Here is a 57,671-nt window from a genome sequence, read left to right on the forward strand (position 1 = left end):
GACCCGGACCAGATCGCCGGTCGGGTCAGCCAGATCCGTAACGAGATCGAGAAGTCGGACTCGGACTACGACCGTGAGAAGCTCCAGGAGCGTCTGGCGAAGCTCGCCGGTGGGGTCGCGGTCATCAAGGTCGGTGCGGCCACCGAGGTGGAGCTGAAGGAGAAGAAGCACCGCATCGAGGACGCGGTGTCGAACGCGAAGGCCGCGGTCGAGGAGGGCATCGTCGCCGGTGGTGGCGTCGCGCTGCTCCAGGCGTCGATCACCGCCTTCGAGAAGCTCGACCTGTCCGGCGACGAGGCCACCGGCGCGAACATCGTCCGGCTCGCGCTCGAGGCACCCATCAAGCAGATCGCCTTCAACAGCGGTCTCGAGGGCGGCGTCGTGGTCGACAAGGTCCGCAACCTCCCGACCGGCCACGGCCTCAACGCGGCCACCGGCGAGTACGTCGACCTGATCGCCACCGGCATCATCGACCCCGCCAAGGTCACCCGCTCCGCGCTGCAGAACGCCGCGTCGATCGCCGGCCTGTTCCTCACCACCGAGGTTGTCGTGGCGAACACCCCGGAATATGCGGCGGCCGACGCCGCCAACGTGGACGCCGCCATGCGCAGTCAGGGTTTCTGAGCCGTCGCGCCGGACCGTCCGCAGGCCCCGACATCGTGGGGTCCGCGGGCGGTCCAGGCCACGCACCGCGACCGGCGCCCCACCTACACCGGGCCGTCGACCAGCACGGACAGCTCATCGACGTCCTCGCCAGCACCCGTCGCGGCCAGGCCGCCGCCCGCAGGTTCTTCNCCCAGGCATTGGCCCATGGGCGTCGACCGGTCGACGTCACCACCGATAAGGCCCGGTCTACCCAGGACAAGTGGGTTGGCTAGCACGGCCCGTGTCGACCAGGCGTTCTCGGGTACAGGTCGTCCACGGACCACAACGGATCAGGGAGTTCGAGAGATGCGGTCGACTGCGTGTCGACGGCAATCACGCGGTGGGGCCGTACTTGGTCGTGGGACGTCAGGGCTTGTGGGACGTCAGGGCTTGGCGGTGGGCAGGGCGAGCATCCGGGACAGCAGCCGGGCGAGGAACAGGGTGTGCCGGTGTAGCAGCGCACGGTCGAGCTTGTCGAGGTTGTCCCCGGGCGCGACCTGCACCAGGTAGGCCGGACCGCTGATGAACGCGATGGTCGGGATGCCAAGCCGGTAGGGAAACGTGCCCTCCCCGTACAGACCGTTCTGGAAGGGCCGCAGGACGGCGGAGCGGGTGAGGTCGCTGGCCTTCACCTCGTCGATGGCCAGCTCGCGCAGCGTGTCGCTGTGGCCCACCGGAACGGTGACCAGCTCCGACCGGCCGGTGGGCCGGTAGGCCGCCGTCCCGCCCCGGTCGTCCCATGCCATGGTCCCGAGATGCTCGGCGGCGAGTGCCATCGCGACGTTGTTCATGATCTCCGGATGCCCGCGCAGCCAGGCGTCCGGCTTCACCGTCGCCGCCTCGGACACCATGTGGTTCGGCGAGAACAGGAACAGCAGGTCGCGGGGCCGGTCGCGGGCGGGGAACCGGCTGAAGTACTCGGCCAGCGCCAGCAGCGCCGGGCCGCCGTTCTCCTCGACCGCGTTCTGACCGTCCGTGTGGGTGGCGACCAGCACGGCGCCGGGCGTCAGGCGGGGTTCCGCCGCACCGGTCGCCCGAGTGGGCCCCGCTGGGGTCGGTGCGGGTACCGGTGCCCGTGTTCGTGCCGGTGCCGGCGGAGGTGCTCCCGAGCCCGGCAGCAGGGCGGTCAGGTAGTCGACGGTGGTCTCCCGCCGCGACGCGGTCAGGGTCAGGGTCGCGGTGAGCGGTCCGCGGGCGAGCAGGGACCGCAGCCGGGCGCCCTGTTCGGCATCGACGTGCAGCGTCGGCAGCGCGGCGTGCTCCTGCTGGTGCGGCGTGTACTGGCCGGCGGCAAGGGCCGGTGACAGGTGCAGGATCTCGATCATCGCGACGGCGCCGTGCCGTCGGGCGGTCTCCAGGCTCGGTTGCGGCGGGACGCCCAGCCAGACCCGCGAGTAGTCCTCGTTCGCGAGGCCGGAACGGGCCTCGGGTGGATGCACGTGGTCGGCGAGGTCGCCGAGCACCGAGGCGGACAGCCGGGCGACGGCACCGTCGGCGAGCACGATCGCGCCCGCCACCGGCGTGCGCCGGTAGTCGGGCTCGTCGCCCGCGCCGACGTCGACGACGGCCGCGGTCACCCCCCGGGCCGGCGTCTCGCCGGAATGCGGACGGTAGGCGGCGACCGGCACGGTGTGCGACCGGCCGTCGCCGTCGACGACGCGCAGGGACCAGGAGTCGGCGAGCCACGCGGACAGCCGGGTGGGATGGCGGGTCACCGTGAGGCCGTAGCCGGCCAGCCGCTCGGCGAGGTCGTCGATGTGGCGCCGGTGCGCGTCCGAGCCCGGCAGGCGGGGGCCGTGGCCGGCCATCCGTTCGGTCCAGGACCAGAGCGTCCCGGCGTCGACGAGGTCGTCCGCCGTGATTGTCCCGGGCGCCGGATAGCCGGTGGCAGCGCCGCGGGGCGTCGTGCCGTCGGACAGCGTCGTGCCGTCGGACTGGGTTCTGCCGGCCGGCGGCCTGCCGGCCGAGCCGTCGCGGCAGGTGAGACCGTCCCCCAGAGCAGCGGCGAGCCCGGCGGTGGCGGCGAGCCCGCCTGTCCGCCCGAGGAATCCGCGTCGACTCGACGGGTTGCTCCACCGGCTCATCGCCGCGCAAGGTATCAGGGCCGCGGGCCGTTCCGCGGGAAGAGTCGGCCCTCCCGGGCGGGTCGGGCAGGTCGGCCGGGTCGGGCCGAGGTTGTGATCCCGACCCGCCCGGACCGGCCTGGGCCCGAGCCCGGACTGCTTCTTCGTCCTGGAAGTCGATACCCGCTACATCCACATCCTCGGGGTCACCGCCCATCCAGACGGGCCCTGGACCACCCAGCAGATCCGGAACCTCCTGATGAACCTCGGCGACCGGGCAGCCGACTTCCAGGTCCTGGTCCGTGACCGGGCCGGGCAGTTCACCGCCTCGTTCGACACGGCCCTCGCCGACGCCGGCATCACCACCCCCAAGACCCCACCCCGAACACCCCGCGCGAACGCCTACGCCGAACGATTCGTCCGCACCGTCCGGACCGAGGTCACCGACCGGATACTGATCGTCGGTGAGCGGCACCTGCGCACCGTCCTGACCGAGTACGCGGCCCACTGCAACGGACGACGACCCCATCGCGGCCGTGGCCTTCATCCGCCCCGGCCCGACCACCCCATCGCCGACCTCACCCACGAACGGGTCAAACGCCGGCCCGTCCTCGGCGGCCTGCTCAGCGAATACGAACGAGCCGCCCAAAACTCCAGGTCAAGGCCGGTGGCCGAGTTCTGGCACCCCGCACGGAATGGAGGCATCGAACGACTACGACAAGGTGAAGGCGAGCCTGCCGGGATGTGCAGGCGCGAGACCAAGAAACCGGTGAGCGGATTTGGGTGGTGCGGGTGCCAGAAAGTCTGACGCGCGACACACCCACCCGATAACTTACGACGGCCTGACTGCAGCACTAGGCTTGATGACAGCGAAACTGCTCGACGCGCTGGGAGGGACTCGCTGATGCACAGCAACTTCGACGTCAAGAAGGAACGTCCCAGGCTCTATTCGTCGAAGCGGAACAAGTTCGAGATCGTCGACGTAGCGCGGGCGAACTTCCTCATGGTGGACGGCCACGGCGATCCCAATACCTCGCCGGAGTACGCGGAGGTGGTCACCGCTCTCTACACGACCTCCTACGCTGTGCGTGCCGTCGCCAAGGACAAGCTGAAGCGGACGCACACCGTCGCTCCGCTGGAGGGCCTGTGGTCCGCGAAGGACCTGCAGGTCTTCCACACTCAAGACAAGGACCGGTGGGACTGGACCCTCATGATCTTTCAACCCGACTGGATCACCTTGGAGATCTTTGATGCGGCGCTGGAACGGGTCCACGAGAAGAAGAACCTTAGTGCAGTGAAGAAGGTGCGGTTCGAGGAGTTTCTCGAGGGCAAGTGCGTTCAGACTCTCTACGTTGGACCGTACGACGAAGAGGGCCCGACCATCTCCCGGATGCACGACGAGTTCATGCCGACTGAAGGTCTCGTCCTCCGGGGGCGTCACCATGAGATCTATCTGTCTGATGCCCGCCGGACGGACCCGAGCCGGCTGCGCACGATCATCCGCCAGCCGGTCGGATCCGCTCGAAAGTAGCGCGGTACCAGGTCCCCAAGGGCCAGTACCTATTCCGACCGAATTGAGCGATAATGATATTTCGCGAGGCCTCGATCGATATACGCACGCGCCAGGTTCGCCGGAACGGCTGAGCTGGTGGCGGACCTGTCGGCGGCGATGCCGGTCGGCCGCTGCGCGGACGGACCCCCTGGACGCCGCCCGTGCGCGGCTCCCATGTCCTGATCTCGGGGGCGACCGGGGCCGGGCAAGGGCTCGGTACTGTGGGGGCTGCTGCGCGGCCTGGCCCCCGCGGTGCGGCCGGGCTGGGGAGCTGTGGGCGACCCCGCGGCGAGCCGAATGCAGGACCGTACGGCCGCGCTGGCGGCCAGTACCGCCCGTACATGCCGACCCAGGAGACAATTGCAGTACAAGAGATCTTCAAGCGGCAGAGCCCCGCACCTTGGATGGGGGTGCGGGGCTCTGGCCTGCCTCAACCGTGCGTGTGCTCGGCAACGCACCCAAACATCCCCAACCGGCCCTGCCGATGATGCTACGCATCGCGCACACATTTACACTGGATGCTATCGGTCACGATGCTGTAGGCGCATCAACGGTCCGCTCCGATTCAGACCTACCTCGACCTGGCCCGATTACATCGTTGCCGGCCCGCCCCAGGAACGGATCAAGCGCCGGCCCATCCTTGGTGGCCTGATCAACGAATACGAACGAGCAGCCAGGACTCCAGGTCAAAGCTAGCGAGTTCTGGCACCGCACAGGTTCGCCAGCGGAGCGGAGAGAGGTGTCCTCGACCAGCGTGGCCGGCGAGATGGACTGACGTAGGATCCGGGCCGTGATCAGGGGCGATCGGCGTCGTCCGGCATCGGACCGAAGTTCAGGGTCTGCACGTTGCCGGACCCGACCATGACGCCGATCGAGTCGGTGATGCTGACCGGGAACGTGGGCGAACCGTCCCATACCTCGGCGTCCGGGTGACGAGGCCGGTCCGGGCCGCCTGGCGCCGGCACTTCAGAGGCGCCGTCCAGATCCGGTTGGGCGAAGACCGGATTCGCGGGGAACTCGGCCGCCGCTGCGGCAAGCACCTGCCGGCGGCCCTCGGGCAGAATGCCGTTGCCGAGCAGGGAGTTGACCTCTCGCCAGAACCTCAGGGAGGTCGTGTCCCCCCAGTTGGGCTGCCGCGCGACGGCCAGGCCCGCCGCCTCCAGGACCTGGCGCGCCGAGAGGGAATTCGCGAAGGCGCCCGCTAGCGCCTGAACCTCGCCGTCCGTGAGCCGCTCGGTCATCTGTCCATCCTCCGGGTCCTGGAGATGCCCGCGCTGCGCGCGGCCCGTTCCGTTCCATTCTCCCCGCGAATACGCCGTGGGGAGACCGTTGACCTGGAATAGTGGTGACTGGGCGGACGACGGAGGTGGCGGTGGCGGCCGACCGAGACAACGGAATGATCAAGATCGCGCACGTGGGAGCCGCTGGTGGCCTCTGCGTCCGGACGACCGGACAACGAGATGACATCGACATGTCGGTGCAGGTTCAGGCCGACGGCGTCATGGTCGGCGTGCGCAACGTCCAGAGGAACTATCTCCACTACCAGGTGGATCATCCGATCGTGTCGTTCGACCCGGCGGTCCGGGGTGCCGCGTTCACCCGCCGGTTCGAAGCGCTGCTGGAACGGCCGACCAGCTGGGTACGTCGGGAACAGTTCCGCCAAGCGGTGGCCGTCCCGCCGGCGCACCGACGGGGCCAGGTCGTTTTCACCGACAGCCGGACAGGCCTTCCCGGACGGGCGCGGGTGCGCGCGTGTGCGGTCCGGGTCCGGGGATCCCGCGGCGTGGTCATCGGAGACGGGAATCATCAGACCAATCATCTCCGGTACCGACTCACCCGTTCCGTGATCGCCGTCGAGTCTCTTCTCCGGGACGAGCCGGCCCTCGCTTACCGGTTGGCCGATTTCGTCGCCGCGCCTGACAACCCGGTCTTGGAACACCGCCTTGTCAATGCGATGAGCCGCATCCTGGAACGGTCCCAGGAGCTGACCCGGATGATCGCGGCTGGATCCGGGCGGACCGGGGGCGTCATGATCGGGACAGCTAATCGGCAGACGACCATCACGAAGAGTCGGATCCGGGACGTCGATGTCAAGGCGGTCATCGTCCGGGTTCGGTTCGAGGCGCTTGAGTCGGGGGCTCGGGCGAAGCTGGCGCTCCTCGACGCGGAGGACCGGCGCGACCACGACGAACTGAGGAAAATTGGCACGGCCGGCTCGTTGGACACCGGAGTGGCACGACGCCGGGACGAGCTGGAACTGACGCGGATCGAGCGGGCCGAACAGTGCCTGGTCCTGCAGACCGAACGGCTGCAACGGGCGCAACGACCGGAGTCGCCGCACGCTGACCGGAAACCGGCGATCAAGGCCGAGCTCGATTCGTTGCGCAAGCGGATCGATGACATCAAGAGCGAACGAGGCAAACACGGCCCTCTTGCGGTCCTGCGCGCCGCCCGGACCCGCCGGCTCGCCGACCCGACGACGCTGGGCCGCCTGTCCAGGCTGGAACCGCGGGCGGCCGCGATACCGCGCTGGCCGGATATCGAGCCGGTTCGTAGGCAGCCACCCAGCGAAATCAATCCCGACCGACTGGCCTGGCCGACGGCCCCCCAGCGCCGGGATCTCGACGATCTGCCCGGTCGGGGGGGACCTGCCATACCGGGTCCCTGACCGCCGCTGCCAACTGGATGCCGGCCTCGCGCGGGCTCGGGGCGTCCACGTGACCGACGCAATCCCAGGGCCTGACCGAGCCGACCGTGCCAGGAGTGATTCTCCGCCGTGAACACCGCTCTGTTCGTCGTCTACCTGCTGGTCCTGATCGCCATCGTCGTCGGCGCGGCCTGGGCCCTGCAGATCGTCCGGGAACTCCAGACGAGGCTGCGGGACGACCAACAGCGGCTTTCCGACGTCCGGGCCGAGCTGGCGACCCTGCGCTCGCAGCTGTCCGCCGTTGACAAGCGTGCCGGCCAGCCCGACGTGACGGTCAGCCGACTGAACACGTTTGACGGCCGCTTCGACAAGATCTCGGCCTGGTTCGACGAGCTTGGTAAGCGGATTGACGGATCGGCGGCGCGATTCGACCAGCTCCAGAAGAACCACGCGGAGCTCGCAGGCCAGCAGGTGACCGTCGGCACCCGCGTCGTCGGACTATCCGAGCTGCTCGGTGAGGTACAGCGCCGGGTCGGCGACCTGGCCGACCGGCTGACTGCCGTCGAACGGGAGGCGCTCCCCCGCCTGGCGGGCAACCAGTCCCAGCTCGCCCGCACGACCTGGGAGATCGGCGCCGCCCAGACCTTCGGGGTGCCTCCCACGCTGCCCTGGTTGCCGGGCCATCTGCTGCTATCTCCGGACGCCGACGGCGAAACAATCCTCAGCCTGTATGCCAGCGCCGCGACCGAGCTGGACCTGGAGATCGTCCACGTCTCCGAGCCGCGGCTCGACGGCGGTCGACGGGCCATCGCGCTGCGTATGACCTCCGCCCCGGGACAGGCCGCGATCGGCAGACTCGCCGCGCGCATCGAGGAACGCGTCGCGCTTCTGGACACGGACAGCGGTCCGTCGCCCGACGATGCCCTGGCCGGACTCCTGCTCGCCGCCGCGACCGCGACCCGGGCCTCGGTCCTACTCGGGCCGCTTCTGTGCGTGACCGACGGGGACGGCACCCACGTTCATCTACTGAGATCCGAGCAGTTGCGCGGGCTGATCGGCGTCGGAGGACCCGGTCCTGACACCGCCACCCTGACCGCCGGGGCGGCCAAGGCGATCGAGCTCGGGCCGTGGCTCCGCTCCCGACGGGACGCCGAGCGGTCAGCCGCCGAACTGGCGCTGGCTCGCGAGCGGCTGAAAGAAGAGCTACGCCAAGCAATGGGCGATGAACTGCGGGCAGAGGTCGGAGCGGAGGAGATCGAGCGCATCAAAACCGAGCTGCGCGCGGAACTGACCCCGATGGTGCGGCGTGATCTCGAACGGGAACTACGCAGACGGCCGCCGCGGAGCGCGGCCGATCCCTCACCTTCTACCTAGAACCAGCCCATGCTCCCGATGTCGTCAATGTAATCAATATCGTCGACGTCGTCCCTGCCATTCATGTCGACGATCCTCCCGGGCCCGTGGATGTCGTCGTGCCTGGCAGTATCAAGGAGCGCTGGCGGCCAGAGGTCCCACGACGATGGCGGAGTTGATCTTATCCAGTCATCCGATGAACCCGGCGCGGCGGCGGCCTCCACCACCGAATGCCACGAAGAAATCGGCTCCGTTCCGCCCGGAAACGTGACGCCCAATGAGTCGAATGGACTCAGTCCCTCCGGGAGTGACATCTCGCTGAGCCCCCCCGGAACCGACGTCTCAAGCGCATCCGTAAGCCCCACGTTCCATAGATCTACCTGATCCGGCCCGTCCAGGAGTGGCGTTTCACTTGACTCCGCCGGCACCAATAGCCCGGGCTCGTCCGGGAGAGTCACATCCCGTAGATCCAACGGGTCCGGTTCCTCCGGAGGTGACGCTTCGCTCGGCTCCCCCCACCGCTCCGGCTCCCCCGGCCGAACCGGCTCCCGCGGCACTGAGGGCTCAGGCCCGTCCGGCCAAACTGGCGTCGCCGTGAAGTCGATCCCGTCCAGGGTCGATATGTCTGCGATATCAGCATCCGGCTCGCGGGGGCGGATCAGCCCGAGGGCCTCGGCGATGCGGAGAAGGATGCCCTTTGATGGCTCGGGCACTGACGGCGGGTCGGCGGCCTCAGCCAGCCAGACCTCCACGCTCGCTGCATGGACCGCGACCGCGACCCGCGCCGCGTCGAGCAGCTGGGCCACCTCGGCCCGGTCTCCGCGCGTGATGACGGCCTCGTCGTCGAACCGGGCCAGCTGGCGCTCCTGGATCTCCAGGTAACGATTCCGGTTTGCGATCGCCTCCTCGCCGACGGCCGCAAGGTCGACCGGGACGCCGGCGGCCGGCCCGTCGAGCAGGGCGGCGAGCCTGGCGTATTCGGCGTCCAGACGTCGAATCTCGGCAGCATCGGAAGCCTGCTCGCGCAATGACGCTACGACGCCATCAACGTCAACCGAGCGCACCCGCACCTGCGAGGTGTTGACCTGCTTGTTGTCTCGGCCGATGACGATTCCGGCGCAGCGGCCCAATCCGGGCGCCGACTGAACGGCTGGGGTGAGCCAAAGCCGATCTCCAAGGCCATGTACCGCACGGTCGATTTCCTTGCCGAGAGCCCGAATTCGCTGCTCGTCGTCGGGTCGGGCAACCAACCGAACCACCATACTGGCGACTTTGGGACGGAATGCCGCGATCTCGTGAATTGAGAGAGTAGGCGTCTTCATCGTATAATTAAAACGATTGCTCTGGACGTTCCTGTCTCCTACGACGACGCCGCACGAGGAGCGTACCCGGACCGAGTAGGACATCACCCGGGCCGGACCGCGCGCCGCCCCATAAGCCACCCGCCCTGACGCCGCAGCGCCGATATTACGCTGGCGTGTAAGCGCCCGCTGGAACTCCATTCGCCGCAGCGAGCTGCCCGGATTCTCCGTCAAGGCGTGGAACGCCCGCATCGACGCCGCGCCCACGATCGCCGAATCGCACGTCACTCGAGGTTCGTCCAGCCGCAGGTAAGAGACGTTCCTCTGAATGTTTTCGTCGCCGGCCATCACACCGTCGGCGCGCCATACGTCAGCCCGCAGAATCCGTTGACCCGGTGGGCCGTCTACCCGCGCCGAGACGCCGCCGTCCGTCCCGGGCCGATGGACCATCACCTCGGCCGGCCCGCGCTCATCATCCCGCCCGACTACGCGGTTCAGGTCGTGGTCGTCCGCCATGTCTCCAGTATCAGAGATCGGGGACGGTAGATCTGCCGAATAAACGGCTGCGGGACCGTCCAGCGTCGGACCGGCCCCCGCAGCCCAGCATCGCGCAGTGGGACTGTTGCGTTCGCCGGACGAGGAAGCTTGGGTGGCCGATCATGCGTGATCAACCGAGGCGTCGTCGGCTTCATCCGCCACCTCCGGCCTCAGTGCCTGTCCTAAATCTTGGTTTGAGGTGCGGAGAGTGCCGTAGGGGTGGGAGGTTTCGGGCTGCCGGTGGGGCTGGTAGGTCGTGGAGATGGCACGTTCTGTTCGGTATCCCTCGGATCTCACGGACGCGGAGTGGGCCTACGTGCAGCCGCTGCTGCCGGTGGCGTCGAAGGACGGCCGGCCCGAGAAGCACGACCGGCGTGACATCGTGGACGCGATCCTCTATGTGACCCATAACGGCGTCGTGTGGCGGGCGCTGCCGGCGGACTTCCCGCCCTGGAAGACGGTCTACGGGTTCTTCGAGCGGTGGAAGAAAACGGGCGTCACCATCACGGTCCACGACGGGCTGCGCGGTGAGGTCCGCCAGGCCGAGGGCCGTAGCGCCACACCGACCGCCGGGGTGATCGACTCCCGGTCGGTGAAGGGCGCTGCCACGGTGGCCGCCCCGACCCGCGGCTATGATGCGGGAAAGAAGGTCAACGGCCGCAAGCGGTTCATCGTCGTGGACACCCTCGGTCTGCTGCTGGCCGTGCGTGTCGTCCCCGCCGGCCGTCAGGACCGCGACGGCGCCCGCCAACTGCTGGTCGACCACTACTTCACCACCCCGACCTGCCGTTTCCTGGTCGCCGATGCAGGGTTCGCCGGCCGGTTCGTCGCCTGGGCGGCGGACGTCGTGAGGACCACCGTTGAGATCGTCCGGAAGGAAGAAGGCCAGCAAGGCTTCCGGCCGCTCCCGAAACGCTGGGTTGTAGAACGCACGCTGGCGTGGATCACCGCGCACCGTCGCCTCGCTCGAGACTACGAACGCGACCCGGCCAGCTCTGCCGCCTTCGTCTACTGGGCCATGATCCGCACGATGGCCCGCCGGCTCGCCCACGGCACCCCCGTCCCACGCTGGGCCCCCAGGAAGACCACCGAGAGTCAATGACCATCAAGATTCAGGACAGGTACTCAGAGCCAAGCGCCTCCGGGCCCAGCGCGGCCCGGTCACAGATGTGATCTCCAGGTAGGGTGGGAGCGCCGAACGCCTCGCGACCCCGCGACCGCTACGAAGCGGCGCGGAGACGAGATCTCGCACGATGACCATCGCGACGGCGCCCGCCGAAGGCAGCACAGACTGCAGCACACATGGGTTCGAAAGCGGCAGAGCCCCGCACCTTGGATGGGGGTGCGGGGCTCTGGCCTGTCTCAACCGTGCGTGCGCTCGGAGGGAATCGAACCCCCAACCTTCTGATCCGTAGTCAGATGCTCTGTCCGTTGAGCTACGAGCGCGCGCCCGCCACCGTGGTGGCCGGCGGTGCCAGCTTACAGCACCGCGGGAGCGACTCAGGGACCGCGTCGACGTGGGGCCATCTGTAGTTTGTCCGATGCTCGTGGTGAGTGGCGGACGTGGGGCATCCCGCCTGGCCAGTGCCCGCGACGGAGTCGCGGGTCGCTCCCGTGCCGTCCGCGCGGCTCACCGGGAAGGTGCCGATGAGACGGGAGGAAGGCGGGCACGCGGGCGGCGGGGCCGGCCGGCGAGCGACGGCACAGCTTGGCAGCATGACGCGGCTACCACAACACGCATCGGTGTGGTCGCTACGTGCACGTGTTCCGCGTACCATGAGGGGCTCTCGGGGGAGAGAGGCTTCGACGTCCCGCATGAACCAGGACGTTCGGGCGTGCTGGACTCCGGGCTTCATCCTCGCGGGCAGTGATCTTGTTGGCCCCTTGCGGACGGATCGAGGATGGCCGGGCTGCGCGCAGACGATCTCCAGCCACGGTTGCCCGCCGCTGATGCCCTGCACCGCCTTGAACCCCGCCGACCCTGGGCGACGGCTGCCCTGCCCAGCAGGCCGGCGGCCCCACCGAGGGCGGCCGGCGCACCCAGGCCGGCCGGCGCCGGGCCCACGGCCCCATGGTCGGCCCGGCCGTGGTGGTCGGCCCGGCCGTCGTGGCGGAAGGTGGACGTGCGGTGAGCCGGTTCCTGCTCTGGCTGTCCGGCGCCGACCGGGAGATCCTCGGCCGGCTGCGGCACGACCGGGCCAAGTACGTGGGCGTGGGCAGCGCGGTGCTCACGACGGCGGCGATGGCCACCCTCTCGTCCACGTTCGCGTTGCGGATGGCGCTGAAGCTGCCGATCCCGGTCTGCCTGCTCGTCGGGCTCGGCTGGGGTCTGGCGATCATGGCGCTGGACCGATGGCTGGTCGCGTCCGTGCAGCGCCAGGACCACTGGTACCTCAACGCGCTGCTCATGCTGCCGCGGCTGGTGCTGGCGATCCTCATCGGGCTGGTCATCTCGACCCCCCTGGTCCTGCGGATCTTCCAGCCGGAGATCGACACCGAGATCACCCAGATGCACGCCGAGGACGCGGCCGCGTTCGAGCAGCGGATCACCACCGACCCGCGCGACCAGGAGCTGACCCGGCTGCGCGCCCAGCGCGACGCCCTGGTCAAGGTCGGCACCACCGGGGTGGACGTGAGCACCGACCCGGAGGTCGCCCCCCTGCAGCGGCAGATGGACGGCCTGCAGACCCGGCTGGCCCAGGCGAACGCCGACGTGCTCTGCGAGAGCCTCGGCACCTGCCCGGGCCAGCCGAACAAGGCGGGGCAGGGCTCGAACTACCGGCTCAAGGTCTCGCTGCGCGACGGCATCCAGGCGCAGATCAACGAGCTGCAGCCGAAGCTGACCGCCGCCGTCGACGCCGCGCGGTCCCGCCAGCAGGCCGGCCGGTCCAGCGCGACGCAGAACGCGAACAACCAGCTTCCCGCGCTCAACGCCCAGATCGCCGCCCTGGAGACCGGGCAGCGCAACGACCGGGCGGCGTTCAACCGCCAGAACGGCGACAACACCGGGCTGCTCATCCGGATGGAGGCGCTGGACCGCATCACCAGCGATCCCGACCACCGCACCCTCGCCAACGCGCACCTGGTGCTGCTGCTGTTCATCACCGCGATCGAATGCCTGCCGATCCTGGTCAAGTTCCTGATGTCCTTCGGCAAGCTGACCACCTACGAGAAGGTCGTCGCGATCGAGGAGCGCAACCAGCTCATCGCGGAGGAGGAGATGTCGGCGCGGCGGCGGGCGACCGTGCTCCTCGACGGCCAGGACGCCTACCTCGAGGCCCAGGTGACACGGGAGCAGAAGGATCCGGCGATCGAGCGGCTGGCCCGGCGGACGGTCGCGGTCCAGGAGGAGGTCGCGAACGCGGCGTTGGACGCCTGGCGCGACCGCGAGCTCGGCCGGATCCACAACTCCTTCGACGACTATGTCGCCACGGCACCGCCGCCAGGGACGGGCAGCCTCCAGGTACCGGGCGGTCCGCCAGGCCCGTCCGGGCGCAACCGGGGCTGGGAGACGCCGGTCGAAAGGCCGGCCGCCCGGCCTGGCCGACCCGTGCCGCCGAACCGGCCGCCGGCGCCGCCCACGCGGTCCGATCTCGCCAGCCGCACCCCCGACGACCTCCCCTACGACGACCTCACCTACGACGACGACCTCACCTACGACGGGGACGAGCCCACGGTCACCCCGGACCACGAGCCGCTGACCACCCGCTACGACCCGCCGCTGCCGCGCCGCGACACCCTGCCCCTCCCGAGCGACGACGACCGGCGGCGGGCATGACAGGCGTGAGCGGTGCGGGGCGCCACCTGACCGACGGCCGCGCGACGCCGATGCCGCCGTCCGCCGGGCAGGCGCACGGCGTTCCCGGCCACCGGCGCGCTCACCTCCTGCGGGGGGCCGACCGCGTGCTCTCCTCCAGCCAGAGGAACGGCTCCAGCACGTTGATCGGCCGGATCGCGCCGCGGATGCGCGCCTCCCCGCTGGTCTTGACGACGTTGGCGAAGTCGTGTGCGCGGAAGTACCCCGACGGCCCGATGTGGAAGCCCACGGACGAGCTGACGAAATAGGAGATCCGGTCGGGATGGAAGAAGGTGTTGATGCTCCCGCGGACCAGCCGGGCCGAACCCTCATGACCCTCGTCGCACAGCCGGTCGAAGAAGGTCTTCGCGAGGTTGTCGGGCACCCGGGGGATGCGCTCCGGCTCGTCGCCGGTGAGTACCACACCCGTCCGGAACGCCTGGCGGAACACCGCGGGCTCGTCGAACTTCGTGACGCACACCGCCAGGAAGTGCGGCAGTTTTCCGCCGCGCAGGCGGTTGGCCTCGAAACACCGCCGGGTGACCTGCTCCAGGGTGCGCTGGAAGAACTCGTAGGCGTCGCTGTTGCGTTCTTCCCGGACCGGATCGAACAGATAGACCAGCCCGTCGCACCTGCTCAGGTGGTCGAGCAGCAGCTCCCACTCGTCGGGCGCGTCCAGTAACTCGACGGCGAAGACCGTGTTCTCCGGCCGTGGGCCGCGGCGCAGGGGGCGGCCCGCACGCCGGCCGCCCCGCGCCGGACCGATGAACCGCCAGCTCAGCGCCGTCAGGCCCGGGGTCGCGGAGGGGAAGACGTGCCGGCTCTGCAACAGGTCGGTGTTCTCGGACAGGAACGCCCCCGCGTCGTCGTCGCCGCCGATGACGATCCAGGATGGGCCGCCCGGGGTGGTGGGTTGGCTGATCGCGGCGATGTTGAGCGCGGCGAGGAAGGTCGTCTTCCCGCTCTGCGGGGCGCCCCACAGACCGATGCGGGCGAGCTGCGTCGGCTGCCCCGCCGGCGCCGTCACAGCCGCGCTCCCCGAGCCCGGAGGACGGCGTCCGCGGCGCGCGGCACGGCGCCGCGCGCGTCGATACGCACAGGACGGACAGTGAAAATAAGGTGCCCCCCGACACGGCGCCGGCAGCGAACATCCCCCGCCGGAACGAGCAGGCCCTCGGGCTACTCTCCGTCATGGTTCATACGCTCGAAGCGACAGATTCGTTGGAGTATGGAGCGGCCCGGCTGCCCGGTCAAGCCGCCACGAACGGCCGATTCACCCGGCCCCGGGCGCCGGTGGGTGGATGCCCCCGGCGGCCCGCGTGCGGCATTGCCCGCCACCGGATGTCTGACCGATTGTGCCGGTGAATGCACGCTATGCGCGCCCGAGTCGGTCGCAACGTAAGATCGGCCAGCAGCATCCGGCGGGAGTCGCGGAACCCGGCGCGGACGGCGGCGGTGCGGCGCTCGCCAGGTCTGGCTGCCGGTGCGGCGGGACGGTTCGGGGGGAGCGGTGACGGAACGGCTGACCGACATCGAGGTGGAGACGCTCGCGAACGCCTTCCACCGCCCGTCCACCGCCATGGCGATGCTCGAACGGGCCGGTCTGGAACGGCGGCGGCAGCCGTCCTGGACGTCCCAGACCCCCCTGGAGTTCTGGGATGACGTCAATCACCAGCTTCGCCAGGGGGTGCTGGCGGACGGCCGGGCCAACATCCTGGCGGTGGCGGCGGCTCTCTACCCCGCCAACAAGGTCTTCGCCGCGGTCGTCGAGCCGGCCGGGTCGGCACCGGCCGCGGGTCCCCCGGCCGACGGTGCGGCACCGACGGCGGGCCCGCCCGGGACGGGCTCCGGGGAGGTGCACGCGCCGGCCGGCGGTGTCCTGTTCGCCATCGATCCGGTTCGATTCGGCCCGGCGGGGGTGCCGGTGGCCTGGCGGGACGGACTGTGCCAGCTCGTGGGCCTCGCCGCGCAGCACTGCGACCTGCCGGCCGACGCGGTGAGTGTCCAGGACCGGGGCGGCGGGCTGCTCGGCGCGGTCCGCGACGACGTGCCGGCGGAGCTCGTGGTCGCGGATCTCGTGCGGGAGCTGCGGGGAGTGCTGCACACCTACAACCGGCCGCGGGGCGAGAGCGGTCGGGTCCGGCTGCGGGTCGCGCTGCACCAGGGGCGGGCCGTCGCCGACGACAGCGCTGCCGCCCGAGGTGACGCCGCCCGAAGTGACGCCGCCCAGGCGGCCTCGCGCCTCGTCGACACGCCCGCCCTCAGCCGCCTGCTCGGGGAGTTCCCCACCACGGAGATGGCCGTCATCATCTCGGGCACGCTGTTCGCGGCCACCGTCGATCGACGGCGGCGCGATCTGGATCCCGGCTCGTTCCGGCGGGTCGAGACGGGCGTCCCCGGCCTCGCCGGCCCCGCCTGGGTCCAGGTGCCCGCGGGGGGCGAGGGGCCGGCCGACGGCCCGCGGGTGCCCGCGGCGGATCAGCGGTCGGTTCCGCCGCCGGTGGCGTCGATCGTCGCCGAGGAGCCGCGCACCGCGGCCGGGTGGGACTTTCTCGTCTCCGCCGCGGAGGAGGACAGCGATTGGGGTGAGTGGTGTGCCTGGCAGCTCGAGCAACAGGGCTTCCAGGTGCATCTCGACACCTGGGACGTCGTCGCCGGGGATCACCTGGTGGGGCGCCTCGACGAGGCGGTGTCCCGCTCGAAGCGGACCCTCGTGATCCTCTCCGAGCACTACCTGGCCTCGGAAAAGGTGCAGGCCGAGTGGCAGACGGCCTGGAGGTCGGACCCGACCGGGATGAAACGGCGCCTGATCCCGGTGCGGGTCGCCGCGAACCGCTCGAAGGCCGAGGGGCTGCTGCAGGGCATCAACTCCATCGACCTCGTCGACCTGGATGGCGACGAGGCGCGGCGCACCTTCGTCGACGGGATCCGCCGGGCGATCGAGGGCCGATACCGGCCGAGCGAGGCGCCGCCCTTCCCCGGCTCTCCCCCGCGGACCTGACCCGCGGCGACAGCCCGCGGGCCTGGCTCGCAGCCGCGATGCTCAGGGGCCGGCGATCGGGAGGTGGATCCGGTTGCCGGCGGCGGCGAACTCCGCGGCCTTGGCCCGCAGCCCCGCGGCGACCGCCTCGTCCCCCGCGCCCGGGGTTGAGGTCAGGGCCGGGGCGGCCGGGTCGGTCGCGGCGGTACCGTCTCCGGCGGCCCGCACCTGGTGGGAGATCTTCATCGAGCAGAAGTGCGGTCCGCACATCGAGCAGAAGTGGGCCGTCTTCGCGGCGGGGGCCGGCAGGGTCTCGTCGTGGTACGACCGGGCGGTGTCCGGGTCCATCGCCAGGTGGAACTGGTCGGCCCAGCGGAACTCGAACCTGGCGTCCGACAGCGCGTCGTCCCAGGCCCGGGCGCCGGGATGCCCCTTGGCGAGGTCCGCCGCATGGGCCGCGATCTTGTAGGCGATGACGCCGGCCTTGACGTCGTCTCGGTCGGGCAGACCGAGATGCTCCTTCGGGGTGACGTAGCAGAGCATCGCGGTGCCGTGCCAGCCGATCACCGCGGCGCCGATCGCCGAGGTGATGTGGTCGTAGCCGGGGGCGACGTCGGTGGTGAGCGGCCCGAGCGTGTAGAACGGCGCGTCGTGGCAGATCTCCCGCTGCAGCCGGACGTTCTCCTCGACCCGGTGCAGCGGGACGTGGCCGGGCCCCTCCACCATCACCTGCACGTCGTGCTCCCACGCGACGCGGGTCAGCTCGCCCAGGGTGGCGAGCTCGGCGAGCTGGGCGTCGTCGTTGGCGTCGGAGATCGAGCCGGGCCGCAGGCCGTCGCCGAGCGAGAACGTCACGTCGTAGGCGGCGAGGATCTCGCACAGCTCGGCGAAGTGGGTGTAGAGGAAGTTCTCCTCGTGGTGGGCGAGGCACCAGGAGGCCAGGATCGAACCGCCGCGCGAGACGATCCCGGTCCGGCGCCGCGCGGTCAGCGGCACGTAGCGCAGCAGCACCCCGGCGTGGACCGTCATGTAGTCCACCCCCTGCTCGCACTGGCGGATGACGGTGTCCCGGTAGGCCTCCCAGGTCAGCGCCTCGGGCCGGCCGCCGACCTGCTCCAACGCCTCGTAGATGGGCACCGTGCCGACCGGGACCGGGGAGTTGCGCAGGATCCACTCGCGGGTCCGGTGGATGTCCGCACCGGTGGACAGGTCCATGACGGTGTCGGCGCCCCACCGGGTCGCCCAGACCATCTTCTCGACCTCCTCCTCGATCGAGGAGGTCACGGCCGAGTTGCCGAGGTTCGCGTTGATCTTCACCAGGAAGGACCGGCCGATCACCATCGGCTCGGACTCGGGATGGTTCACGTTCGCCGGCAGGACGGCGCGCCCGGCGGCGATCTCGGCCCGCACGGTCTCGACGGGCAGCCCCTCGCGCAGGGCGGCGAACTCCATCTCCCGGGTGATCTCTCCCCGGCGCGCGTGGGCGAGCTGGGTGACGGCTCCCCCGCCGGGCCGGGCCCGTAGCGCGCCCCGCCCGCCGGCCGGAGCGGTGTTCCCGCGCTCGGCGATCCACCGTGCCCGCAGCGGCGGCAGGCCCCGGCGCACGTCGACGTCCGTCGCCGGATCCGTGTACGGGCCGGAGGTGTCGTAGAGCACGACGCTGTCCCCGGTGGTGAGGACGACCTCCCGCATCGGCACCCGCAGGTCGGGGTCCGCGCCGACGAGCCAGGTCTTGCGGCTGCCCGCCAGCGGCCCGGTCGAGACGGCCGTCGCCCGGGGCGCGGCCGGCGACTCCTGGGACGCGGCAGGTGACCCTTCGGACGCAGGCCGGGCCGGCGTCCGGCCCGGCGAGGCCGCCGGAAAACCGTTCGGAATGTCCCCCGGGATGGCCTCGGATTCCGGCCGGGAATCCGCCTCGCCGAGGCCGGGAAAATTCTCGGAAGAAGGAGACGAGAAAGAACGGTCGATTGGCGACATCATATGAACTCCCTACGCCGGCATTACCCGGACAGGTTCTGCGGTCGGCGGCCCTAGCCACCCTCTCAGCCCCTCGGTGGAGCTCCCGCGATCAATTCGCGCATGGTCACCATAAACCACTCGGCTAGCGGCCGTCAGTCGATCGCGTCCATCACGCCGGCCCAATCCGTCAGGGCGCGATCTGTCAGGAGGCTGCCGTCCCGAGGCAGGGCGGCGGGCCTGGGTGCGGCCCGGGGGGAACGGCCGGTGCCTCGCCGAGGTAGCTCGCCTCGATGAGGTCGGGGCGGGCAGCGAGCTGCGCGGCGGGCGCGGCGAGCGCGACCCGACCGCGGTCGAGCACGTAGCCGCGGTCGGCCACCCGCAGCGCGAGGGCAGCGAACTGCTCGACGAGCAGCACACCGGTCGACGTCTCGGCCGCGATTCCGCGCAGCAGCTCGAGCAGCCGCGGCGCGACGCCGGGCGCCAGGCCGAACGACAGCTCGTCCACCAGCAGCAACCGCGGCCGGCGCACGAGGGCGACGGCCAACGCGAGCCGCTGGCGCTCGCCGCCGGACAGCTCCCCGGCCGGCCGGTCGAGCAGGCCGCCCAGCGCCGGGAACCAGCCCAGGACCCGCTCGATCTCGCCGCGGTGGCTGCGGCCGGCTGCCAGGCGCAGGTTCTCCCGGACGGTCAGCCGGCCCAACGCCCCCCGCCCCTGCGGGACGACGGCCAGCCCTCGCCGGGCAAGCGTGCTCGGCGCCGGACGCCGGAACCACTCGCCGAACACCCCGACCCGGCCCGCACTCGCCGGCAACAGGCCGGCGGCCGTGCGGATCAGGGTCGTCTTGCCGGCCCCGTTCGCCCCCAACAGCGCCACGATCTCGCCGGCACGGACGACCAGCGACACCTCCCGCAGCACCGGTCCCTCGTGGTAGCCGCTGCTCACCCGCTCGAACTCGAGCAGCTCGGTGCCTGCCGTCGGCACCGTGGACGCGGTCGGCGGCCGCCGGGGCGATGGGGAGACGACCGGCGAGGTCGCAGCGGCCGGCACGGCCGGCACCGCCGTGGCGGTCGGCTCGGACGGCAAGGCGGGCTCGGACGGCAAGGCGGGCTCGGACGGCAAGGCGGGCTCGGGGCCGTCGGAGCCGCCCAGGTAGGCCGCGCGAACGGCCGGATCCGCCCGGACCTGCGCGGGGAGCCCGCGGGCGACGATCCGACCGCCGTCCAGGACGAGAACCCGGTCGCAGACGTCGAAGACGAGCTGGACATCGTGATCGACGAGCAGGACGGCGACGCCGCGGCCGGCGATGCGCCGGATGCGCGCGGCCAGCTCGCGCCGATCTCCGGGGTCGAGCCCCGCGGCCGGCTCGTCGAGCAGCAGGACCTTCGGCATGGCCGCGAGTGCGCGGCCGAGGGCGACCGCGGCTCGCTCGTCATGGCTGAGCGTCGCGGGCAGGCGGTCGGCAATCGCCGCGAGTCCCAGCCGACCGGCCTCCATCGACCCGGCCACCGGGCGCGCCACCACGGCGATGTTCTCCGCCACCGCCAGGCTGTCGAACAGCTCCAGGGCCTGGAAGGTGCGGGCGAGCCCGAGCCGCTGCCGCTCGTGCGCCGGCAGCTCGGTCAGCGCGGTGCCGTCCAGGGTCACGCTGCCGGCGAAGATCGTCGCGAAGCCGGTGAGCGCGTCGATCAGCGTCGTCTTGCCAGCCCCGTTCGGCCCGATGAGGCCGGTGACGCTGCCCGCCTCGAGGCCGAAGGAGACACCCTCGACGATGCGGGTACCGCCCTGCCCGGCCGCGAGCATGTCGACGGACAACAACGCCGTCACGACACACCGCCGGGGTTGAGCGGGAACGCGGTCAGGCCGGGCCGGTTGCCCTCCGCGAGACGCGGTGGCCCGCCGTCGACACCCTCGGGCACATCCGCACCGGGTCCCCCACCCCCACCGAGCCGCCCATCCCCGCCAGGCCGTTCATCCCCGCCGAGCCGCTCATCCCCGCCGAGCCGCTCATCCCCGCCGAGCCGCCCATCCCCGCCAGGCCGCTCGGTCCTGCCGGGCCGCAGTTTCCCGCCGGGCCAGCCGGTGCGCCGGGGCTGGCTCGGGCCGACCCGCCGGCCGGCGCGGCCGGGCCGGTAGACGAGCCCCGCCGGCCGCAGGACGGCCAGCACCACCACCGCGAGACCGCACAGCACCTGCTGGTATTCGCCGAGCCCGGCAACGCGGTCCAGCGCCGTGAAGGCCAGCCCGCCGGGGGCGAGCAGCCCGCCGGCCAACGCCCCGCCGACGCTGGTCACCCCGCCGACGGCCGCGATGGCAAGGAAGAACAGCGAGGCGGTGACCCCGAACGAGTCGAAGGACAGCCGGCCCTGGCCGTACCCGATGAGGCAGCCGCCGAGGCCGGCAAGCGCTGCGGACAGCGTGAATGCCAGCACCTTCGTCCGGCGTACATCGATCCCGGCCGCGGCCGCCGACCGCTCGTTGGCCCGCACCGCGAGCATCCGCCGCCCGAGGTCGGCGGTGCGCAGGCGGGCCACACCGTAGCCGCCGGCGGCGAGCACGGCCAGCGCCAGCAGTCCGTACTGGACCCGGGGAAAGCCGGCCCCGGACAGTCCGAGGTCCAGACCGAAGATCTTCGGATTGGGCACGGACGAGCCGGCGAGCCCGCCCGTGATCAGCGGGTTGCCGAACACCGCCTCCTGGATCGCGACCCCGGCGACCAGCGTGATCAGGGCCAGATCCACGCCGCGCAGCCGGCGCGACACCACCCCGAGGAACAGCCCCGCGACCGCGGCCGCGAACGTGGCGATCAGGGGGGCGATCGGGAAGGGCACGCCGAGCTCGCCCTCCAGCCGGGCCAGCAGGAAGCCGGCGACGCCGGCCAGCGACATCTGCGCCAACGAGAGCTGGCCGACGTAGCCGGTCAGCACTACGAAGGACAGGCACACCACGGCGCCGGCGAGGCTGCGTTCGAGCCCGAGCCGCCAGGAGCCGGTGAGCAGGAGCAGCGCGACCACTCCGACGGGCACGCCGAGCAGCAGCCCGCCGAGCGGGCGCCGAGCGGGCTCGACCACGGGCAGCGGCACCGACCCGACGGCCCCGGCCGCGCGCCCAGGGATCAGCGTCCCGCGCCGGCCCGCCACGGCGAGGACGAGGATCATCGGCAGCAGCGCCCGCAGCCCCGGCTGGTTGAGCCAGCCCACGTCCTGCTGCAGCGGGAGCAGGAACCCCTGTGCGACGCCGAGGCCGAGCGCACCGGCGACGGTCAGGCCGAACGAGGACAGCCCGCCGAGCAGGGCCGCGGCGAGCGCGGGCACGACGAACAGCGAGTAGCTCGTCGGGTTCAACGCGCTGATGGGGGCGACCAGGATGCCGGCCAGCGCGGCGAGCACCGCCGCCAGCATCCAGTTCGCCGCGGCGATCCAGCCCGGCCGGCGGCCGAGCAGCGCGGTGGTCTCCGCATCGTCGGCGACGGCCCGGGTCGCGAGGCCGAACATGGTCCAGCGCGACATCGCCCACAGGCCGGCGGCGGCCACGACGACGAGGCCCGCCAGCAGCAGCCGGTCACTCGGCACGGTGACGCCGAGCAGGTGCAGCGGCGACTGGGGCAGCACGGGGTCGAGGAAACGGTTGTCCGAGCCGAACTGAACGACGGCGACGGCCTGCAACGCGATGGTGAGGCCGACCGCGGCGACGACGGTCATCGTCGGCTGGGCCCGCCGCAACGGCCGGAAGACCAGCAGATAGGACGCCAATGCCAGCAGGGCAGCCATCGCAAGAGAAACCGACAATGCCAACCCGAACGTGGGGGTGTCGGTAAGATGAATTCGCGGCGGCAATCCGACGACAGGCAGGACGAGATCACCGACCTCGCGCAGCTCGGCATACTGATAAGTGGCGTACATGGCGAAGGCGCCGTGCGCGATGTTGATGACGCCGGAGGCTCGGTAGGTGAGCACGAGTCCGAGTCCGAGCGCCGCGTACACCGCACCCGGGCCGAGGCCCAGCAGCATTGCAGCTACATAGGTGGTCACGGGGCTCCCGAGCACATGTCCAACGTCGAAGCCGACGGACGGGCGGCAGGTCGGAAGTGTGGGCGAGCGGTCACCGAATCACTCCCGTCCCGCCGGCCGGCGGTCTCACCCAGGAACCGGGTGAGTTGGAGTGTAGCTTGAACGCCCGTGAGACAAGCTTCCCGCGTCCTGCTCGCGTTCTCCGTCGCCCTGTCCGTCGCCATCGCCGGCGCCGGCTGCACGAGCCAGCGCGGTGGCTCGTCGGGTGGCGCAGCAGCCGGCGCCTCGGCGACCCACCTGACCGGGCCACCGGTGACCCTGGGCTTCGTCACCATCGAGAACAGCACTCTTGGGTCATACCCGGAGCCACGGCGGGCGGCGCAGGCCGCCGTGAACTATGCGAATGCCGCGCTCGGCGGCGTCGGCGGGCGTCCGCTGCGGCTGGCGACCTGCGCCACCGATGGTTCCCCGGAATCCTCTCAGAACTGCGCCAACCGGCTGGTCGCGGAAAAGCCGATCGCGGTGGTCGGCGGCGTCGATTTCGGCACGCAGGCCGCGATGCCGATATACGAGGCGGCCCACATCCCCTATGTCACCGGTTCCCCGCAGCTCAGCGGGGAACTCGATTCCAAGAACGCGTTCGCGCTTTCCGGTGGCTCGGTCGCGGAACTGCTCGGCCTCACCGACTACCTCACCGCCACCCGGCACATCCGCAGCGCCCACGCGTTGTACGTGGACCTTCCCGGGCTGCTCACCGCCGCCATCAAGGGATCCCAGAACGTTCTGCGCAAGAAGGGTGTGACCGACGTCCGACTGATCACCGAGAAATCTGACGCGGCGGACTTCGCGCCGGCGCTCACCCAGGCCGCCGCCGGCAACCCGGACGCCATCATCGTCGTGTTCCAGGCGGCGGCGTGCGCCCGGATCGTCCAGGCCGCGGCGGCACTGAACATCCGCAGCGACATCTACTTCGTCGGCGCCTGCGCCACACCCGCGGTGCCGCGGGCCGCGGGTGGCCGCACCGACCACCTCTACTTCGCCTCCAGCTACCTCCCCGTCGGATCCAGCGGCGGGGACGCCGACACGGTGGCCTACCGCAAGGCCGTGCCGGAGGCGGACCGTACCTCGGCGTCACAGGGCGCCTTCTCGGCCGTGCTCGACCTGCGGGTACTGCTGGCGAAGACCCCGCAGCCGACCTCGGACGGCCTGCTCACCGCGCTGCGCGCCACCCACGACCAGCCCAACGTCATGGCCCACCCGTACACCTGCGACAACAAGCAGATCGACATTTTCCCGGCCATCTGCAACACGGGCATACGGCTGCTGCGTTGGAAGGACAACTCCTTCTCCGACGTGACCGGAACCTGGCAGGACGGCCGCCAGCTCATCACCCTGATCAACTGACCGCCCCGCCGCTCAGGGTCGGAGATGACCGAATTGCAGGAGGTTGTGGACGGATTCGGGCAGCCGAACGGCTGACAACCTCCATGCAATTACCCGCCAGGCTCGGCATCTCTGGGCAGTTCCCCTGATGCCGGGCCTGGCGACTCGCGGAAAGGGCGCGGTCAGGCGAGGCTCTTGGCCTGGGCCCAGGCCCGGACCGCCTTCGCGGCCCTGGCGTTCGCGCCCGTGTGGGTGCCGCCCGCCCAGGTGGCGACGGCGGACCACAGCGCCCTGTCCGCAGCGTCCACCGCCTGCGTCGGCGGGGTCGTCGGCGGCGGGGGCGGAGTCGTCGGGGGCGGGGGCGGAGTCGTCGGGGGCGGGGTCGTCGGCGGCGGGGGCGTCGGGCCGCCGACCGCGGTGAGCAGCTTCGTGCCGACCGGGCTGCCGAGGCCCGATGCCGGGTCCCACCCGGAGCGCGCCTGGTAGCCCTGGTTGTCGCCGGCGGTGACGTCGGTGAACGCGGCGGGATTGGCGTAGGCCACGGCGGCGAGGTCCGCGACGGGGGCGCCGGTAAGCTGCGCGAGCCGGGCGACGAGTCCGGCGAGCAGCGGCGCGACGGCGGAGGTGCCGCCGACGACCGCCGGCTGGCCGTCCACGACGATGCGGTAGCCCGTCTGCGGATCGGCGTTGCCGCTGATGTCGGGCAGGCCGCGGTAGCGGCCGACGGCGGCGGGCTGCCAGGCCGGCCGGGTGAACGTCGCCGAGTAGCCGCCGCCGGTCGCCGAGTCGGCGCCCTCGTTCCACACCACCTCGCTGGCCCGGGCGCCGGCGGCGTCGATGGTCAGCTTCGTGCCGCCGCAGGCGATCACGTTCGGCGAGCCGGCCGGAAAGTCGGCGACGAGCCGGTCGGTGGCGTCGTCGGCGCCGGCGTCCCCGGCGGCCGCGAGGACGGTGATGCCGGCGGCGCGGGCGGCGGCGAACGCCTGGTCGTAGGCGCGCATCGCCTGCGCGGTCCAGGACGACTCGGGGCCGCCCCAGCTAATGCTGATCGCCGCCGGGCGGGGGGTGGCGGCGGCGGCCGCGTTGATCGCCGCGAGGAAGCCGGCGTCGGTGTTCGGCGCGAAGTAGACCACCTGGNCGGCGCCGGGGGCGACGGCCCCGGCGACCTCGATGTCGAGCAGCACCTCGCCGTCGGCGCCGTCCGGATCGCCGCCGGGGACGTTGGCGGCGCCCTGCACGCCGACGGCGGACACCGTCGGGGTCCGCAGGCCCAGCCCGCCGAAGTAGGTGTCGAGGTCGGCCTGGCCGAACCCGCCGCCGAGCTCGATGACCGCGATGGTCTGGCCCTCGCCGGTCGCGGCGGGGAAGTCGTAGGCCCGCGCGACCTGCAGGGCGGTCAGGCCCTGCCGGGGGGAGGCCGCGGGCTGGAAGCGTGGCCGGGCGGCGGGACGCTCGTCCAGGCCGAGCACGGCCACGACCCGGTCGTCGAGCTCGTCGGGCAGGCCGAGGTCGCCCTCCCGGCCGCGGATGGTCCGACCGCCGGAGTCGTAGAGGGCCAACGGGGTGTCGAAGGCCGTGCGCGCGCGGGCGGCCGGGCCCCGCAGGCGGACGGTGCGTGCGGGCTCGTCGACCTCGGCGACGTCCAGCCCGGCCCGCCCGGCGAACGCGCGCACCGCGGCGACGTCGTCCGGGGCGGCGCGGAAGTCGTCCGCGGTGGCGGGGCGCAGCACGACCGTGACGTCGATCGGCTGATCGTCGGGAACCGGCCCGACGGGCGTCCCCAACGATGGTCGGTACGAACCCTGAAGGCGGCCCATGAATCCTCCTGACCTGCGGTAATCGACCGGAGACCGACATTCGGCGCGCAGGCGTCATTCCCCTGCTTCGGCCCGTACACCGTCGTGCCGCCGATCGGGCCCCGAATGGCCCGAAGGTGACCCCCGTCGGCCCCTTGCCGCCGCCCGGCCATCTCCGGAGGATGGGAGCGGACGCCGCTCCAGTCCGTTACGCACAGCGAGCGCGCACGCAGTCGGGAGAGACCGATGGAGAAGGTGTTCGAGATCTACATCCGCACCACGGCGTGCCGTCTCTGGGCCGCGATCACGGCGCCCGACACGAGCGTCACCCGTGACCTGGGCGCGCGGATGACCTCGGACTGGACCCCCGGTTCCGGCTTCGAGCTGCGCCACCCGGGAACCGGGGCGCGGCTCGGTTCCGGCGTCAACCTGGAGGTCGTACCGCCCCGGCGGCTGGTCCAGCGCACGGTCGCGCTGTGGAGTGACGACGTGCGCGACGCGGGCATCACCCGCGTGACCTGGGCCATCGAGACCGTGGGCGATGCCTGCCGGCTCACCGTCGTGCACGACCAGATCCGCGACGGCGCCGACCACGACCTCTACAGCGGGTGGCCCTCGACGCTGTCCAGCCTCAAGGCGCATCTGGAGACCTGCCGGTCGCGGGCCGGCCTGCCGGCGTCCGCGCGCTAGCTCTCCCGCGCGCTCGCTTCTCCCGCGCGCTAGTCCTCCCGCGCGCTGGATCTCCCGCGCTCTAGATCTCCCGCGCCCTAGATCTCCACGGCGGCCTCGGCGAACTGCGACTGGTAGAGCCGGGCGTACGCGCCGCCCGCGGCGAGCAGGCCGGTGTGATCGCCCTGTTCGACGATCGCCCCGTTCTCCATCACGAGGATCGTGTCGGCGTCGCGGATGGTCGACAGCCGGTGGGCGATGACGAAGGCGGTCCGGCCCGCCCGCAGCGTCGACATCGCCTGCTGGATGAGGACCTCCGTGCGGGTGTCCACCGAGCTCGTGGCCTCGTCGAGGACCAGGATCAGTGGTTCGACCAGGAACGCGCGGGCGATGGTGATGAGCTGCTTCTCGCCGCCGCTGACACCGGTCCCCTCGTCGTCGAGCACCGTGTCGTAACCGGCCGGCAGGGTGCGGACGAACCGGTCGACGTGGGCGGCCCGGGCCGCCGCCACGACCTGCTCACGGGTGACACCCTCGGCGCCGTAGGCGATGTTCTCGGCGATGGTGCCGCCGAACAGCCAGGTGTCCTGCAGCACCATGCCGATCTGGGCGCGCAGCTCGTCGCGGGTCATGGCCGCGATGTCGACGCCGTCGAGGGTGATCCGCCCCGCGGTCACGTCGTAGAAGCGCATCAGCAGGTTGATCAGCGTCGTCTTACCCGCTCCGGTGGGGCCCACGATCGCGATCGTGTGGCCCGGCTCGGCGATCAGGGACAGATCCTCGATCAGCGGCTTGTCCGGCTTGTAGCGGAACGCGACGTGCTCGAACGTGACCCGGCCGCGCAGCCGCTCGGGCCGTGCCGGCGCCTGCGGGTCGGGCTCCTGCTCGGCGGTGTCCAGCAGGTCGAACACCCGCTCGGCGGAGGCCACCCCGGACTGGACGAGATTCGCCATGCTGGCGGCCTGCGACAGCGGCTGGCTGAACTGGCGCGAGTACTGGATGAACGCCTGGACGCCGCCGATCGACAGCGCCCCCGAGGCCACCCGAAGCCCGCCGATCACGGCGACCAGGACATAGTTGAGGTTGCCGATGAACATCATGGCCGGCTGCATGAACCCGGAGATGGACTGGGCCCGCCAACTGGCGGTGTACAGCTGCTCGTTGTATTCCTGGAAGGTCCGCGCCGATTCCTCCTGACGGCCGAACGCGCGGACGAGGGTGTGCCCGGTGTACATCTCCTCGACGTGGGCGTTGAGCCGGCCGGTGATCTTCCACTGGGCGACGAACTGCGGCTGGGCGAGCTTGCCGACTCGCGTGGCCACCACGACCGACAGCGGCACCGTCACCAGCGCGATCAGGGCGAGCAGCCAGGAGATCCAGAACATCATCGCCAGCACGCCGAGGATGGTCAGCCCCGAGACGACGATCTGCGACACGCTCTGCTGGAGGCTCTGACCGAGGTTGTCGATGTCGTTGGTGACCCGGCTGAGCACCTCCCCGCGCGGCTGGCTGTCGAAGTAGCGGGTGGGCAGCCGCGAGATCTTCCGCTGCACGTCCTCGCGCAGCTCGCCGATCACCCGCTGGATCGCCAGGTTGGTCAGGCGGGCCTGCAGCACGCCGCAGATCCCGGCGAGGGCGTAGATGATGGCGACCCACAGCAGCACCGTGCCGATCGCGCCGAAGTCCATCCCGCGGCCGGGGGTGACGTCCAGCGAGGCGAGCAGGTCGGCCTGGGTGCCGTGCCCGGCGGCCCGCAGCGCGGCGACGTTCTGCTCCTTCGTCGTCCCGGCGGGCAGCCGCCGGCTGAAGATCCCCGCGAACACCAGGTCGGTGGCATGGCCGAGCAGCCGGGGTCCGGTCACGGTGAGCCCGACGCTCACCGTCGCCAACCCGACCGCGACCGTCAGCAGCAGCCGCTGCGGCCGCAGCAGGCGCAGCAGCCGCCGGCTCGAACCGGCGAAGTCCGCGGACTTCTCGGCGGCACCCTGACCGCCGAGGAAACGCGCCGGCCCGGCCATCGGGGCCGGGCCGCGGCGCGGTGCCGGGGTCGGAGCGGTCCCGCTCACGCCGCCTCCTGTTCGGTGAGCTGCGAGAGCACGATCTCGCGGTAGGTCGGGTTGTCGGCCATGAGCTGGTGATGGGTGCCCACCCCGACCACCTCGCCGCCTTCCAGCACGACGATCTGGTCGGCGTCGCGGATGGTGGCCACCCGCTGGGCGACGATCACGACGGTGGCGTCGGCCGTCTCCCGGGCGAGTGCCGCGCGCAGGCGGGCGTCGGTGGCGTAGTCGAGGGCCGAGAACGAGTCGTCGAACAGGTAGATCTCGGGGCGGTGGACCAGCAGCCGGGCGATGCAGAGCCGCTGGCGCTGCCCGCCGGAGACGTTCGTGCCGCCCTGCGCGATCGGGGCGTCGAGCCCGTCCGGCATCGCCTCGACGAACTCCTTCGCCTGCGCCGTCTCCAGGGCCCGCCAGAGCTCGTCGTCGGTGGCGTCGGGCTTGCCGTAGCGCAGGTTCGACGCGATGGTCCCGGAGAACAGGTAGGGCCGCTGCGGCACGACGCCGACGGTGCGCGCGAGCACGGCGGGATCGATGTCGCGCACGTCGACACCGTCGACCACCACGGCGCCCTCGGTCGCCTCGGCGAGCCGCGGGACGAGGCCGAGCAGGGTCGTCTTCCCGCTGCCCGTGCTGCCGATGACGGCGGTGGTCTGGCCGGGGCGGGCGGTGAGGCTGACGCCGCGCAGCACCGGATCCTCCGCCCCCGGGTAGTGGAAGCCCACCCCCCGCAGCTCCAGCAGCCCGTGGGCGCGCAGCTCGCGCACCGGGTTGTCCGGCGGCCGCAGCGAGGAGTCCGTCGCCAGGACCTCCTGGATGCGCTCGGCGCAGACCTCCGCGCGCGGGATCATCATGAACATGAACGTCGCCATCATGACCGACATGAGGATCTGCATGAGATAGCTGAGGAACGCGGTCAGCGCGCCGATCTGCATGTGGCCCGCGTCGATGCGGTGCGCCCCGAACCAGAGCACGGCCACGCTGGAGAAGTTCACGATCGTGAGCACGAGCGGGAACATCAGTGCCATCAGGCGGCCGAAACGCAGCGAGACGTCGGTCAGCTCGGCGTTGGCCACCCCGAACCGCTGCCGTTCGTGGTCGTCGCGGACGAAGGCCCGGATGACCCGCAGCCCCGTGATCTGCTCGCGCAGGATCCGGTTGACCGTGTCCAGACGTTCCTGCATGGCCCGTCCGAGCGGGCGCATCCGCCGCACGATCAGCGTGATGATGACCGCGAGGATCGGGACGATCACGACCAGGAGCAGGGACAGCCCGGCGTCCTGGTTCACCGCGAGGATGATCCCGCCGATGCACATGATCGGCGCGGAGACCATCAGCGTGAAGCTGAGCAGCACCAGCATCTGCACCTGCTGGACGTCGTTGGTCGCCCGGGTGATGAGCGAGGGAGCACCGAAGCGGCCGACCTCGCGGGCCGAGAACGCCTGCACCCGGTCGAACACCGCCCCCCGCAGGTCCCGCCCGATCGCCATCGCCGTGCGCGCGCCGAAGAAGACCGCCGCGGCCGCGCAGACGAGCTGCACGATGCTGACGCCGAGCATGAGTGCGCCGATGCGCAGGATGTAACCCGTGTCGCCGACCACCACCCCGTGATCGATGATGTCGGCGTTCAGGGTCGGCAGGTACAGCATGCCGATCGTCGAGACCAGTTGCAGGGTCACGAGGATCGCGATGGGCCGCCGGTAGCGGGCCAGATGCGCCCGCAGAAGTCGGATGAGCATGCGGTCCCTCTCGTGCGGCGGCGATACCCGGTAGACCATGGCGTCCCGCAGCCGTCACGGAGACGCCGAGCAGGCCTCCCACCGTCATGACGGCCACGGCGGGCGGCGACCCCCATGATCCACCGCCGGGTGCCTGGGTGACGGGACAGCGGTCGCACGCTCCGCCTGACGGCAGGTGACGCGTCATGGACGCGTGGCGACCTTACGGCCTCAACCCAACGTCAGGTCAAGGCGTTTCCGATCGAGCGCGACCGCCTCGCGATCACCGGCCGGCGGCCCGCCGGCCGACTGCCGGCCCCGCGTGCCACGCCCGGCCGCGACCAGGGCCCACCGAATTACCGCCGGCCGCCGGGCGGATTTCATTCCGGACCGGAATTCTTGGGCGGAAGGTGCTTCCCGGGGCCGCTTTGACGGCCGGCGATACCCCGAGTCCACCCAACCGCCCCGGAAGAGCGATGATGATCGCTGCCGGAGCCGGATCCTCCGCATGCCCACGGCAGGCAGGCCCGACGGTAGCGCACCGGGTCCGACGCCGGCCGCCGATACGCGACTTCGCCCCATGCCCCCCGACTCCGCCGGCAGAGTTGTCGATGCAACAGATTTCGGCGAAGTGGCTCAACGAGCCATATTATTCCGGCCCGGGAGCACCGGACCAGGACAGTTGACACCGGAGCATGGGCGCGCGTAGTCGTAGGTGCGCAACCACCGGTCCATGGCGGAAAGGAACCGATAGTGTCAGGGCGAGCTGCGCGTCGACCGATGCCCGGGGCGCCGCCCCCCGGGGGACCGGACACCGATGACCCGTAGTGACGTCGCAGGGGGAATGGAGGCCGACGCCAGTTCGCTCGCAGGCGCACCGTCACTACAATCGGATGGACTGTCGATGACTCTTTCCGGTGCTCGCCCTCGAGGACCAAGACCCGAACTCGAGAACAGCAGTCAGCTCACACTGCTGCACCATCTTCATGAACTCAACCACCCTTACCGGGTGAGTTACGAGATGGTGGTGCGGAAAGTCTGGTCCGACAGCGAGGACATCAAGATCCGGCGCGCGCGGGCACGCGATCTCAGCCGCCAGTTCCGGGGCGAGAAGCAGATCGACTGGAACGTCATCGAGAACTACGTGGAGCTGCTGTATCCGGAGGATCAGTCGCAGCGGACGGCGCAGCTCGAGCGGTGCCGGCCGCTGCATCTTCAGGCGTTCGGGCCGCCGGGCGACTCGGACGCCGACCGGGTGTCGGACGGGGCCGTCGATCCGGCCTACGTCGCCGACCTCGAACGGCAGCTCGTCGAGGCCCGCATGCGAGCCGCCTTCGCCACCGCGCTCCTGGTGATCGTCCGTTCCGAGAACGCGGTGCTCCGCGGGAAGAACGCGCACTTCGGCTGGTTCCAGACCCGTGGGCCGGCCGAGGAGTCCGAGCGGATGCCGGGGGCGTCGACCGAGTCCGGGGATCCGGCCACGGCGCCGATCCAGCGGCGGCAGGGCCACCGCGGAGGTCATCACCACCGCCGGGACCGGCCGATCGTCGCGTTCAGCGACCTCGTCGCCGAGCAGCCGAGCCCCGCCGGCTGGAGCGCGCCGGGCCCGCTGCCCTACCCGGCGGAGAACGCCCTGCACTCGGCCCCGACCGGCCCCACCCCCGTGATCGAGGCGCGCCAGCGACGAGCCCCGGAGGCCACGCGCGCCGCCGCCGCGGACAATGCCCGCGGGCGCCGGGTCGCCAAGGCGTCCGGCGCCGAGCCCGACATCCTCGCCGGGCCGGAACGCAAGCGCCGCGGCCGCGGCCGGTGACGGTGCGCCGGCTACCGGCGGGCCGGCCCGGACCGGCCCGGACCGGACCCGTCGGGGTTCCGGACCGGCCACGAGGTGCCGTGGAGGCATGACCGACCCGAGAACGGGCATCCCGCTCAGACCGCCCGGACGCGTCGTCCCGGCGGAGTACTTCAGACAGGGGAGGCCACAGGGCATGGATCGGGAGACCTTCGTCAAGCTGCTCAACGACGACCTCAGCTCCGAGTACCAGTCGATCGTCCAGTACATCCAGCACGGCGCGGTCATCACGGGCGCCGAGTACCTGAACGTCGCCGACGAGATCAAGCGGCACCTGCCGCAGGAGCTCAGCCACGCCCAGATCCTCGCCGAGCAGATCTCCTTCCTCGGCGGGACGCCGACCGTCGAGGTGTCCCAGGTCCACCCGTCGAGCGGGGCCCAGGAGGCGCTGCGGGACGATCTCCGGTTGGAGTCCGAGCAGCTCGACCGCTACCGCGAGCGTTTCGGCCAGGCCAACGAACTGGGGCTGGCCGACGTCGCCGAGGCGCTACGTCCCCTGCTCGAACAGACCCAGGAGCACGTCCGCGACCTGCAGGCGGCGCTGGGCCGCTGAGCGGGACGGCCGCGGCGACCGAGCCGGCGGCACCGGGCCGACGCACGCACCGGCCCGGTGCCCCGCCCCGCCGCCGGGCCACCGCCACGCCCCGCCGCGCCGCGCCCCGCCGTGCCGCTCAGACGGGGACCGGGCTGTCCACGTCCACGATCTCCTTGCCCAGCGGCATCAGCGACACCGGGATCAGCTTGAAGTTCGCCAGGCCGAGTGGAATCCCGATCACGGTCAGACACAGCGCGATCCCGGTGGTGAGATGCCCGAGGGCCAGCCACCAGCCGGCGAAAATGATCCACAGAACGTTGCCCACCAGGGACGCCCCGCCGGCGTCCGGACGGTCGACGACCCGCCGACCGAACGGCCACAACGCGTAGTTGGCCATCCGCAGCGACGCGATGCCGAACGGAATGGTGATGATGAGAATGAAGCAGATCAGCGCCGCCAGGGCATAACCGATGGCCAGCCAGATACCGCAGAGCACAAGCCAGATGACGTTGAGCAGGACACGCATTCGCCCACCCGCACTCTCTCCCGGAATCGGGACCGGTCGTCGCCGAGGCCCGCGGGCGTCGGCCGCAACGCGGGCGGATGTCGCCTGGGGAACTTTACCCACGGGATGCCGACCTTTACCCCACGTGGCACGAGTTCACCAGCAGACCCCGGCGGATCCGGCGGGTGGCGGGCGGCGGCGGGTCCGACTCGCTACCGTCGACGGCAGTGGCCCGGGCACGGCAGGGTCCGGGCATCGCCCGACCGGCCCGGGCAACACACGACCGGCCCGCGCAACACACGACCGGCCCGCGTTCCCGACCGCAGCGATAGGTGGATGACCGGTATGCAGGTGTACGACCACGTCGTCGACCTCGTCGGTGACACGCCCCTGGTCCGGTTGACGCCGGGGATCGCCGAGACCCCGGCGCCGGTGCTGGGCAAGCTCGAATATCTCAATCCGGGCGGCTCGGTGAAGGACCGGGTGGCGCTGACGATGGTCGCCGCCGCCGAGGAGGCGGGTCAGTTGCGTCCGGGCGGCACCATCATCGAACCGACCAGTGGTAACACCGGGGTCGGTCTGGCGCTGGTGGCGGCGCGGCGGGGCTACCGGTGCGTGTTCACGATGCCGGACAAGATCAGCGAGGAGAAACGGGCGGTCCTGCGCGCGTACGGCGCGGAGGTCGTCGTCTGCCCGACGGCGGTGTCTCCCGACGATCCCCGCTCCTACTACGAGGTGGCCCGTCGACTGGTCCGGGAGACCCCGGGGGGGTGGAGCCCGGACCAGTACTCCAACCCCCACAACCCGGCCGCGCACCAGGCCACCACCGGGCCGGAGATCTGGCGGGCGACCGACGGCCGCGTCACGCACTTCGTCGCCGGGATCGGCACGGGGGGCACGATCAGCGGCGTGGGGCGCTACCTCAAGGAGGTGTCCGGCGGCGCCGTGCAGATCATCGGTGCGGATCCGGAGGGGTCGGTCTACTCCGGCGGCAGCGGGCGGCCCTACCTGGTCGAGGGGGTCGGCGAGGACATCTGGCCGACGACCTACGACAAGACGGTCGTCGACCGGGTGGAGGCGGTCAGCGACCGCGACTCGTTCCTGATGACCCGGGAGCTCGCCCGGCGGTGCGGGCTGCTGGTCGGCGGGTCCTGCGGGCTGGCCGTGGTGGCGGCCCTGCGCGTCGCCGCCGGTCTCGGCCCCGACGACCTCGTCGTCGTCCTGCTCCCCGACTCGGGCCGCGGCTACCTGTCGAAGATCTTCAACGACGAGTGGATGTACGAGTACGGCTTTCTGGAGCCGCCGTCGAACGGCCCGACCGTCGCCGACGCCCTGCGGTACAAAAGCGAGCAGAGCCACCGGAGCGGGCAGGCCGGCGGCCCGCCCGACCTGGTGCACGTCCATCCGGACGAGACGGTCGGCGCGGCCATCTCCTACCTGCGCGAGTACAACGTCTCGCAGATGCCGGTGGTTCGTCACGAGCCGCCGCTGCGCGCGGCCGAGGTGGCGGGCTCGGTGATCGAGCGTCACCTGCTCGCCGCGGTCTTCGCCGACCGGTCCGCCGTCGACTCTCCCGTGAGCGATCACCTGTCCCCGCCGCTGCCGATGGTGGGGGTCGGCGAGCCGCTGTCCAGGATCGTCGCGGTCCTCGGCGACGACCCGGCGGTCCTGGTGCACGACGAGGGCAGCCCGGTCGGCATCCTCACTCGCGCCGACCTGCTCAGTTTCCTGGCCGTGGCGCCGTAGCGTGGCGTCATGAACACCGACGAGTTCGCCGACGGGTTCGCCGACGGGTTCGAGACGATCGCGATCCACGCCGGTCAGGAGCCCGATCCGGGCACCGGCGCGGTGGCCCCCCCGATCCACCTCTCCTCGACGTTCGCCCAGGACGGTGTGGGCGGCCTACGCGGCGGCTACGAGTACGCCCGCTCCGGGAACCCGACCCGCACGGCCCTGGAAACCTGCCTCGCCGCGCTGGAAGGCGGCCGCGTGGGCCTCGCCTTCTCCGCCGGCATGGCGGCGACCGACACGCTGCTACGGACGGTGTGCCGTCCCGGCGACCATGTGATCATCCCGGCCGACGCCTACGGCGGGACCTATCGGCTGATCGCCCGCGTCCTCGGCGAGTGGGGCGTCGAGCACAGCAGCGTCGACCTCACCGATCTGGAGGCGACCCGGGCCGCGGTCCGCCCGGGCGTGACCCGGCTGGTGTGGTGCGAGACGCCGACGAACCCAATGCTGACGATCGCAGACATCGCGGCGCTCGCGGCGCTCGCCCACGACGCCGGCGCACTGCTCGCCGTGGACAACACGTTCGCCTCGCCCTACCTTCAGCAGCCGCTGGCCCTCGGCGCCGACGCCGTGGTGCACTCCACCACGAAGTACCTCGGTGGCCACAGCGACGTCGTGGGCGGCGCCATCGTGGTGAGCGATCCGGAACTCGGCACGCGGCTACGTTTCCTCCAGAACGCGGCCGGCGCCGTCCCCGGACCGTTCGACTGCTGGCTCGTACTGCGCGGCATCAAGACGCTTCCCGTGCGGATGGACCGGCACTGCGCCAACGCCCGCCTTATCGCCACCCTGCTGGCGGCGCATCCGGCCGTCGCCACGGTGTACTACCCGGGCCTGCCCGGTCATATCGGGCACGGCATCGCCGCCAAACAGATGCGCGACTTCGGCGGGATGGTCTCGTTCACGCTGCGGGACGGCCAGCGGGCTGCGGTCGAGCTGTGCGGGCGGACTCGACTGTTCACACTTGCCGAGTCACTCGGCGGGGTGGAATCCCTGATCGAGCATCCGGCCAGCATGACCCATGCGTCGGTCGTGGACTCGCCGCTCGCCGTGCCGGCGGAGCTCGTGCGGCTCTCGGTCGGCATCGAATCGGCCGACGACCTCGCGGCCGATCTGCGGCAGGCCCTGGACGGACTTTCGGCCCGTTCCACTTAGCTCCACCGCGGGCAGGCGGGCGGCAAATCCGGTGCACAACAGCACCACGGTGGGGGAAAACGGCTGACGAAAGTCCCGAAGTGAGCGCCGAGCCGACATAGCGAACCTTAAACGGTTATCGTTGGCTTACTGAGTTGAGATCCTCGGGCGGAGAACATCATGGCTGCACGTGCAGGTATGCCGTACACGTGCCGGGTCCGCCAGGTCGCGACCGTCAGGAGTGCCGCATGGACGCCTCGACGGACCGCCGGACGCTCGTCACCTCGAGCGCGCTCGTCGTCGGTGCACTCATCGGTGTCGGTGCGGCCGACATGAGCTCCTCGGCGGCGGACAGCCGGGGGGCCCTGGAGCGGGTCGAGTCCACGCTGGAGACCCTCGCTCGCCGCTGGGAGACCACCCCGCCGGCGGAGCTCGTCGAACGGCTCGGCACCCTCGAGCACCACGCCCGCACCATCGGGCGCTGGCGGCTGGGCTCGGCCCTGCGCCAGGACTGGCTGCGGGCGCACGGCCGGATCCTCCTGATGACCTCGGTGGCCCAGGGCGACAGCGGACAACCGAGCCGGGCGACGATCGCGGCGCGGGCGGCGCTGGTCCTCGCGAAACACGTCGGGGACACCACCACCGCCGCCCACGCCGGAGTCGTGCTGGCCGAACTGGCGGCCTACTCCTTCGAGAGCACCTCCGACGGCCTGCGGCTCGCCCGGACCGCCCGGGCCGCGGCGCCGCACGCGCACACCGCGATCCTCGCGATCACCACTGAGGCGCACATCATGGCCGCCCGGCACATGCCGACGGACGGCATCGTGGCCGTGCTGCGCTCGGCGGACTCCATCGCCGCGAAGCTGCCTCAGGGTTCGTTGGGCTACAGCCTCGACGGCATTCATCCGGGTTATCTGCCGACATTCGGGGGTGCGGCGCTTGTCGCCGCGGGCGCTGTGGACGAGGGCCAACAGCGGCTGGGTGAGGCCGCCGATCTGTTCGGTCGCTCCCGGGCGTCCGGCGCGCTCGCCGCCGTGTGCCTCTACCAGGCGTCGGCGGCGATGCGGTCACGCGATCTGGACGAGGCGGAGATTCTGGCGACGAGGGCGCTGGCCGCCTCGGCGGTCCGGCCGAGCAGTTGGTTGTCGAACGGAATTCTTTCGCTCGCGAAGCGGGCCAGAGGCCAGGGAGCGGACTGGTCCGGACTGGTCGCGCAGGCAGCGGAATGGTCGCCGGTCTGACCGCCGACGGGCCGACCGGGCCGCCGCCGGGCCAGGCCGGTTCGCAGTCCACGGGCGACGACCAGGCCGGCCAGGACGACGACCAGAACGACCAGGAACGGAAATATGTCGGAATGAAGCATGACGTTCGACGGACCGAGGTGCACGGATTTTGATGGTGCAATGTTCGGGACGATCGGCAACGGTGGCGGGGTCGCCCGCGCGGCGACAGGATAGGGAATAGGCACGGCGGTACGTTATCGGGTGGCCGACAATGACGTGCAGGTCGGGGCACGACAAAAGTTCCGAGCGGTCCTGCGCATACTCACAAAAGGGTCCGACCGGGACAGGAGAGGGCCACGAAGAAGGCCGTACCAGCCCACACCCGGGTTACACCCCAGCTCGGGACGCCGGGCTCATCCGCGGTCTGAGTAGCCTCTACTCCCGGGGGCTTTCGCACCGACTGCACGGCATCTGCACGCCGTAGCCGGGGCCGGCCGGCTAACGTGAGCCCGGTGAGCGGGACGGGCGTGGTGGTCGTCGGCGGGTTCTGCCTCGACTGCATCGTCACCACGGACACGCTGCCGGCCTGGGGGGACGATCTTCGGGTCGACGCCGTGCGGACCCGGCCGGGCGGCAAGGGCCTGAACCAGGCGGTGGCGCTCGCCCGCCGCGGCGTGCCGGTCCGCGCCGTCGGCGTCGTCGGCGGGGACACGACCGGCCGTGAGCTGCTCGCGGCGCTGCGGGCCGAGGGGGTCGACCCGGCCATGATGGCGGTCCGTCCCGCCGCGGCGACACCGGTCTGCGTGGTGCTCGCCCACCCGGACGGCCGCACCGCGTTCCTCTGCCGCTGGGCGGAGGCGGTCGAGCTCACCCCCGGCGACCTGGCCCCCGCCCGGGAGGCCATCCGCTCCGCCCGCGCGGTCATCGTGACCTTCGACCCGCCGCCCGCGACCGTGCGGGCGGCCGTCGACCACGCCCTGGCGGCCGGCACGGCGCTGGTCGTCCATCCCGCGCCGCCCGAGCGGTCCGCCGCGGCTGCCCTCGTCGACCTGCCCTGGGACCGGGTGAGTGCCGTCACCCCGAACGAGCAGGAGGCCAGGCTGCTGCTGGCAGCGGCCGGCGATCCGGCGGCCACCGGCCCAGGGGCGGAGCTGGCGGCCGCGTTCGGCCGTCGGTTCGCGACGCCGCTGGTGTGCGTCACCCGGGCGGAACACGGGGTCGCCGTGTGGGACGGCACCCGGGGATGGGCCCGCCCGGCCCATCCGACGACCGTCGTCGACACCACCGCCGCCTCGGACGCGTTCACCGCCGCGCTCACCCACGTCCTGTTCGCCGGCGACGCCGCGGACACCGACGCCCGCTCCACGGACACCGACGCCGCGGACACCGACGCCGCGGACACCGACGCCGCGGACACCGACGCCGCGGACACCGACGCCGACGCAACCCAGCCCCGCGCGCCCGCCTCGGCCACCCGGCCACCCGGCCTCGTCGAGGCCGCCGTCGAGGCGGGCCTCGCCGCGGCGGCCTGGACGGTCCGCCACCGGGGCGCGCTCGATGCGCTGCCCCGCCTCGCCGGTCCGCCCGGACGGGCGCCGGCCGGCCCGCTCCCCTGACCCCCGAAGGGGTATTCCGGCATAAAGCCTAACCGGACAGGTGCGTGTAGGTGGGCTGATAGCGGGTAATCCTGCGACAGTCAGGTATCACCCCCGTTGAAGGAGCAGTCATGGCCACCCGGGTTGGGACCCGAACCAGCAGCATCAGCCTCGGTACGCTTCTCTATCTCATCGTTGGAGTGGTCATCACCGCGAGCCAGGACTACTGGAACTTCACGGACTGGGACGGCCACGCGTTGAGCAGTTTCTTCACCGCCCTCGTCGCGACCCTGCTGTGGCCGCTCGCCATCTTCTACACTTTCGCCCTCCACACCCGCTGACCGCCGCGCGGCATTCGAGGGAGGCGGACGCGCTCTTCCCGCCTTCAACCAGCGCCAAACCAGGCATTTCCTTACCCCCGCCACATCCGGCCCCGGCACCGATGCCCGGGCCGGATCGGCATGCCCGCCGCGCGGCCCGATCCGGCCGGTCCGCCGGGTGGCCCGAGGGCGCCACGAGTGACGCAACAAAGCGGCCATCATCGAGTAACTGTCCGGGTTGATGCAGGCCCGACTGTTGCCGTGTACCGATGAATCGCGGATAGACTGCGGCCGGCCGACACCGGGCACAGCCGCCGTCGGTTCCAGCGACTCGCGGGCAGGCCCGCAATCGGACAGGGAGGCAGCCCGATGGAACCGTGCCGGATCGTCAGCGTCGTGGGGAACCCGAAGGCGGCCTCCCGGACCAGGCAGGTCGCGGAGGCGGTGGCCGGCCGCGTCGCCACCTCGCTGGCCGCGAGCGGCTTCGAGACGTCCGCGGAGGTCATCGAGGTCGGCGAGCTGGGTGCCGGCCTGCTCGGCTGGGGCGACCCGACCGTCGGGGCGGCTCTGGCCACCATCCGGGCGGCCGACGTCCTCGTCATCGCCACGCCCACCTACAAGGCGACCTACACCGGGCTGCTCAAGCTGCTCCTCGACCAGATCGGCGGCGGTGAGCTCGCCGGCCTGCCGGCCATCCCGGTCCAGGTGGCCGCCGCGCCGCAGCATGCCCTGGCCGTGGAGGTGCATCTGCGCCCCGTGCTCGTCGAGATCGGCGCGGCCTGCCCGACCACCGGGCTGTTCGTTCTCGACTCGGCGCTCGCCGAGCTCCCCGCGCAGCTCGACGCCTGGGGCTCGGTGAACCTCCCGGCGGTGAGCGCCCTCGTTGCGGCCCGACGCGCGGTGGCGGCGCCGTCCGCCTGACCACCGGTCCCGGCCGGGCCGTCGATCAGCACCCTGCGGCGCCGATCATGACCAGCGACGCGGAAACGTCCGCGGAGCAGCCCGCACCGACTCCCGGGACCTCGGGGTCGACCCGCACCTGCGGCAGCGGCCCGATCACCTCGCCGGGCTGCGCCGACGCCCGACCGGCACCCGACGCCGCCGGACCCGCGGGCCGCNCTCCGGCACCGCTCCCGGCGGAGCCCCCGCGGGAGCCCGCTGCGCCCCGCCCATCGGGAACACCACTCCCATCGGGAACACCACTCCCATCGAGAACACCACTCCCATCGAGAACAGCAGGGTTGTCGAGAACAGCAGGGCTGTCGGAGACTGAGCCGGACCTCGCGGCGGATGTCGACCCGGGACCCGCGGTGGGCCGGCCCTGCCCCCGCGTGCGCGGGGTGACGCCGGCCGGATCGCTCGATGCGGTGCCCGCGCCCGCCGCCGACGCTCCCCCAGTCATGGCCGGGCCCCGAGACCCGGCGCGCGGCGCGGCTCCCTGCGCCGCGGTGCCGGCGGGGGCGCCGACACCGACCGGATAGGCCGCGGCGCCCGGATACCCGCCGGCTCCCGAATACCCGCCCGTTCCCGCGTACCCGCCCGTTCCCGAATACCCACCAACCTCCGAATACCCGCCCGTGCCGGGGTACTCGCCGTCCAGGCCCGCGGCGAAGCGCTCCCCGTCCTCGTCCTGGTCGGCGTACCCGCCCCGGCCAACGCGGGCGGGATCGCCGGCGGCCAGGCCGTTCCCGTCGGGCGCACCATCCCGAGACAAGGCGGGATACGTCGGTGCGGCCCGTCCGGAGCCGTCCGCGACGGCGGCACCGCCCGCGGTGTCGGGTGAACCGTAGATCGACGCGGGGAACGATGGCAGCGTCGGCAGGGGGGAGACCGGCGCACCGCCCGGCTGCCAGAGCGGGTTGTCGCGCTGCGGCTGGTGGCCGAGACCGAGCCGGGTGTCGGTGGCGCTGGTCGTCTGGAGCCGGACGTCGTCCCCGCCCGAACCGGCGGGGGCGGAGAAGCCGAAGGCGGTGACGGCGACCGTGAAGCCGCTGGCCGCGACGGTCAACCCGCGACGCCGGCCGGAGATGCGGGCCCAGCCCACCCGCCCGCGTAGGGTGCCGGCGATGCCGACGAGCATCACCGCGACAGCGAGCAGCGCCATGGCCATGGCGAACACCGACATCAGGCCCCCAGGTCGCATCGTCTCCACGAGAGCCCGAACCGTAACTCACCTAGAGTAGTACTACCGATACCATGAGCGTCGTGTCGGTGTGCCGGGGCACCAGCCGACGTCCTATGGACGCGACGCGGCGCGATCCGCACCCGCCAGGCCGCAGGATGCGTGGCGCGGTTCCGCGGTCAGGGAACACCTTGATCGGCGGAGCTGGAGTCGGAGCCGGGGTCGGCGGCGTGGTGCGGTTCCGCGGAACACCATGATCAACAATGTCGGGCTCGGGCCGAGCATGCCGTACCTCACCGATCACGTGCAGATATGAAGATCGGCCCGAGGCAGGCACCGGCCAACACGGTGCTCCCGTACGCCAGTCCTTGATCACAAGTAGATACGCACCCTAACGTCGCACGATCAAGCCCGCGCGTTCGGAACCGGCGGATGCGCCGGCGGCCGTGCCGATTTCCCCGCCGGAGGAACCTCCGGTGCCTGTATCGGAGCCACCGCCAACACCACCGGACTCACCTGCGCCACCCGACCCACCTGCGCCACTTGCGCCACCTGACCAGCCGGACCCGCTTTCGCCGTCGCTCCCCGCGTCGGTCGGCGCAGGTGGGGGCGTCGGGCGGGCGGTGTAGGTGGGGCGGTTGCCGTCGCGACGGGAGGTTCCGCCCGAGGACCTCGTGGTGGACGGACCGTCGGTCTCGTCATCGAACCCGCCGGGCGGGGAGCCGTTGCTGCTCGGCGGAATCGGCTGGGGACGCGCCGAGGCGCGTGGCACTGACGAGCTGGCGGTGGGGCGACGCGTCCCGCCGGAGGATTCCGTCACGGGCTTGCCCGCCTCGGAATTGCCCGCCTCGGAATTGCCCGTCGCAGGCTTTGCCGTCACGGGCCGTCCTGCTGCAGGTCTCCCCGTCGTGGGCTTACTCGGTGCAGCAGGCTTGCTCGGTGCGGGCTTGCTCGGTGCAGCAGGCTTGCTCGGTGCAGGCTTACTCCGTGCGGGCTTGCTCGGTGCGGGCTTGCTCACGGGCTTACTCGGCGCAGGTCTGCTCACGGGCTTACTCGGCGCGGGCTTGCTCACGGGCTTACTCGGCGCAGGTCTGCTCGTTACGGGCCTTCTCGGCGTAGGTCTGCCCGGCACGGGTTTGCCGGGGCCCTCGGACTCACCCGCCCCGCCGGACCCGTCGGACCCACCCGAACCGCCGCCGGATCCGGAACCGCCCGAGCCACCGGACCCACCCGATCCGCCCGAACCGGAACCACCGGAACCACCGCTTCCGGAGCCCCCGGAACCACCGGAACCGGAACCGGAACCGCCGGATCCGGCGGTGTTGCCGTTGCCGGTCGGGGTCTGGCCGCCCCTGGGCCCGGTGGGCGTCGAGGGTGCGGTGCCCGACCCGCCGCCGCGCGGGGGCGAGCTGGTCCGGACGACCGTGCCTCCGGGGCGTGCGGGGGAGGCGGCCGGCGGCCGATCCGTCTTCGGGGGCTGGCGGGTGGTCCCTCGCGGCGGCGTGCTCGCGCCGCCGGCGCGCTGGGGCTCGGCGGGCGCGCGGGGCACGCCCGCCACCAGGCCCGGGGTTCCGGTCCGCGCCCGGCTGGACGGGGTGGTCCGCGGGTAGTTCGAGCCGCCCGGCGCGCGGCCGGTCGTCACGTCATCGGTGGGCTGGGCATAGGCCTTGTCACCCCTCATCGCGTCCGGCTGCACCTGGGCGTCCGACTGCACCTGGGCGTCCGGCTGGCCGCCGCGGCCGGGCGTGGCCGAGGCCGAGCCGGACCGGGGCGGGACCAGGAAGACGCTGTTCGAGGCCGGATCGTGATCGCTGCCGTCGCCGGTCCCGACGCCGTGCGTCGCGAGCAGCCCGAACGCAACGAGAGCCACCGATCCGGCGCCGGTGACAATCCCGGCCCGACGGCGATCGGGGATCCATGCCCACTCGGCCTGTCCGCGGAGCAGACCGAGAACTCCTGCAATCAGTATCAGCCCGGCAACCGCCAGGCAGAAGTACATCATGGAAACCCCCCGGGCGCAGTCGCCTACCAGGCTAGGGGCGATCCATCGCTATTCGTCGCAAGGGAATTACAAAGAGATTCCGCTATCATCCTGCCCGTGACGGATATCACCGACCGAATCGGTAGTGGTATCCACCGAAGCAATCCGGTCGAGGATACCTGCGACATCAACCCCCGACGGCAACGTGCCGAAAGCGAGACCCCCGTCACCGGCCATCCGGCTCGCACAGAACGCATCCGCAACGGCGGGCGGCGCATGCCGAACAAGCAGAGAACCCTGCATAACGAGCGCCAACCGCTCGACCACACGGCGCGCGGCGAAGGGATCGGCCGCCGCTCTCGGCAATTCCGCGCGCAGCCGGTCCCAGGCCCGATCGAGCCGGGCGTCCGCGCCGCGGGCCGCCTCGATCTGCACGGACAGCGCGTCGAGGCCGTCCGGTTCACGGTCGAACGCCCGGAGCACGTCGAGCGCATTGACGTTGCCGGAGCCCTCCCAGATCCCGTTGAGGGGCGCCTCCCGGTAGAGCCGAGGCATGCCCGACTCCTCCACGTAGCCGTTTCCGCCGAGGCATTCGAGGGCCTCCGCGGCCACGCCCGGCGCCCGCTTGCACACCCAGTACTTCGTCACGGCCGTCGCGAGGCGTTTGAACGCCTGTTCGTCGCGGTCGCCGCGAGCCGCCCGGTCGACGGCTCCCGCGACCCGCAACACCAAGGTGGTCGCCGCCTCGGATTCCAAGGCCAGATCGGCCAGCACATTGCGCATCAGCGGGGCGTCGATCAGCCGGGTTCCGAAGGCCCGCCGGTGGCGCACGTGATGCGCGGCCGCCGTGACCGCGGCCCGCATCCCGGCCGCGGACCCGAGGCTGGCGTCGAGCCGGGTCATGGCCACCATTTCGATGATGACGCGAACCCCACGCCCCTCCGCACCGACCAGCCAGGCGACGGTGTCGTCGAACTCCGGTTCGCTGCTGGCATTGCTGCGGTTGCCGAGCTTGTCCTTCAGTCGTTGAATGCGAAACGTGTTACGGCTGCCATCGGGAAGCACCCGCGGAACCCAGAAACAGGACAATCCGCCGGGCGCCTGCGCCAGGACCAGAAAGACGTCGTTCATCGGCGCGCTGGTGAACCACTTGTGGCCCCGTAGCCGGTAGGTGCCATCGACGGCCGGCGTCGCCGTCGTCGTGTTCGCCCGGACGTCGGAGCCGCCCTGCTTCTCGGTCATGCCCATGCCCGCGAGCAGCCCCGCCTTACCCTCCGGCGGACGCAGCCCCGGGTCGTAGATCCGGCTGGCGAGCAACGGCTCGTATCTGGCCGCGAGATCGGGCGCGGCCCGCAGCGCCGGGACCGCAGCGTAGGTCATCGACACGGGGCACAGGTGGCCCTGCTCGACGGTGCCCCAGACGAGGATGTTCGCCGCCCGCGCGACGTGCGCGCCCGGGCGCGGGTCCGTCCATGGCGCCCCGGTCAGCCCCTCCCGCACGGCCACCTCGAGCAACGCGTGCCAGGACGGGTGGAAGTCGACCTCGTCGACGCGGTTGCCGTAGCGGTCGTGCGTGCGCAGCTCGGGCGGGAACCGGTCGGCCTCCTCCGCCCACCGCCGAGCCTGTTCGGTGCCCGCCAGCCGGCCCAGGCGGCGCAGGGCGTCCGCGTGCCAGCCGGCGCCCTCCCGGACCAGCGCCGCCAGCAGCGCCGGATCCGCGGACGCGTCGTGGCCGACCAGCGGCGGCGGCTGGTTCGTCACCTCATGCGTCCGGCCGGGAGACGACCGCGGGGCCACGGTGGGCCGCTGCGCCTCGATCGACGAGCTCATCGCCACTCCTCATCTCGCACACCGCTGCGGGCCCCCTCGGCGGCGGGAGAGCGGCGACGGGAGACCCGGCGGCCGGCACGCCCTCCGGCGGCGGGTCTACCCGATCCCGTAAACGAGAACAACATATTGGCTGCCGCCACCCGACGGCCACCAGAGAAACCGCCCTCCCGGCGGGATATAACCGCCTTCCGGACAATTCGCGGCCCATCTTCGGAGGCCGGATCGCGCATTTACAGGACGGCCGGACCGCGATGGATCGAAGCACCGGGAACGGACGCGGGCGGGCGGGCGATCCACTCCGGCGTCGCCCGCACGGGGCGGGCGGACCAGGGCNCCCGCCCGCCGGCACGGGGCCGCCTGCACGGGCCCGCCGCGGAGCGAGGGCGTCGGGCCCGAAAGGATCCTCGACGGAGGCTCAATGCACGCCGTGATCCTGTGATCATGCTGTGCGATGCTCGAACGGGCTAGACCTCCCGGGTGCTACGGAGAGTCCCAAGGAACACCGAAAGTAACAGCGACCCTGCCAGCACGATCGCGAGCGGTGGCAGCATCACGACAACAATTCGCCGCCAGCGCAATACTTTACGTCACGGTCGAACACCCAAGGTTGACGCTACCAGGACCAACTCTCGTCGTGATCGACGGAAAGTATCTGTTAGACAACTGTCCGTATCCACCATTCCGCCGGCAGAGAATCCGAACCGGCGGACCGGCATGCGCGGACACGCGTCCCATTGCTGCGCGCCGCACACGCGCGGGCCCGGCCGATACCGGATGCGCGGCGGCCGATGAAACTCGCGGCGCGGATACTCGTATGCTCACCCACAACCGGGAGGATTCGTCTCCCGGAAATCAGAATACGTTTACTCACGGTGAGATCCGTCGAGTCCGGGCAGCGTTGTCGGGCGGGGCGCGAAAGATGATCAGAGGTGGCCGGATCGGAGGGCGACGATCACTCGGCCGCGTCATGGCCGTGATCGCGGCCCGCCGCAGGCCGGCCCGCCGCAGGCCGGCTCCCCGGCGGCGATTCCTCTCGCCGCTGGCCATCCTGCTGGCCATCCTGGTGCTCGGAACCCTGGCCCTCCATGTGGGCGCCAACCTGCTGCACCGGGAGGAGGCGTCGCGGCTGGCGGCCCGGGCAGGGCTCGTCGAACGCCTCGCGCAGTGGGAGTCCGACGCCGACGCCCCCACGGGGCTGTCGGCCGCGGTCGCGCGCGTCCCCTTCCGGCCGGACGACCGCGCTACCAACGCGAGTCTCCTCCCCGGCCTGCAGCTCTCACCGTCAGGCGACGTCGCCCGGCTGCTGGCCCTGCTCGACCGGGCCGGCACCGTCACCGCCGCGTACCCGTGGGGCAGCGCCGTGGCCCCCCGCGACCTCGGCCCGGCCCTGTCGTCGGCGTGGGCCGGCCGGGGCGCCGTCTCCCCCGTCTTCACGCTCGCAGGCGCGCCGGTCCGCGCCACCGTGGTGCCGATCGGATCGCCGCGGCCCTGGGCCGTCCTGGTGGCCGTCTCCACCCAGGAGATCAACCTTCGGCTCTCGAGCGGCATCGCGACCATGCTCGGAGCCGGCAGCGGCAGTGTGTCGACGATCGACCAGAACGGCGTCCCGATCGCCTCCACCGACTCGGCGCTGCCCGGCCGGCGGATCCTGTCGGCCGCGGAGCTGCGCCCCTCCCATGCCCCCGGCGGCGGTCCGCGGATCTGGCGCACATCCGGCCCCGGCGGGACGATCATCCACATCACCGCGCCGCAGCCGGCGACCGGGTATCTCACCTACTTCCAACAGCCCACCGAGTCGCTCTACGCCGACCTGCGGGCCAGAGGCGACCGGCGCAACCTGACGCTGCTGGCGGTCGCACTGACCGGCGTGCTGTGCATCGTCTTCCTCGGGCTGCTGCGCGAGGCCGCCGCCCAGCGAAGCCGGACGGGGCTGCGGGCGCTGTTCGCGGCGGCGCACGACATCGTCCTCGTCACCGACCCGGCCGGCCGGCTCACCTTCGTCAGCCCGGCCATCGTCCCCCTGCTCGGCCACCCGGACGAACCCTGGTTGGGACGGCTGGTGACCGAACTGGCCCATCCCGACGATGCCGCACGGTTGCTGCGCCTGGTCGAGAATCCGACCGCGGGATCACTGCTCGACGTCCGGCTCACCCGGGCCGCCGGCACCGACCGCTGGTTCGACGTCGCCGCGCGCCGGCTACCGCAGCGCGCCGGCGCGCCCGAGGTCCTCATCACCTGCCACGCCGTCGGCAGACGCAAGCGGCTGCTCGACCAGCTCGGCTACCAGGCCGGCCACGACGTGCTGACCGGGCTGCTCAACCGGTCGACCTTCGAGGAGGAGCTCGCCACCGCCACCGCAGGTTCTGCCACCTCTGCCCCATCTGCCACCTCTGTCCCATCTGCCACCTCTGCTCCATCTGCCACCTCTGCCGCGTCCGCCACCTCTGCCGCGTCCGCCGCCTCTGCCGCGTCCGCACGCCCGGCCGGTTCGATCGCGGTCCTGTTCGTCGACCTCGACCGGTTCAAGCAGGTCAACGACACCTTCGGGCATGCCGCCGGCGACCAGGTGCTGCAGACGGTGGGCATGCGGCTACGTTCCGAGCTCGGCCCGACGGACGCCGGTGGACGCTTCGGCGGCGACGAGTTCGGCATCCTGCTACGCGACACCGACGAGTCCGCCGCCCGGGCGGTCGCCGCCCGGATCATCCGGGCGGTGGGTCAGCCGATCCTCGTCGACGGGGACGAGGTGCGGGTCGGCGCGAGCGTGGGGCTGGCCCTGGCGGGTGCCGGCCCGTGCCGACCCGAGCGGCTGCTGTGGGCTGCCGATCAGGCGATGTACCGGGCGAAGCAGGTCGGCCCTGGGCGATATGCGGTGGCGCTACCGGGCCCGCCCGGCTCGGTCGGAGAGCCCGGGGCCGTCGAAGAGCCCGGGGCCGTCGAAGAGCCCGGACTGGTCGGGGCGGACGCCGCGGAGTTCGCGATCTCCGAGCCGCTCGTGGTCGAGCTCCTCGACGGCACCGCGGACGACCTCGATCCCGCGCCGGCGGGGCCGGCGTCCGCCGTGGCCCCGGTCCCGGCCGAGCCGGCCGGACCCCGCCCCGGAACCGAGCCCGGGGAGATGGCCGACGGCGCGGCGGCGGCGTCCCAGCTCGGGCCGCGGGGTCGGTTGAACCCGGGGCGGCTGTCCCGGCAGCGGCGGACCAACGTCCGCGCCCACCTTTCCCGGGCGTTCCCGCTGCTGGTCCTGGGCGCGGTGATCCTGACCACCACCATGGTCACCCTGGAGATCGAGAACGCCAACCGGCGGCGAGCCGAGGCCCAGCGGGTGGCCGACAGCGATGCCCTCTCCCTCCGCCTCGCCGGGTTCGCGGCCGACCTGAGCCGGCCCCGGCATCTCATCGACCCGGTCTCCCGGCTGCCCTGGTCGCTGACGGACCCCACGGCCGACGCCCGAACGCTGGCCGCCGTCGCCGGGCCGAGCCTGTCCATGCCGGGCACCCTGCTCGCCCTCGTCGACCTCGACGGCCACCCCCGGGCGGTCCAGCCGCCCGGGGCGGCGGTGCCGTTCCCGGCGCACAGCCGGATCTGGGCGTCCGTCCGCGACGGCGGACTGAGCTTCCCGGTCCTCGACGAGGCCGGCGGGGCCCGGATCTACAGCATCGTGCCCGTCCGGCGCGCCGGTCGCAGCGCCGCGTTCCTGGTGCTGGGCCGGACGCTGCACGGGTCGCCGGCTGCGGAGATGGCCCGCACCCTCGGGCGGGGAACAACCGCGGCGGCCGCCGGCGCGGCCGCCCTGGACCTCGGCATGACGATCAGTGTCGTCGACGAGCACGGCCGGGTGGCGATGTCGAACGACGCCGCCACGGTCGGACGGACCGTCGTCGACCCCGGCGAGCTGCGCCCGATCACGCCCGGGCACAGCCGGCGCGTGACGGTGCGGGACAGCCGCGGCGGCGGTCGCGTCGCGGTGGCCACCAGGATCCCCGCGAGTCCCATGCCGGCGTACCTCGTCGTGCGGCGCGACGGCCGAGGAGCGGCGGAGGGGCCGCGGCCCAACCATGCCCTCAGCGACCTGCTGCTCGTCGCGATCGTCGTCGTCACCGTGGCGGGGCTGATGCGCGCGATCCTGCGGGAGGACCAGGCGATTCGGCGCGACGGCGCGCGGCTGCAGACCCTGCTGCACGAGTCGCACGACATCATCATCAACCTCAACCGGGCCGGTTTCCCGACATTCATCAGCTCCGCGATCGAGAGCCTGCTGGGTTACCCGGTCCAGACCAGGATCGGGCTGCCCCTGCTCGAGCTCGTCCATCCCGAGGACCGGGACTGGATGCGGGGCTTCCTCGACGAACGGCTTCGAGGTAACCCGGCGTCGTTGCTGGACGTCCGACTGTGCACGGCCGACGGGGGGTACCGGTGGTTCGACATCGAGGCCACCGCCTGGCGGGCCGCCTCCGGGCCGGGCTACCTGGACGGCGGCCTGCTGCTGACCTGCCACGAGGTCGGGGAGCGGCGCCAGCTCCAGGAGCAACTGCGGCAACGGGCGACCCGCGACCCGTTGACGGGACTGGCGAACCGGGTAGCACTCACCGAGCTGCTCGACCACCTCACCGAGCAGCGGTCGCCCTTCGCGATCCTGCTCGTCGACCTCGACCGCTTCAAGCCCGTGAACGACACCTTCGGCCACCAGACGGGCGACGACGTGCTGCGCATCATCGCGGCCCGGCTGACCGAGGTGCTGCGGGCCCAACCGCCGGACGGCACGGTGTTCCGTCTCGGCGGCGACGAGTTCGTCATGGTGCTGCCCGACGTCGACGCCGATGCCCTGCGGCACATCGCCCAGCGGGTACGCGAGACCGTCGCGGCCCCGATCCTCTCGGCCGGCCACGCCATCGTCGTCGGGGCGACCGTGGGGCTGGCGTCCTCGCGCGCCGTCGGTGGCGGGGCCGAACCGCGCGATCCCGACCTCGTCGTCCGCCACGCCGACGCAGACATGTACGCGGCGAAGCGCGCCGCCCGGGCCCAGCGGGAGATGTTCCCTGCCACCCACTGATCGGCCGACCACTGATCGGCCGACCACGAATCGACCGACCACGAATCGGCCCCGTGCCCAGGTCTGGGCGGTACCCGGCCGTCCGGCCCCCGGCCGCGGCCCGGCTCTGCCACGATGGACAGGCCCGGCCGTCGGCGACATCCAGGCGGCACGCCGGTGACCAGGTCGCGGGAGGCGCGCGGTGGGACGGGTCGTGGTGGTCGGCTCGACCAGCATGGACGTGACGGCCCGCGCGGATCGCATCCCCGGGCCGGGCGAGACGGTGATCGGGAGCTCCGTGACGCTGTCCCCCGGCGGCAGGGGCGCCAACCAGGCCGTGGCGGCCCGCCGGCTGGGCGCCGAGACGGTCATGGTGGGCGCTGTCGGCTCCGACGGTTTCGGCTCGGCGCTGCGGGAGTTCCTGCGCGGCGAGGCGGTCGACGTCACCCCGCTGGCGGTCGTCGCCGGGCCCAGCGGCACGGCCGTGACGACGGTCGACGAGACCGGCGAGAGTGTGATCGTCATCGTGCCGGGCGCCAACGCCACCGTGTCGGCGCGCGGCCTGGATGCGCTGCGGCTAGGCCCGGGTGACGTGGTGCTGTTGCAGAACGAGATCCCCGCGTCGGTGAATGCGGCCGCACTCGACCGCGCCCGCGCCGCGGGCGCCCGAACACTGCTGAACGCGGCCCCGCACCGGCCCCCCGCAGCCAACCTGGTCACCGAGGCCGACCTGGTCACCGAGGCCGACCTGGTCACCGAGGCCGACCTGCTCGCCGCCGCCGACGTGGTCCTGGTCAACGAGCACGAGTTCGCGAGCCTGGTCCCGGCCGCCGTCGGCGTCGGCTCGTTGCCCGGACCGCGGGCCCTGGTCGAGGTGCGCGGCCTGCTCGCCGACGGCGCCGGACCGAACGACAACATCGTCGTCACCCTCGGCGGCGCCGGGGTGTGCGCGCGGATCGCCGGGACGGTCGTCACCCTCGCCGCGCGGCGCGTCCCGGTCGTCGACACAGCCGGGGCCGACGACTGCTTCTGCGGGGCGTTCGGCGCCGGCCTCGCCGGTGGTCTGCCCGCCGCCACCGCCCTGTTCCACGCCAACCTCGCCGCCACCATCGCCGTGCAGCGTCCGGGCGCCGGCCCCGCGATGCCGACCTGGGCGGAGCTCGACGACCTGTTGACCGGCGGCGGCGGCCCATAAGGACCGGCCGGTGCAGGGGTGATGCGGCTCACCCGCCGCCCGCGGCCGCGGCTACGGCGCAGCCGGCCGGCCCCACTGCCGGCGAGAGTCGGCGGGAGCCCCTGGTGCCCGACCGGTTACCGGTACCGTTGCGGCGGAGGGGACGTGTGCTGGGCGGATGCGGCGGCTGAGGCTGGTGGGGAAATGGACGCTCCGACGGCGCTCGTCGTCGATGACAACGAGATGCTGCGCGCGCTGCTGGGCCGGATCCTGTGCGCGGAGGGGTTCCGGGTGAGTGCCGCGGGCTCCGTCGAGGAGGCGTTGCTGCTCGACGCCGCCGCCCACGACGTGCTGCTCATCGATCTGCGGCTCGGTGGCCGCTCGGGCGCGGATCTCATCGACGAGCTGCGCCGGATCGACCCGGCCGTCACGGCGCGCTGCCTGGTCCTGACGGGTGCCGCCGGGCTGGATCCGGTGCCGGCTGGTCTGCCGGTGGTGACCAAACCGTTCACCGCCGACGAGCTGATCGCCGCAGTTCGCGAGGTCCTCGCCGACGAGCTGGTCGCCGCAGTTGGCGAGGTCCTCCCAGCGGACCGGGCACACGGAGCCGACCGGGCACGCGGAGCCGACCGGGCACGCGGAGCCGACCGGGCACGCGGAGCCGACCAGGAACACGGAGCCGACGGCGGGTGACGGCACAGACCAACGGCGACGAACCGGCGACCGCGACGCAGACCGCTCCGGCGCGGACCCCGCCCTGCCCCGTCCCCCGCCCGCCGGGACCGGACGGCTCCCCGCCCGCACCGGCGCTCGACCTGCTCCACCTGATGGTCGCCCTGCAGGAGCGCGGGCACCGGGCGCTGGCCGAACGACTGCACGACGGCCCTATGCAGGAATTCACCGCCGTCCTGCTCGAACTGGCCAGCGTCCGGCGGCGGCTGGCCGGCGACCTCGCGGACCGCGTCGCCGGGATCGAGCACCATCTGCGGTCCACGACGAGCGCGTTACAGCTACCGCCGGGCGCCTTCCGCCTCGGCTACGACGCGCGCCGGTCCCTTGCGGCGGGGTTCGCCCTGCGGATCGCCGGTCTGCTCGTCCACCGCCTGGACACCGATCTCCAGGTCGACGACCACCCGCCCACCCGCGCGGAGATCTCGGTGGTGCTGGCCGCCGCGCAGTTGCTGCTGATGGCGAGCGACCCGGTGGGGACCGGCGAGCATGCCTGGCTCGCGGTGCGCTCCGCGCCGGCCGCGGTCGACCTGCGGCTGCGGGTCCGGCCGGGCGGGTACGAGCCGCCCGCGGACGCGGCGCGGGCCGCACGGCTGCGCCCGGTCGCCGACCTGCTCGGCGTCGAGCTGCGCCACGACCCCGCCAACGGCGGCTGGAGCGCCGCGCTCCGCCTCGACCGCCCCAGCACCTAGCTTCGGCACCCAGCCCCGCCTCGATCAGTTCTCGACCGGGTTGTCGAGGACGTCCCGCACCTTCGCCAGCAGCATCTGCTCGGAGAACGGTTTGCCCAGCAGCGTCAGTCCCGGATCGAGGGTCCCGTTGTGCGCCAGCACCGGGTAGGCGTACCCGGACATGAACAGCACGCGGATGCCCGGCCGGTGCCGGCGGACGAGCGTGGCCACGGTCCGGCCGAGGACCTGCGGCATGACGACGTCGGTCAGCAGCAGATGGATCTCGGTGGGGTGACTCACGGCGAGTTCGACGGCGCGGTGCCCGTCGGCGGCGGTGATGACCTGGTAGCCGTTGCGGGCCAGCAGACGCCGGGTGACCTCGCGCATCGCCCGCTCGTCCTCGACGACGAGAATGGTCTCGCCGCCGGTGAGGATGGCCCCGTCGAAGATCGGTTCGGGAGTCGCGGCGACGCTGTCCACCGCCGGCAGCAGAATGCTCACCGTGGTCCCCAGGCCCACGTCGGAGAAGATCTCCGCGTGGCCACCGGCCTGGGTGATGATGCCGTACACGGTGGCCAGGCCGAGGCCGGAGCCCTCCCCCTTGCGCTTGGTGGTGAAGAACGGTTCGAAGGCGCGGCTGACCGTCTCCGGGGCCATGCCGCTGCCGCTGTCGCTGATGCGCAGGTTGACGTGCCGGCCGGCCTTCAGGCCGGGCCGGTCGCCGGCGATGTCCTCGTGGACGAGGATGTTCGAGGTGTCGATCGTGAGCTTGCCGCCGCCGGGCATCGCGTCGCGCGCGTTGACGGCCAGGTTGACCAGCACCTGTTCGAGCTGACCGGCGTCGGCGAAGACCGGCCAGGGATCGGCGGCCGGCAGGGTGATCAGCTCGACGTGTTCACCGAGGGTGCGCCGCAGCATCTCCTCGATGTCCCACACGACGTCGTTGAGGTTGAGCACCCGCGGTTGGACGACCTCCCGGCGGCCGAAGGCGAGGAGCTGGTGGGTGAGCTGAGTGGCCCGTTCGGCGGCCCGCTGGACCTGTTCGATGTCGCGGCGGGCCGCCTCCCACTGGCCGCCGTCGCGTTCGGCCGCCGTCGCCACCACCTCGCCGACGAAGGCGGTGTAGTTGATGATCACACCAAGCAGGTTGTTGAAATCGTGCGCGACGCCGCCGGCGAGCTGGCCGAGGCTCTCCAGCCGCTGCGACTGATGGAGCTGGGCCTCGATCCGCTTGCGTTCGGCCTGCGCGCGCAGGCGTTCCCGCTCCGCCTGCGCCTCCAGCCGGTCGGTCACGTCCCGGATCGCCGCCGAGACGAGCAGGCCGTCCTCGGTCTCCAGGGCGGACAGCGAGATCTCCGCCGGGAACTCACTGCCGTCGCGGCGGCGGGCGGCGAGCTGCATCTGGGCGCCCATCGGCCGCGGCCGCGGATCGTGGAAGTAGCGTTCGCGGTGCTGCGGATGGCGACTCCGGCCGGCCTCCGGCACGAGGATCTCCACCGACTGGCCGTGCAGCTCGTCGCGGCTGTAGCCGAACAGGCGCTCGGCCTGGGCGTTGACCAGCGCGATCCGGCCGTCGGACAGGACGGCGACGATGGCGTCCGGCGCCGAGTCCAGCAGGCCGCGAAACTTGGCCTCCGTCCGTTTGCGGTCGGTGACGTCCCGGACCGCTGCCGTGATGAGGAGCCCGTCCTCGCTCTCGATGGCCGACAGGGAGATCTCCGCCGGGAACTCGCTGCCGTCGCGGCGACGGCCGGCGAGCTCCATCCCCGCGCCCATCGGCCGCGGCTGCGGGTCGTGCAGGTAGGAATCGCGGTGGTGCGGGTGGAGGCGGCGGCCGGACTCGGGGATCAGGATCTCGACGGGCTCGCCGTGCAGTTCCTCTCGGGTGTAGCCGAACAGGCGCTCGGCCTGGGCGTTGACCAGCGCGATCCGGCCATCCGCCCGGACGCCCACGATCGCGTCCGGCGCGGCGTCCAGCAGGCCGCGGGCCAGGGAACTCGTGTTCTCATCCAGGTGAACCACCCCACGGGGTGAACATCGTGCTACAGACGGACAGATCGTAGCGCCGACGCCGGATTTCATCATCACCCACGCGGGTAGACCTCGGGCCGGTTTACACCAAAGGTGCAGCTAGACCGCTTTGGTGAGGGGGAGCGGTCGAGGGCCGGCCGTCATCGTTTCCGGGCGACGGCGGCGTAGACGCCCGCGTCGGCGTCGCTGGCCTCGGTCCATCTGCTGGCGCTGTCCGCGGAGGGGTCGGGACGGGCGACGCCGAGATCGGCCAGGACGGCCTCGGCGGCGCGCCGGCCGGAGTACAGGGCGCCCTGGATCGAGCTGGTGTCCCGATGGTCGCCGCACACGTAGACGCCGGACGGGGTGCGCACCGGCCGGCGCAGCACGCGCGGGCTGGTCATGTCGGGCAGCGCCCGCGCCACCGGGTAGGTGGCCAGCAGCGTCCACCCGGCGGTGTCGGCGCCGTAGAGGGCACCGAGGTGGGCACGCACGGCCCGTTCGCTGCCGGACGGCGCCGAGGCCGGCGCGGCCGCCGCGCTCGGGTCGGTCAGGTCGAGCGGACCCGTCGCCCGCAACGGGTCGGTGAGGTCGAGTGGACCGGGCGGCACCGCGGCGGCCGGGGCGTCCTCGGGCACGCCCAGCACCGAGGCGGCGATCAGCGCGGACCCCGGCGGCGCGTACGAGGGCGCCACCTCACTGAGAACCACCGTGTTGATCACCGGTCCGGTCCGGGACGAGCGCGCCGGGCGCCGGGCGTCGACGGCCCCCTCGACGACGAGCGCGCCGCGGCGCAGCGGCGGTTCGTCCGCCCGGAAGTAGTAGGTGGTCACGCCGTGCCAGGCCGGTTCGGCGATCCCCGGCACCAGCCGGGCGGCGGTGGTGCCGTCGGTGGCGACGATCACCGCCCTGGCCCGCAGCGACTCCCCGTCGCGGGAACGCACTCCGCCGCGGGTGACGATGTCGGCGGGGCAGTTCAGCCGCACCGTGCCCGGCCGCAGCCGGGCCGCGAGCTGGCGGGGCAGCGCAGCCATGCCCTCGGCCGGCAGCACCGGCGCCTGGCTGGCGAAGCTGCGCCAGACGAGGTGGAAGAACCGGGCCGAGGTCGCGAGATCCTCCTCCAGGAAGATGCCGCGCAGCAGCGGCGCGAGCACCCCGTCGATCGCGTGGGCGGACAGACCGCGGGCCCGCAGATCCTCTCGGGTGCTGCGCTCGGGTCCCGCGACCAGCGTCGACGGCGGCCGCAGGCGGTCGCGCGCCGTGAGGGCCGCCAGCCGGGCCAGGTCCGCAGCCCGCAGTGCCCGGCCCGGGATCAGGCCCGCGAGCGCGTCCGCGCCGCCGATCGGATCGCCGAGCACCACCGACCGGACGCCGTCACGCAGCACCAGCCCGCGCAGGAACGGCCGCGGGCGCAGCGCCGGCAGGTCGATCTGACGCCGGACCTCGGGGTAGGAGGGCAGCAGCACCTGAAAGCCGCGGTCCAGGCGGANCCCGTCCNCCTCGTCGGTGCGGACGCGCCCGCCGACATCGTCGGCCGCCTCCCAGACCACCACGCCGAGACCCTGGTCGGCGAGCAGCGTGGCGGCCGAAAGCCCGGCGAGCCCCGCTCCCACGATCGCCACATCGGCCGTCTGCATGGCCACCACCCCGTGTCCGTGCGCCCGCGGTCGCGGTTGCTCCCGCCGCTCTACGTACCCCTGGCTACGGCCCTATCCCGCCGCCGGACTCCGGACGCGGTACCGGCACAGCCACCGGCACAGCCCCCGCCTCCGGCGACGATGCCGGCTGGTTCGGCGGCACGTCCGATGCCATCACGGTCGATGCCGGCACGGTCGACGCCGGCACGGTCGACGCCGGCACGTCCGATCCCGGTGCCGGTGCCGGGATCCGCAGGGGTGTCTCGTGCCGGTTCAGCCCGCGCCGGGCCCACCTGCGGTTGGCCTGGTCGAGCACGACGATCGAGAGCACCACCAGCGAGGAGCCCACGATGCCGTCGAGCCAGTAGTGGTTGGCGGTGACGACCACGACCATGATGGTGAGGATCGGGTGCAGCACCATCAGCCACCGGGCGCGGTGGTGCAGGATCGTGATGACCGCCCAGGCCTCGAGCAACGACCACCCGACGTGCAGGCTTGGCATCGCCGCGTACTCGTTGGCGATCCCGCCGCTGCCCTCCCCGTAGGGAGAGGGGCCGTAGACCGCGCCGGTGTCGACGAGCGGCACGTGCAGCACCGACGGCAGGAAGCGGGGCGGCGCCAACGGGTACAACAGATGGATGATCAGCGCCAGGCCCGTGGTCATGATCAGAACGTTGCGGATGCGCGTCCAGTGCCGACGATGCCGGATGAACACCCACAGCAATAGTATGATGACCGACGGGAAGTGGACGAGGATGTAGAACCAGTCCGCGGCCCGGATCAGCAGGTGCGAGTGCAGCGCCAGCCGCTGGACGGCGACCTCGCTGGGCAGGTGCAGGAATCGTTCGAGCCGCCAGACGTCCTTCGCGGCGGCCAGCGCCGCCGGTTCCCGGCCGCTGGCCAGGTGGCGGCTGAAGCTGTATGTCCCGTAGAGCACGGCGATGAGCAGGAGCTGGCTGACGGCGTACGCCACCGCCCCGGCCACCCGGCGCGCCCGGGCGAGCGACCCCGCCGACGGGGCGGCGCCCGGGCCGATCCCGCCAAGCTGATCGGGCGGCGCGCTGGA

The 57,671-nt window shown here is 72.1% G+C and carries 37 protein-coding genes, 1 tRNA gene, 5 pseudogenes and 1 riboswitch (1 of these 44 running past the window's edge); of the genes and pseudogenes, 25 read left to right on the plus strand and 18 right to left on the minus strand.

The window, feature by feature from the left end:
- The 3 genes and pseudogenes from FF36_RS19430 to FF36_RS40955 form a co-directional block, all read left to right on the plus strand.
- On the plus strand, positions 1-624 hold a 624-nt coding region (locus FF36_RS19430; protein ID WP_044886551.1), incomplete at its 5' end, for a TCP-1/cpn60 chaperonin family protein.
- An 80-nt stretch (positions 625-704) separates the two neighbouring features.
- Positions 705-794: pseudogene (locus FF36_RS38430) on the plus strand (DDE-type integrase/transposase/recombinase); the annotation flags it as partial.
- Between the two features lies 1 nt (position 795).
- Positions 796-863: pseudogene (locus tag FF36_RS40955) on the plus strand (hypothetical protein); the annotation flags it as partial.
- Positions 864-1,028: 165 nt separating this feature from the next.
- On the opposite strand, the gene FF36_RS19435 reads toward FF36_RS40955, so the two are convergent.
- Positions 1,029-2,729, minus strand: coding sequence for a hypothetical protein (locus FF36_RS19435; RefSeq protein ID WP_044886552.1), 1,701 nt, complete (start codon positions 2,727-2,729; stop codon positions 1,029-1,031).
- Between the two features lie 238 nt (positions 2,730-2,967).
- Here FF36_RS19435 and FF36_RS19440 point away from each other — a divergent pair, with 238 nt between their 5' ends.
- Together FF36_RS19440 and FF36_RS19445 are read left to right on the plus strand one after the other, a co-directional pair.
- Positions 2,968-3,516 (plus strand): integrase core domain-containing protein, encoded by a 549-nt coding sequence (locus FF36_RS19440; RefSeq protein ID WP_236706625.1) that lies wholly within the window; start codon positions 2,968-2,970, stop codon positions 3,514-3,516.
- 96 nt (positions 3,517-3,612) lie between these two features.
- A complete protein-coding gene (locus FF36_RS19445) occupies positions 3,613-4,239 on the plus strand; it encodes a GyrI-like domain-containing protein (RefSeq protein ID WP_044886553.1) in 627 nt (208 codons plus the stop codon).
- An 815-nt stretch (positions 4,240-5,054) separates the two neighbouring features.
- On the opposite strand, the gene FF36_RS31615 is transcribed toward FF36_RS19445, so the two are convergent.
- Positions 5,055-5,501 carry an effector-associated domain EAD1-containing protein gene (locus tag FF36_RS31615; protein ID WP_052681229.1) on the minus strand — a complete coding sequence of 149 codons (447 nt, stop codon included), beginning with the start codon at positions 5,499-5,501 and terminating at the stop codon, positions 5,055-5,057.
- A gap of 230 nt (positions 5,502-5,731) precedes the next feature.
- Between FF36_RS31615 and FF36_RS19455 the strand changes: the two genes are divergently transcribed.
- Together FF36_RS19455 and FF36_RS19460 are read left to right on the plus strand one after the other, a co-directional pair.
- Complete coding sequence (locus FF36_RS19455) at positions 5,732-6,928, plus strand: hypothetical protein (protein ID WP_128423343.1); 1,197 nt, start codon at positions 5,732-5,734, stop codon at positions 6,926-6,928.
- Between the two features lie 108 nt (positions 6,929-7,036).
- Positions 7,037-8,281 carry a hypothetical protein gene (locus FF36_RS19460; protein ID WP_044886555.1) on the plus strand — a complete coding sequence of 415 codons (1,245 nt, stop codon included), beginning with the start codon at positions 7,037-7,039 and terminating at the stop codon, positions 8,279-8,281.
- Here the strand turns inward: FF36_RS19460 and FF36_RS35515 are convergent.
- Positions 8,278-10,077 (minus strand): hypothetical protein, encoded by a 1,800-nt coding sequence (locus tag FF36_RS35515; protein ID WP_044886556.1) that lies wholly within the window; start codon positions 10,075-10,077, stop codon positions 8,278-8,280. The genes FF36_RS19460 and FF36_RS35515 overlap by 4 nt on opposite strands.
- Positions 10,078-10,360: 283 nt before the next feature.
- Between FF36_RS35515 and FF36_RS19470 the strand changes: the two are divergent.
- Positions 10,361-11,143 (plus strand): annotated as a pseudogene (locus tag FF36_RS19470) (IS5 family transposase); the annotation flags it as partial.
- A 328-nt stretch (positions 11,144-11,471) separates the two neighbouring features.
- On the opposite strand, the gene FF36_RS19475 reads toward FF36_RS19470, so the two are convergent.
- Positions 11,472-11,544 (minus strand) — tRNA-Arg (locus FF36_RS19475).
- 682 nt (positions 11,545-12,226) lie between these two features.
- Here FF36_RS19475 and FF36_RS19480 point away from each other — a divergent pair.
- Positions 12,227-13,876, plus strand: coding sequence for a DUF4407 domain-containing protein (locus FF36_RS19480; RefSeq protein WP_199865440.1), 1,650 nt, complete (start codon positions 12,227-12,229; stop codon positions 13,874-13,876).
- A gap of 100 nt (positions 13,877-13,976) precedes the next feature.
- Here FF36_RS19480 and FF36_RS19485 read toward each other — a convergent pair whose 3' ends face one another.
- Positions 13,977-14,921, minus strand: a complete 945-nt coding sequence (locus FF36_RS19485) for a hypothetical protein (protein ID WP_044886558.1) — start codon at positions 14,919-14,921, stop codon at positions 13,977-13,979.
- Between the two features lie 483 nt (positions 14,922-15,404).
- On the opposite strand from FF36_RS19485, the gene FF36_RS19490 reads away from it, so the two are divergent.
- A complete protein-coding gene (locus tag FF36_RS19490; protein WP_082122057.1) occupies positions 15,405-16,895 on the plus strand; it encodes a toll/interleukin-1 receptor domain-containing protein in 1,491 nt (496 codons plus the stop codon).
- Positions 16,896-16,937: 42 nt separating this feature from the next.
- Here FF36_RS19490 and thiC read toward each other — a convergent pair whose 3' ends face one another.
- The 3 genes from thiC to FF36_RS19505 form a co-directional block, all read right to left on the minus strand.
- Positions 16,938-18,851 carry a phosphomethylpyrimidine synthase ThiC gene (thiC, locus tag FF36_RS19495; RefSeq protein ID WP_044886591.1) on the minus strand — a complete coding sequence of 638 codons (1,914 nt, stop codon included), beginning with the start codon at positions 18,849-18,851 and terminating at the stop codon, positions 16,938-16,940.
- Positions 18,844-18,950: riboswitch (TPP riboswitch) on the minus strand. (Overlaps the previous gene by 8 nt.)
- Positions 18,951-19,035: 85 nt before the next feature.
- Positions 19,036-20,658, minus strand: a complete 1,623-nt coding sequence (locus FF36_RS19500) for an ATP-binding cassette domain-containing protein (RefSeq protein ID WP_063870463.1) — start codon at positions 20,656-20,658, stop codon at positions 19,036-19,038.
- Entirely contained in the window at positions 20,655-22,862 is a 2,208-nt protein-coding gene (locus FF36_RS19505; protein WP_044886560.1) for a branched-chain amino acid ABC transporter permease, read from the minus strand. Before FF36_RS19505 ends, FF36_RS19500 begins: the two co-directional genes overlap by 4 nt.
- Positions 22,863-23,009: 147 nt before the next feature.
- Between FF36_RS19505 and FF36_RS19510 the strand changes: the two genes are divergently transcribed.
- Positions 23,010-24,245, plus strand: a complete 1,236-nt coding sequence (locus FF36_RS19510) for an ABC transporter substrate-binding protein (RefSeq protein WP_044886561.1) — start codon at positions 23,010-23,012, stop codon at positions 24,243-24,245.
- 161 nt (positions 24,246-24,406) lie between these two features.
- On the opposite strand, the gene FF36_RS40960 is transcribed toward FF36_RS19510, so the two are convergent.
- The coding region (locus tag FF36_RS40960) for a S53 family peptidase (RefSeq protein ID WP_479686790.1) at positions 24,407-25,361 on the minus strand (955 nt) is incomplete at its 5' end.
- A 1-nt stretch (position 25,362) separates the two neighbouring features.
- Positions 25,363-26,041 (minus strand): annotated as a pseudogene (locus tag FF36_RS40965) (protease pro-enzyme activation domain-containing protein); the annotation flags it as partial.
- Between the two features lie 225 nt (positions 26,042-26,266).
- Between FF36_RS40965 and FF36_RS19520 the strand changes: the two are divergent.
- The gene (locus FF36_RS19520; RefSeq protein WP_052681231.1) at positions 26,267-26,710 is read left to right on the plus strand and encodes an SRPBCC domain-containing protein; all 444 of its coding nucleotides are present in this window, start codon (positions 26,267-26,269) and stop codon (positions 26,708-26,710) included.
- Between the two features lie 77 nt (positions 26,711-26,787).
- On the opposite strand, the gene FF36_RS19525 is transcribed toward FF36_RS19520, so the two are convergent.
- A complete protein-coding gene (locus tag FF36_RS19525) occupies positions 26,788-28,707 on the minus strand; it encodes an ABC transporter ATP-binding protein (protein ID WP_044886595.1) in 1,920 nt (639 codons plus the stop codon).
- A 44-nt stretch (positions 28,708-28,751) separates the two neighbouring features.
- Entirely contained in the window at positions 28,752-30,485 is a 1,734-nt protein-coding gene (locus FF36_RS19530) for an ABC transporter ATP-binding protein (protein ID WP_044886562.1), read from the minus strand.
- A gap of 1,000 nt (positions 30,486-31,485) precedes the next feature.
- On the opposite strand from FF36_RS19530, the gene FF36_RS19535 reads away from it, so the two are divergent.
- Entirely contained in the window at positions 31,486-32,277 is a 792-nt protein-coding gene (locus FF36_RS19535) for a hypothetical protein (protein WP_242422636.1), read from the plus strand.
- Positions 32,278-32,452: 175 nt separating this feature from the next.
- A complete protein-coding gene (locus FF36_RS19540) occupies positions 32,453-32,869 on the plus strand; it encodes a ferritin-like domain-containing protein (RefSeq protein WP_044886564.1) in 417 nt (138 codons plus the stop codon).
- 118 nt (positions 32,870-32,987) lie between these two features.
- Here FF36_RS19540 and FF36_RS19545 read toward each other — a convergent pair whose 3' ends face one another.
- Positions 32,988-33,377, minus strand: coding sequence for a YccF domain-containing protein (locus FF36_RS19545; RefSeq protein ID WP_044886565.1), 390 nt, complete (start codon positions 33,375-33,377; stop codon positions 32,988-32,990).
- Positions 33,378-33,701: 324 nt separating this feature from the next.
- On the opposite strand from FF36_RS19545, the gene FF36_RS19550 reads away from it, so the two are divergent.
- The 7 genes from FF36_RS19550 (at position 33,702) to FF36_RS34985 (ending at position 43,151) form a co-directional block, all read left to right on the plus strand.
- The gene (locus FF36_RS19550) at positions 33,702-35,102 is read left to right on the plus strand and encodes a cystathionine beta-synthase (protein WP_044886566.1); all 1,401 of its coding nucleotides are present in this window, start codon (positions 33,702-33,704) and stop codon (positions 35,100-35,102) included.
- A gap of 9 nt (positions 35,103-35,111) precedes the next feature.
- Entirely contained in the window at positions 35,112-36,302 is a 1,191-nt protein-coding gene (locus tag FF36_RS19555) for a cystathionine gamma-synthase (protein ID WP_044886567.1), read from the plus strand.
- Positions 36,303-36,529: 227 nt separating this feature from the next.
- Positions 36,530-37,522 carry a hypothetical protein gene (locus tag FF36_RS19560; RefSeq protein WP_044886568.1) on the plus strand — a complete coding sequence of 331 codons (993 nt, stop codon included), beginning with the start codon at positions 36,530-36,532 and terminating at the stop codon, positions 37,520-37,522.
- A gap of 494 nt (positions 37,523-38,016) precedes the next feature.
- Entirely contained in the window at positions 38,017-39,120 is a 1,104-nt protein-coding gene (locus FF36_RS19565) for a carbohydrate kinase family protein (RefSeq protein ID WP_157866966.1), read from the plus strand.
- Between the two features lie 110 nt (positions 39,121-39,230).
- Positions 39,231-39,440, plus strand: a complete 210-nt coding sequence (locus FF36_RS19570) for a hypothetical protein (RefSeq protein ID WP_011602017.1) — start codon at positions 39,231-39,233, stop codon at positions 39,438-39,440.
- A gap of 348 nt (positions 39,441-39,788) precedes the next feature.
- On the plus strand, positions 39,789-40,340 hold the full coding sequence (locus FF36_RS19575) for an NADPH-dependent FMN reductase (RefSeq protein WP_063897588.1): 552 nt from the start codon (positions 39,789-39,791) through the stop codon (positions 40,338-40,340).
- A 2,520-nt stretch (positions 40,341-42,860) separates the two neighbouring features.
- Positions 42,861-43,151 (plus strand): hypothetical protein, encoded by a 291-nt coding sequence (locus FF36_RS34985; RefSeq protein WP_128423344.1) that lies wholly within the window; start codon positions 42,861-42,863, stop codon positions 43,149-43,151.
- A gap of 458 nt (positions 43,152-43,609) precedes the next feature.
- Here the strand turns inward: FF36_RS34985 and FF36_RS19590 are convergent, their stop codons facing one another.
- Positions 43,610-45,352 carry an isovaleryl-CoA dehydrogenase gene (locus FF36_RS19590; RefSeq protein ID WP_044886570.1) on the minus strand — a complete coding sequence of 581 codons (1,743 nt, stop codon included), beginning with the start codon at positions 45,350-45,352 and terminating at the stop codon, positions 43,610-43,612.
- A 967-nt stretch (positions 45,353-46,319) separates the two neighbouring features.
- On the opposite strand from FF36_RS19590, the gene FF36_RS19595 reads away from it, so the two are divergent.
- The 4 genes from FF36_RS19595 (at position 46,320) to FF36_RS19610 (ending at position 52,979) form a co-directional block, all read left to right on the plus strand.
- Positions 46,320-50,405: a GGDEF domain-containing protein gene (locus tag FF36_RS19595; RefSeq protein WP_242422637.1), complete on the plus strand. Its 4,086-nt coding sequence runs from the start codon at positions 46,320-46,322 to the stop codon at positions 50,403-50,405.
- Positions 50,406-50,586: 181 nt separating this feature from the next.
- Positions 50,587-51,579: a ribokinase gene (locus tag FF36_RS19600; protein ID WP_044886571.1), complete on the plus strand. Its 993-nt coding sequence runs from the start codon at positions 50,587-50,589 to the stop codon at positions 51,577-51,579.
- A 183-nt stretch (positions 51,580-51,762) separates the two neighbouring features.
- Complete coding sequence (locus FF36_RS19605; RefSeq protein ID WP_044886572.1) at positions 51,763-52,251, plus strand: response regulator; 489 nt, start codon at positions 51,763-51,765, stop codon at positions 52,249-52,251.
- Positions 52,248-52,979: a hypothetical protein gene (locus FF36_RS19610; protein ID WP_044886573.1), complete on the plus strand. Its 732-nt coding sequence runs from the start codon at positions 52,248-52,250 to the stop codon at positions 52,977-52,979. The genes FF36_RS19605 and FF36_RS19610 overlap by 4 nt, the downstream gene beginning before the upstream one ends.
- A gap of 24 nt (positions 52,980-53,003) precedes the next feature.
- On the opposite strand, the gene FF36_RS19615 is transcribed toward FF36_RS19610, so the two are convergent.
- The 4 genes and pseudogenes from FF36_RS19615 to FF36_RS19625 all read right to left on the minus strand — a co-directional run.
- A complete protein-coding gene (locus FF36_RS19615) occupies positions 53,004-55,046 on the minus strand; it encodes a hybrid sensor histidine kinase/response regulator (RefSeq protein WP_082122059.1) in 2,043 nt (680 codons plus the stop codon).
- A gap of 83 nt (positions 55,047-55,129) precedes the next feature.
- Positions 55,130-56,457, minus strand: a 1,328-nt coding sequence (locus FF36_RS40970) for an FAD-dependent oxidoreductase (protein ID WP_422615100.1), incomplete at its 5' end; no start/stop codon positions are given.
- Between the two features lie 9 nt (positions 56,458-56,466).
- Positions 56,467-56,605, minus strand: a pseudogene (locus FF36_RS40975) (FAD-dependent oxidoreductase); the annotation flags it as partial.
- A 64-nt stretch (positions 56,606-56,669) separates the two neighbouring features.
- A protein-coding gene (locus FF36_RS19625; protein WP_044886574.1) for a phosphatase PAP2 family protein crosses the window boundary here: on the minus strand, positions 56,670-57,671 show its 3' portion. It continues 108 nt past the right edge of the window; only the last 1,002 of its 1,110 coding nucleotides appear in the window; the start codon falls outside the window, past its right edge — the gene reads right to left on this strand; the stop codon is at positions 56,670-56,672.

Origin of the sequence: Frankia torreyi, from assembly GCF_000948395.1 — a bacterium.
In the GTDB taxonomy this organism is placed as follows: Bacteria; Actinomycetota; Actinomycetes; order Frankiales; family Frankiaceae; genus Frankia; species Frankia torreyi.

Coding starts and splice junctions, on each gene's coding strand:
- FF36_RS19545 (WP_044886565.1), bottom strand. CDS start 33,377: ATGCGTGTCCTGCTCAACGTCATCTGGCTTGTGCTCTGCGGTATCTGG.
- FF36_RS19445 (WP_044886553.1), top strand. CDS start 3,613: ATGCACAGCAACTTCGACGTCAAGAAGGAACGTCCCAGGCTCTATTCG.
- FF36_RS19440 (WP_236706625.1), top strand. CDS start 2,968: ATGAACCTCGGCGACCGGGCAGCCGACTTCCAGGTCCTGGTCCGTGAC.
- FF36_RS19570 (WP_011602017.1), top strand. CDS start 39,231: ATGGCCACCCGGGTTGGGACCCGAACCAGCAGCATCAGCCTCGGTACG.
- FF36_RS31615 (WP_052681229.1), bottom strand. CDS start 5,501: ATGACCGAGCGGCTCACGGACGGCGAGGTTCAGGCGCTAGCGGGCGCC.
- FF36_RS19525 (WP_044886595.1), bottom strand. CDS start 28,707: ATGGCCGGGCCGGCGCGTTTCCTCGGCGGTCAGGGTGCCGCCGAGAAG.
- FF36_RS19530 (WP_044886562.1), bottom strand. CDS start 30,485: ATGCTCATCCGACTTCTGCGGGCGCATCTGGCCCGCTACCGGCGGCCC.
- FF36_RS19435 (WP_044886552.1), bottom strand. CDS start 2,729: ATGAGCCGGTGGAGCAACCCGTCGAGTCGACGCGGATTCCTCGGGCGG.
- FF36_RS19595 (WP_242422637.1), top strand. CDS start 46,320: ATGGCCGTGATCGCGGCCCGCCGCAGGCCGGCCCGCCGCAGGCCGGCT.
- FF36_RS19605 (WP_044886572.1), top strand. CDS start 51,763: ATGGACGCTCCGACGGCGCTCGTCGTCGATGACAACGAGATGCTGCGC.
- FF36_RS19555 (WP_044886567.1), top strand. CDS start 35,112: ATGAACACCGACGAGTTCGCCGACGGGTTCGCCGACGGGTTCGAGACG.
- FF36_RS35515 (WP_044886556.1), bottom strand. CDS start 10,077: ATGGCGGACGACCACGACCTGAACCGCGTAGTCGGGCGGGATGATGAG.
- FF36_RS19575 (WP_063897588.1), top strand. CDS start 39,789: ATGGAACCGTGCCGGATCGTCAGCGTCGTGGGGAACCCGAAGGCGGCC.
- FF36_RS19520 (WP_052681231.1), top strand. CDS start 26,267: ATGGAGAAGGTGTTCGAGATCTACATCCGCACCACGGCGTGCCGTCTC.
- FF36_RS19550 (WP_044886566.1), top strand. CDS start 33,702: ATGCAGGTGTACGACCACGTCGTCGACCTCGTCGGTGACACGCCCCTG.
- FF36_RS19590 (WP_044886570.1), bottom strand. CDS start 45,352: ATGAGCTCGTCGATCGAGGCGCAGCGGCCCACCGTGGCCCCGCGGTCG.
- FF36_RS19560 (WP_044886568.1), top strand. CDS start 36,530: ATGGACGCCTCGACGGACCGCCGGACGCTCGTCACCTCGAGCGCGCTC.
- thiC (WP_044886591.1), bottom strand. CDS start 18,851: ATGTCGCCAATCGACCGTTCTTTCTCGTCTCCTTCTTCCGAGAATTTT.
- FF36_RS19540 (WP_044886564.1), top strand. CDS start 32,453: ATGGATCGGGAGACCTTCGTCAAGCTGCTCAACGACGACCTCAGCTCC.
- FF36_RS19535 (WP_242422636.1), top strand. CDS start 31,486: ATGGTGGTGCGGAAAGTCTGGTCCGACAGCGAGGACATCAAGATCCGG.
- FF36_RS19455 (WP_128423343.1), top strand. CDS start 5,732: ATGTCGGTGCAGGTTCAGGCCGACGGCGTCATGGTCGGCGTGCGCAAC.